General features: G+C 55.6%; 50 protein-coding genes and 1 pseudogene (2 of these 51 running past the window's edge). 36 read left to right on the plus strand and 15 right to left on the minus strand.

Features of this window, described 5'->3' with window-relative positions:
• From pbpC to ACLIBF_RS05865, 12 genes are all read left to right on the plus strand, one after another.
• Positions 1 to 1,406, plus strand: partial view of a peptidoglycan glycosyltransferase PbpC gene (pbpC, locus tag ACLIBF_RS05810; protein ID WP_279809781.1) — the 3' portion only. It extends 916 nt beyond the left edge of the window; only the last 1,406 of its 2,322 coding nucleotides appear in the window; the start codon falls outside the window, past its left edge; the stop codon is at positions 1,404 to 1,406.
• A 175-nt stretch (positions 1,407 to 1,581) separates the two neighbouring features.
• Positions 1,582 to 2,013: a nucleoside-diphosphate kinase gene (ndk, locus tag ACLIBF_RS05815; RefSeq protein WP_003848684.1), complete on the plus strand. Its 432-nt coding sequence runs from the start codon at positions 1,582 to 1,584 to the stop codon at positions 2,011 to 2,013.
• A gap of 185 nt (positions 2,014 to 2,198) precedes the next feature.
• Complete coding sequence (locus ACLIBF_RS05820; protein WP_031377788.1) at positions 2,199 to 3,368, plus strand: bifunctional tRNA (adenosine(37)-C2)-methyltransferase TrmG/ribosomal RNA large subunit methyltransferase RlmN; 1,170 nt, start codon at positions 2,199 to 2,201, stop codon at positions 3,366 to 3,368.
• Between the two features lie 80 nt (positions 3,369 to 3,448).
• Positions 3,449 to 4,183, plus strand: a complete 735-nt coding sequence (gene pilW, locus ACLIBF_RS05825) for a type IV pilus biogenesis/stability protein PilW (RefSeq protein ID WP_031377787.1) — start codon at positions 3,449 to 3,451, stop codon at positions 4,181 to 4,183.
• Complete coding sequence (gene rodZ, locus ACLIBF_RS05830) at positions 4,173 to 5,180, plus strand: cytoskeleton protein RodZ (RefSeq protein WP_046288172.1); 1,008 nt, start codon at positions 4,173 to 4,175, stop codon at positions 5,178 to 5,180. The genes pilW and rodZ overlap by 11 nt, the downstream gene beginning before the upstream one ends.
• A 37-nt stretch (positions 5,181 to 5,217) precedes the next feature.
• Positions 5,218 to 6,339, plus strand: a complete 1,122-nt coding sequence (gene ispG, locus ACLIBF_RS05835) for a flavodoxin-dependent (E)-4-hydroxy-3-methylbut-2-enyl-diphosphate synthase (protein WP_448309475.1) — start codon at positions 5,218 to 5,220, stop codon at positions 6,337 to 6,339.
• Positions 6,340 to 6,444: 105 nt separating this feature from the next.
• Positions 6,445 to 7,719, plus strand: a complete 1,275-nt coding sequence (gene hisS / locus ACLIBF_RS05840) for a histidine--tRNA ligase (RefSeq protein ID WP_031376483.1) — start codon at positions 6,445 to 6,447, stop codon at positions 7,717 to 7,719.
• A 39-nt stretch (positions 7,720 to 7,758) separates the two neighbouring features.
• Complete coding sequence (locus ACLIBF_RS05845; protein WP_279809779.1) at positions 7,759 to 8,376, plus strand: YfgM family protein; 618 nt, start codon at positions 7,759 to 7,761, stop codon at positions 8,374 to 8,376.
• Between the two features lie 19 nt (positions 8,377 to 8,395).
• Positions 8,396 to 9,577 carry an outer membrane protein assembly factor BamB gene (gene bamB, locus ACLIBF_RS05850; protein WP_031376481.1) on the plus strand — a complete coding sequence of 394 codons (1,182 nt, stop codon included), beginning with the start codon at positions 8,396 to 8,398 and terminating at the stop codon, positions 9,575 to 9,577.
• A gap of 172 nt (positions 9,578 to 9,749) precedes the next feature.
• Complete coding sequence (gene der / locus ACLIBF_RS05855) at positions 9,750 to 11,240, plus strand: ribosome biogenesis GTPase Der (RefSeq protein WP_031376480.1); 1,491 nt, start codon at positions 9,750 to 9,752, stop codon at positions 11,238 to 11,240.
• Between the two features lie 58 nt (positions 11,241 to 11,298).
• Complete coding sequence (locus ACLIBF_RS05860; protein ID WP_031376479.1) at positions 11,299 to 11,517, plus strand: zinc ribbon domain-containing protein; 219 nt, start codon at positions 11,299 to 11,301, stop codon at positions 11,515 to 11,517.
• Positions 11,518 to 11,822: 305 nt separating this feature from the next.
• Complete coding sequence (locus ACLIBF_RS05865; protein WP_031376478.1) at positions 11,823 to 14,264, plus strand: glucose/quinate/shikimate family membrane-bound PQQ-dependent dehydrogenase; 2,442 nt, start codon at positions 11,823 to 11,825, stop codon at positions 14,262 to 14,264.
• Positions 14,265 to 14,531: 267 nt separating this feature from the next.
• Here the strand turns inward: ACLIBF_RS05865 and ACLIBF_RS05870 are convergent, their stop codons facing one another.
• The 3 genes from ACLIBF_RS05870 to xseA all read right to left on the minus strand — a co-directional run bounded on the left by ACLIBF_RS05870 (position 14,532) and on the right by xseA (position 17,373).
• Positions 14,532 to 14,864 (minus strand): protealysin inhibitor emfourin, encoded by a 333-nt coding sequence (locus ACLIBF_RS05870; RefSeq protein ID WP_031376477.1) that lies wholly within the window; start codon positions 14,862 to 14,864, stop codon positions 14,532 to 14,534.
• On the minus strand, positions 14,861 to 15,874 hold the full coding sequence (locus ACLIBF_RS05875; RefSeq protein ID WP_031376476.1) for a M4 family metallopeptidase: 1,014 nt from the start codon (positions 15,872 to 15,874) through the stop codon (positions 14,861 to 14,863). The genes ACLIBF_RS05870 and ACLIBF_RS05875 overlap by 4 nt, the downstream gene beginning before the upstream one ends.
• A 125-nt stretch (positions 15,875 to 15,999) precedes the next feature.
• Positions 16,000 to 17,373, minus strand: coding sequence for an exodeoxyribonuclease VII large subunit (gene xseA / locus ACLIBF_RS05880; RefSeq protein ID WP_448309476.1), 1,374 nt, complete (start codon positions 17,371 to 17,373; stop codon positions 16,000 to 16,002).
• Positions 17,374 to 17,541: 168 nt separating this feature from the next.
• Here xseA and guaB point away from each other — a divergent pair, with 168 nt between their 5' ends.
• The 6 genes from guaB to ACLIBF_RS05910 all read left to right on the plus strand — a co-directional run bounded on the left by guaB (position 17,542) and on the right by ACLIBF_RS05910 (position 27,958).
• Entirely contained in the window at positions 17,542 to 19,008 is a 1,467-nt protein-coding gene (gene guaB / locus ACLIBF_RS05885) for an IMP dehydrogenase (RefSeq protein WP_031376474.1), read from the plus strand.
• A 72-nt stretch (positions 19,009 to 19,080) separates the two neighbouring features.
• Positions 19,081 to 20,661: a glutamine-hydrolyzing GMP synthase gene (gene guaA / locus ACLIBF_RS05890; protein ID WP_069728709.1), complete on the plus strand. Its 1,581-nt coding sequence runs from the start codon at positions 19,081 to 19,083 to the stop codon at positions 20,659 to 20,661.
• Positions 20,662 to 21,612: 951 nt separating this feature from the next.
• Positions 21,613 to 23,052, plus strand: a complete 1,440-nt coding sequence (locus ACLIBF_RS05895) for an MFS transporter (RefSeq protein WP_448310372.1) — start codon at positions 21,613 to 21,615, stop codon at positions 23,050 to 23,052.
• Positions 23,053 to 23,113: 61 nt separating this feature from the next.
• On the plus strand, positions 23,114 to 24,793 hold the full coding sequence (locus ACLIBF_RS05900; protein WP_448309477.1) for a glycoside hydrolase family 43 protein: 1,680 nt from the start codon (positions 23,114 to 23,116) through the stop codon (positions 24,791 to 24,793).
• Positions 24,794 to 25,133: 340 nt separating this feature from the next.
• Positions 25,134 to 26,513 (plus strand): carbohydrate porin, encoded by a 1,380-nt coding sequence (locus ACLIBF_RS05905; RefSeq protein ID WP_448309478.1) that lies wholly within the window; start codon positions 25,134 to 25,136, stop codon positions 26,511 to 26,513.
• Between the two features lie 671 nt (positions 26,514 to 27,184).
• Positions 27,185 to 27,958 (plus strand): DUF3750 domain-containing protein, encoded by a 774-nt coding sequence (locus ACLIBF_RS05910; protein ID WP_448309479.1) that lies wholly within the window; start codon positions 27,185 to 27,187, stop codon positions 27,956 to 27,958.
• 33 nt (positions 27,959 to 27,991) lie between these two features.
• On the opposite strand, the gene ACLIBF_RS05915 is transcribed toward ACLIBF_RS05910, so the two are convergent.
• On the minus strand, positions 27,992 to 28,171 hold the full coding sequence (locus tag ACLIBF_RS05915) for a hypothetical protein (RefSeq protein WP_031375368.1): 180 nt from the start codon (positions 28,169 to 28,171) through the stop codon (positions 27,992 to 27,994).
• Between the two features lie 193 nt (positions 28,172 to 28,364).
• Here ACLIBF_RS05915 and ACLIBF_RS05920 point away from each other — a divergent pair, with 193 nt between their 5' ends.
• Both ACLIBF_RS05920 and ACLIBF_RS05925 read left to right on the plus strand, forming a co-directional pair.
• A complete protein-coding gene (locus ACLIBF_RS05920) occupies positions 28,365 to 28,610 on the plus strand; it encodes a hypothetical protein (protein WP_072051000.1) in 246 nt (81 codons plus the stop codon).
• A gap of 20 nt (positions 28,611 to 28,630) precedes the next feature.
• Positions 28,631 to 29,128 (plus strand): helix-turn-helix transcriptional regulator, encoded by a 498-nt coding sequence (locus ACLIBF_RS05925; protein ID WP_069728712.1) that lies wholly within the window; start codon positions 28,631 to 28,633, stop codon positions 29,126 to 29,128.
• Between the two features lie 3 nt (positions 29,129 to 29,131).
• Here ACLIBF_RS05925 and mgtE read toward each other — a convergent pair whose 3' ends face one another.
• The 5 genes from mgtE to ppk1 form a co-directional block, all read right to left on the minus strand.
• The gene (gene mgtE, locus ACLIBF_RS05930) at positions 29,132 to 30,565 is read right to left on the minus strand and encodes a magnesium transporter (RefSeq protein WP_031375370.1); all 1,434 of its coding nucleotides are present in this window, start codon (positions 30,563 to 30,565) and stop codon (positions 29,132 to 29,134) included.
• A 124-nt stretch (positions 30,566 to 30,689) separates the two neighbouring features.
• Complete coding sequence (locus ACLIBF_RS05935) at positions 30,690 to 30,875, minus strand: YfgG family protein (RefSeq protein WP_031375371.1); 186 nt, start codon at positions 30,873 to 30,875, stop codon at positions 30,690 to 30,692.
• A 101-nt stretch (positions 30,876 to 30,976) separates the two neighbouring features.
• Positions 30,977 to 31,597, minus strand: coding sequence for a tellurite resistance methyltransferase TehB (gene tehB / locus ACLIBF_RS05940; RefSeq protein WP_089561711.1), 621 nt, complete (start codon positions 31,595 to 31,597; stop codon positions 30,977 to 30,979).
• Between the two features lie 35 nt (positions 31,598 to 31,632).
• Positions 31,633 to 33,156 (minus strand): exopolyphosphatase, encoded by a 1,524-nt coding sequence (ppx, locus tag ACLIBF_RS05945; RefSeq protein ID WP_031375372.1) that lies wholly within the window; start codon positions 33,154 to 33,156, stop codon positions 31,633 to 31,635.
• 5 nt (positions 33,157 to 33,161) lie between these two features.
• On the minus strand, positions 33,162 to 35,222 hold the full coding sequence (ppk1, locus tag ACLIBF_RS05950) for a polyphosphate kinase 1 (RefSeq protein WP_031375373.1): 2,061 nt from the start codon (positions 35,220 to 35,222) through the stop codon (positions 33,162 to 33,164).
• 150 nt (positions 35,223 to 35,372) lie between these two features.
• On the opposite strand from ppk1, the gene ACLIBF_RS05955 reads away from it, so the two are divergent.
• From ACLIBF_RS05955 to pstB, 3 genes are read left to right on the plus strand one after another with little or no spacing between them, the layout of a single operon-like run.
• Complete coding sequence (locus tag ACLIBF_RS05955; RefSeq protein ID WP_448309480.1) at positions 35,373 to 37,451, plus strand: ABC transporter permease subunit; 2,079 nt, start codon at positions 35,373 to 35,375, stop codon at positions 37,449 to 37,451.
• Complete coding sequence (gene pstA / locus ACLIBF_RS05960; protein ID WP_279809774.1) at positions 37,448 to 39,082, plus strand: phosphate ABC transporter permease PstA; 1,635 nt, start codon at positions 37,448 to 37,450, stop codon at positions 39,080 to 39,082. The genes ACLIBF_RS05955 and pstA overlap by 4 nt, the downstream gene beginning before the upstream one ends.
• A gap of 12 nt (positions 39,083 to 39,094) precedes the next feature.
• Entirely contained in the window at positions 39,095 to 39,862 is a 768-nt protein-coding gene (pstB, locus tag ACLIBF_RS05965; RefSeq protein WP_031375376.1) for a phosphate ABC transporter ATP-binding protein PstB, read from the plus strand.
• A gap of 284 nt (positions 39,863 to 40,146) precedes the next feature.
• Here pstB and purN read toward each other — a convergent pair whose 3' ends face one another.
• Both purN and purM read right to left on the minus strand, forming a co-directional pair.
• On the minus strand, positions 40,147 to 40,785 hold the full coding sequence (purN, locus tag ACLIBF_RS05970) for a phosphoribosylglycinamide formyltransferase (RefSeq protein ID WP_031375377.1): 639 nt from the start codon (positions 40,783 to 40,785) through the stop codon (positions 40,147 to 40,149).
• Positions 40,782 to 41,822 carry a phosphoribosylformylglycinamidine cyclo-ligase gene (purM, locus tag ACLIBF_RS05975; RefSeq protein ID WP_031375378.1) on the minus strand — a complete coding sequence of 347 codons (1,041 nt, stop codon included), beginning with the start codon at positions 41,820 to 41,822 and terminating at the stop codon, positions 40,782 to 40,784. The genes purN and purM overlap by 4 nt, the downstream gene beginning before the upstream one ends.
• 229 nt (positions 41,823 to 42,051) lie before the next feature.
• On the opposite strand from purM, the gene upp reads away from it, so the two are divergent.
• The 3 genes from upp to hda all read left to right on the plus strand — a co-directional run bounded on the left by upp (position 42,052) and on the right by hda (position 44,929).
• Entirely contained in the window at positions 42,052 to 42,678 is a 627-nt protein-coding gene (gene upp, locus ACLIBF_RS05980) for a uracil phosphoribosyltransferase (RefSeq protein WP_031375379.1), read from the plus strand.
• Between the two features lie 159 nt (positions 42,679 to 42,837).
• Positions 42,838 to 44,121 carry a uracil permease gene (gene uraA, locus ACLIBF_RS05985; RefSeq protein WP_031375380.1) on the plus strand — a complete coding sequence of 428 codons (1,284 nt, stop codon included), beginning with the start codon at positions 42,838 to 42,840 and terminating at the stop codon, positions 44,119 to 44,121.
• A 106-nt stretch (positions 44,122 to 44,227) separates the two neighbouring features.
• Positions 44,228 to 44,929, plus strand: coding sequence for a DnaA inactivator Hda (gene hda, locus ACLIBF_RS05990; RefSeq protein WP_180217190.1), 702 nt, complete (start codon positions 44,228 to 44,230; stop codon positions 44,927 to 44,929).
• Here the strand turns inward: hda and arsC are convergent.
• Together arsC and bepA are read right to left on the minus strand one after the other, a co-directional pair.
• Positions 44,926 to 45,273 carry an arsenate reductase (glutaredoxin) gene (arsC, locus tag ACLIBF_RS05995; RefSeq protein WP_031375382.1) on the minus strand — a complete coding sequence of 116 codons (348 nt, stop codon included), beginning with the start codon at positions 45,271 to 45,273 and terminating at the stop codon, positions 44,926 to 44,928. The two genes, hda and arsC, sit on opposite strands and share 4 nt — an antisense overlap.
• A gap of 30 nt (positions 45,274 to 45,303) precedes the next feature.
• Positions 45,304 to 46,767, minus strand: coding sequence for a beta-barrel assembly-enhancing protease (bepA, locus tag ACLIBF_RS06000; RefSeq protein ID WP_046288175.1), 1,464 nt, complete (start codon positions 46,765 to 46,767; stop codon positions 45,304 to 45,306).
• 755 nt (positions 46,768 to 47,522) lie between these two features.
• On the opposite strand from bepA, the gene ACLIBF_RS06005 reads away from it, so the two are divergent.
• From ACLIBF_RS06005 to ACLIBF_RS06025, 5 genes and pseudogenes are all read left to right on the plus strand, one after another.
• The gene (locus ACLIBF_RS06005) at positions 47,523 to 48,128 is read left to right on the plus strand and encodes a DsrE family protein (RefSeq protein ID WP_089561682.1); all 606 of its coding nucleotides are present in this window, start codon (positions 47,523 to 47,525) and stop codon (positions 48,126 to 48,128) included.
• A 35-nt stretch (positions 48,129 to 48,163) separates the two neighbouring features.
• Positions 48,164 to 48,772: a DsrE family protein gene (locus ACLIBF_RS06010; protein ID WP_046288176.1), complete on the plus strand. Its 609-nt coding sequence runs from the start codon at positions 48,164 to 48,166 to the stop codon at positions 48,770 to 48,772.
• A 123-nt stretch (positions 48,773 to 48,895) separates the two neighbouring features.
• Positions 48,896 to 49,148: pseudogene (locus tag ACLIBF_RS06015) on the plus strand (GntR family transcriptional regulator); the annotation flags it as partial.
• Between the two features lie 347 nt (positions 49,149 to 49,495).
• On the plus strand, positions 49,496 to 51,064 hold the full coding sequence (locus ACLIBF_RS06020) for a sensor domain-containing diguanylate cyclase (protein WP_448309481.1): 1,569 nt from the start codon (positions 49,496 to 49,498) through the stop codon (positions 51,062 to 51,064).
• An 85-nt stretch (positions 51,065 to 51,149) separates the two neighbouring features.
• Entirely contained in the window at positions 51,150 to 52,208 is a 1,059-nt protein-coding gene (locus ACLIBF_RS06025) for an AI-2E family transporter (RefSeq protein WP_069728719.1), read from the plus strand.
• Between the two features lie 41 nt (positions 52,209 to 52,249).
• On the opposite strand, the gene bcp is transcribed toward ACLIBF_RS06025, so the two are convergent.
• Both bcp and ACLIBF_RS06035 read right to left on the minus strand, forming a co-directional pair.
• Positions 52,250 to 52,717 (minus strand): thioredoxin-dependent thiol peroxidase, encoded by a 468-nt coding sequence (gene bcp / locus ACLIBF_RS06030; protein ID WP_031375386.1) that lies wholly within the window; start codon positions 52,715 to 52,717, stop codon positions 52,250 to 52,252.
• Between the two features lie 159 nt (positions 52,718 to 52,876).
• Entirely contained in the window at positions 52,877 to 53,458 is a 582-nt protein-coding gene (locus ACLIBF_RS06035) for a glycine cleavage system transcriptional repressor (protein ID WP_046288177.1), read from the minus strand.
• A 143-nt stretch (positions 53,459 to 53,601) separates the two neighbouring features.
• Here ACLIBF_RS06035 and dapA point away from each other — a divergent pair, with 143 nt between their 5' ends.
• From dapA to ACLIBF_RS06060, 5 genes are all read left to right on the plus strand, one after another.
• The gene (dapA, locus tag ACLIBF_RS06040) at positions 53,602 to 54,480 is read left to right on the plus strand and encodes a 4-hydroxy-tetrahydrodipicolinate synthase (RefSeq protein ID WP_031375388.1); all 879 of its coding nucleotides are present in this window, start codon (positions 53,602 to 53,604) and stop codon (positions 54,478 to 54,480) included.
• 14 nt (positions 54,481 to 54,494) lie between these two features.
• Entirely contained in the window at positions 54,495 to 55,526 is a 1,032-nt protein-coding gene (gene bamC / locus ACLIBF_RS06045) for an outer membrane protein assembly factor BamC (RefSeq protein ID WP_031375389.1), read from the plus strand.
• A gap of 145 nt (positions 55,527 to 55,671) precedes the next feature.
• Positions 55,672 to 56,385: a phosphoribosylaminoimidazolesuccinocarboxamide synthase gene (gene purC, locus ACLIBF_RS06050; protein WP_069728720.1), complete on the plus strand. Its 714-nt coding sequence runs from the start codon at positions 55,672 to 55,674 to the stop codon at positions 56,383 to 56,385.
• 126 nt (positions 56,386 to 56,511) lie between these two features.
• Complete coding sequence (ypfJ, locus tag ACLIBF_RS06055) at positions 56,512 to 57,381, plus strand: KPN_02809 family neutral zinc metallopeptidase (RefSeq protein WP_031375391.1); 870 nt, start codon at positions 56,512 to 56,514, stop codon at positions 57,379 to 57,381.
• Positions 57,378 to 57,671, plus strand: the 5' end (the start) of a protein-coding gene (locus tag ACLIBF_RS06060) for a tRNA(Met) cytidine acetyltransferase TmcA (RefSeq protein ID WP_425028361.1). The gene runs 1,674 nt beyond the window's last position; only the first 294 of its 1,968 coding nucleotides appear in the window; it begins with the start codon at positions 57,378 to 57,380; its stop codon lies beyond the right edge, outside the window. The genes ypfJ and ACLIBF_RS06060 overlap by 4 nt, the downstream gene beginning before the upstream one ends.

Genomic DNA, 57,671 nt, shown 5'->3' on the forward strand with positions numbered 1-57,671 from the left:
TCGATCACACCACCATGGCGGTACAGGGATATGTCGGTTCCGCCGACTTTGGCGATGACAGCCGCTTTGGTCAGGTGGATATGATCGCCAGCGTGCGGTCGCCCGGCTCGGTGTTAAAACCCTTTGTCTATGGCATGGCGCTCGATGATGGCCTGATCCATGCAGAATCACTGTTGCAGGATGTACCGCGTCGCGTCGGCGACTACCGGCCGGGGAATTTCGACAGCGGTTTTCATGGCCCGGTCAGCGCCAGCGAGGCGTTAGTGCGCTCACTTAACCTGCCTGCCGTTCAGCTACTGGAGGCGCTGGGACCCAAAAATGTGGCGGCCCGTCTGCGTAATGTCGGGCTCAATTTACGTTTTCCAGCCGGTTCGGGGCCTAATCTGTCGCTGATCCTCGGGGGCACCGGGGCGAGAATGGACGAAGTGGTAGCGGCTTACAGTGCCTTTGCCCGTCACGGCAACGCCGGTCAGCTGCGCTGGATGCTCGATCAGCCGTTGCAGCAGCGACCGCTACTGTCGCCTGGCGCGGCATGGATTATCCGCCGCATTCTGGCAGGCGAGGCGCAGCCAGCGGCTAACGGCAGCGAACCGGCGGTGGTTCCGCTGGCGTGGAAAACCGGCACCAGCTACGGCTACCGCGATGCCTGGGCGGTTGCAGTGAATCCGCGCTACCTGATTGGCGTCTGGGTCGGACGACCGGATGCGACGCCGGTGGCCGGTCAGTCAGGCGTGGCCTCGGCGGTACCGGTGATGAATCAGATTAACAGCATCCTGATGAGCCGCTTAGCCGGGCAGGAATGGCCTGCCGATCCGCGTTCAGCCTCGGTAACGGTTGCCGCTATCTGCTGGCCTGGCGGCCAGCCACTGCCGGTGGGCGATCAGAATTGCCGGCAGCGGCGGCAGAGCTGGGTGCTCAACGACACGCTGCCGCCCACGCTGCTGGCCGCCGGGCAGGAGAGCCTCAGCGGCTTGCGGTTACGCTACTGGCAAAACGACCGGGGATTGCGGGTGGCGGCGGATTGCCCACAGGCCAGCAGCCGTGAACGCCTGATGTGGCCGCTGCCGCTGGAGGCCTGGCTGCCGCCGCAGGAACGACGGGCGCAGCGCTTACCGCCAATCGATCCGCACTGTCCGCCGTTGGAGCAGGGCAGCAGCGCACCGCTGATCGTTACCGGCGTGATTGACGGACAGCGGGTGCAGCCGCTGCCGGGCAATCCGGTCCTGGTACTGCCGGTGGCGGTGCAGGGTGGACAAGGCACCGCGCGCTGGTGGTTTCTCAACGGTCAGCCACAGCCAGGCCAGAACGGCACACTGTCGCTGCATCTCGATCGTCCGGGCGACTATCAGCTGGTGGTGATGGATGAAGCGGGTCAACTGGCCACCGTCACCTTCAGCCGCCTGTGATGCTTTTTTACGCTAAATCAGAGTTGCGCCCGCTTTGCTTCGATTCAGATCAAGATTTTTCAATAAATTGCGGATCTCTGATAGGCAACGCCAGGCTCTGCCCCTATAATCGGCGCCGTTTCTTAGCCGGGGCGTGCGCCCCCGGTTTCTTCAGGTCGTCAAGACAGAGGTCATCATGGCAATCGAACGTACTTTTTCTATCATCAAGCCAAACGCCGTCGCTAAAAACGTGATCGGTGCCATCTACAACCGTTTTGAAAGCGCAGGCTTCAAAATCGTTGGCGCAAAAATGCTGCAGCTGAGCAAAGAGCAGGCTGAAGGTTTCTACGCTGAACATCAGGGCAAGCCATTCTTCGACGGTCTGGTTGAATTCATGACCTCTGGTCCGGTAGTGGTTTCTGTACTGGAAGGCGAAAACGCCGTTCAGCGTCACCGTGACCTGATGGGTGCGACTAACCCGGCAAACGCACTGGCCGGCACCCTGCGTGCTGACTACGCTGACAGCTTCACCGAGAACGCGACCCACGGTTCAGATTCTGCAGAATCTGCTGCCCGTGAAATCGCCTACTTCTTCGGCGAAAACGAAATCTGCCCGCGTACCCGTTAATCGCCTGGCGATAAACCACCGGCTGGCTTTACAAAAATCTGCCTGAGGGAGGCGACTCCCGCCTGTTATCAGGCCGCAGATGTTGTACAATATTGCGCCTTCATTAACTCCGCTTGATGAAGGCGCATTTTTTTACCTATTCATGAACAGCGCCATAACGTGTAACAACGAGGCCAGAGAACATTATGTCCGAACAGATTGTGACGTCCGCGTCCGCATCCCCGATTGTTGTTTCCCCCAAGAGCCAAAAAATTAACCTGCTGGATCTCAACCGTCAGCAGATGCGCGAATTCTTCCTGTCGCTCGGCGAAAAGCCGTTCCGCGCTGACCAGGTCATGAAGTGGATCTATCACTACTGCTGCGATGACTTCGAGCAGATGACCGACATCAACAAAAAGCTGCGTACCCGGCTGATGGAGCTGACGGAAATCCGCGCCCCGGAAGTGGCGGAAGAGATGCGCTCCACCGATGGCACCATTAAATGGGCGATCCGCGTTGGCGATCAGCTGGTGGAAACCGTCTACATCCCGGAAGGCGACCGCGCCACGCTGTGCGTCTCTTCACAGGTGGGCTGTGCGCTGGAGTGTAAATTCTGTTCGACCGCTCAGCAGGGCTTTAACCGTAACCTGCGGGTTTCAGAAATTATTGGTCAGGTATGGCGCGCGGCGAAAATTGTCGGCGCGGCCAAAATCACCGGCCAGCGTCCCATCACCAACGTGGTGATGATGGGCATGGGTGAGCCACTGCTCAACCTCAATAACGTGGTGCCCGCCATGGAGATCATGCTGGATGACTTCGGTTTCGGTTTATCGAAGCGTCGTGTGACCCTTTCGACCTCTGGCGTCGTGCCTGCGCTCGACAAACTGGGCGATATGATTGACGTCGCGCTGGCGATCTCGCTGCACGCGCCGAACGACAAGTTGCGTGACGACATCGTCCCGATCAACAAAAAATACAATATCGAAACCTTCCTGGCGGCGGTGAAACGCTACATTGGTAAGTCGAATGCCAACCAGGGTCGCGTCACCATCGAGTACGTGTTGCTGGATCATGTCAATGACAGCACTGACGATGCGCATGAGCTTGCCGCATTGCTGAAAGATACGCCGTGCAAAATCAACCTGATTCCGTGGAACCCCTTCCCGGGCGCACCGTACGGCCGCAGCTCTAACAGCCGCATCGATCGCTTCTCTAAAGTGCTGATGGACTACGGTTTCACCACTATCGTGCGTAAAACCCGTGGCGACGATATTGATGCCGCCTGCGGTCAGCTGGCAGGTGAAGTTATCGACCGTACCAAACGTACCCTGCGCAAAAAGATGGCCGGTGAAGCGATATCTGTGAAAGCGCTCTGAAAGGCTGACCGTTAACGTTTCCTGAGGGTGACGCGCGTGGCAGGCTGTACGCTGCTAACGTCAACCGGATGGAAACGATGATGAGTAAGGGATTACCGGGGATTTTACTGGCCCTGTTTGTTGTAAGCGGGTGTGTCAGCCAGACGCAGTCACCCGGCGCGTCGGAACTGCGTCTACAGTTAGGGATGCACTATCTGGCGGGCGGCGATGAGGCGGCAGCAGAGCGCAATTTCCTGCGGGCGCAGGCGGCGGCACCGGATGATTATCGGGTCTCGCTGGCACTGGCCCGACTGGCACAGAAGCGGGGTAACCGCGCGGCAGCGCGGGCCCACTATCAACTGGCGCAGCAGCAGGCGCCGTTGAATGGTTTTGTCGCTAACAATTACGGTGCGTTTCTTTGCGCTTTAAGGCAGTATGGCGAAGCGCATCAACAGTTTAGTCGGGCAGGTGATGCGCAGCAGATTGACGCCCGGATCGATGCGCTTGAACTGGCGGGATTTTGTTATCTGCAGGCAGGCGATTTTGCCGCCGCGCGCCGTGAATTGCGGCAGGCCATTGAGACGGACGATCGCAAAGCCGGGGCAGTGCTGGCTGAAGCTGAAAAGCTGATGGCCGATAATCAACTGGCTAACGCGCAGATTTTGCTCGATATATACCAGCAACAGCGGCCCGAAACGGCACGCAGTCTGGCGTTACACTTACGTTTCGCCGCGCTACAGGGAAATGCCGCTGACGTTTCACGTTATGGCGACCGGTTAGCGCGACGTTTTCCGCAATCGATACAGTACCAGCGTTATTTAGCTAATGAATACTGAAGCCACTCAAGAGAATTCTGCAGTACATTCAACAGGTGAACGCCTGCGTCTGGCCCGTGAGCAGCTGGGACTGACGCAGCAGAACGTCGCTGAACGCCTGTGTCTGAAACTTTCTACCGTGCGTGACATTGAAGAAGACAAATCGCCTGCTGATTTGGCCTCTACTTTCCTGCGCGGCTACATTCGCTCCTACGCGCGACTGGTGCATATTCCTGAAGAGGAATTGCTGCCAATGATGGCGAAACAGACGCCGGTTCGTGCTGCAAAAATCGAACCGATGCAAAGTTTCTCGCTGGGTAAGCGCCGCAAAAAGCGTGACGGCTGGTTGATGATTTTCACCTGGCTGGTGCTGTTTGTGGTGGTCGGTCTGACGGGTGCCTGGTGGTGGCAGAATCACAAAGCCTCGCAGGACGATCTGGTGTCGATGGCCGATCAGAATGGCAGCAGCGGTGACGGTCAGTCTATTCCGCTGGGGGAGTCGAGCGGTGACAGCACCGCCCCGGCTGCGCCGGATGAAAGCAACACCCCGCCAGCAGCAGATAACAGCGCTGCCGGCACCAGCACGCCAGCCACGACGGCCCCGGCCGCCAGTGCCAGCAATACCGCGCCTGCTGCTCAGTCAGACAACACCAGTAATGCGGTGGTATCGCCCAGCCAGGCACCGGTAGACACCAGCGCGGCCGCTCCGGCGGCCAGCACCGCACCGCAGATGCCGGTCGGCGCAGCAGCGGTCAGTGAACCCGCTGGCGATCCAAACGCGGTGGTGATGACCTTTAATGCCGACTGCTGGCTGGAAGTTAGCGATGCAACCGGTAAAAAACTGTTCAGCGGCTTGCAGCGCAGCGGTGGTAAACTCAGTCTCGCAGGAACCGCTCCGTATCGTCTGAAAATTGGCGCTCCTTCCGCGGTTCAGGTGCAATATCAGAATCAGCCCGTTGATTTAAGTCGTTTTATCCGTAATAACCAGGTTGCTCGCCTGACGTTGGGTGCGCAATAACAGCGTATCGCGTACCGGGCAATTGTGGAGAAGAAATATGCATAACGAAGCACCCATTATCCGCCGTAAATCCAAACGCATTTACGTCGGCAAGGTGCCAGTCGGTGACGGCGCGCCAATCGCTGTTCAGTCGATGACGAACACCCGCACCACAGACGTGGCGGCGACGGTAAATCAGATCAAAGCCCTTGAGCGCGTCGGTGTCGATATCGTCCGCATCTCGGTGCCGACGATGGATGCAGCAGAAGCATTCAGACTGATTAAACAGCAGGTGAACGTCCCGCTGGTGGCCGATATCCATTTTGACTACCGCATCGCGTTGAAAGTGGCCGAATATGGCGTTGATTGCCTGCGGATTAATCCCGGCAACATCGGCAATAACGAGCGTATCCGCATGGTGGTCGACTGCGCACGCGACAACAATATTCCGATCCGGATTGGCGTAAACGCCGGTTCGCTGGAAAAAGATCTGCAGGAAAAATATGGCGAGCCGACGCCACAGGCACTGCTTGAGTCGGCGATGCGCCATGTCGATCACCTCGATCGCCTTAACTTTGATCAGTTCAAAGTCAGCGTAAAAGCGTCGGACGTCTTCCTGGCGGTCGAATCGTATCGTCTGCTGGCGAAGCAGATTGAGCAGCCGCTGCACCTCGGTATTACCGAAGCGGGCGGGGCGCGAGCCGGTGCGGTAAAATCCGCCATTGGGCTCGGTTTACTGCTGTCCGAAGGGATTGGTGACACGCTGCGTATCTCGCTGGCGGCCGATCCGATCGAAGAAGTGAAGGTCGGTTTTGATATTCTGAAGTCACTGCGCATTCGTTCGCGTGGCATCAACTTCATCGCCTGTCCTACCTGTTCACGTCAGGAGTTTGACGTAATCGGCACTGTTACTGCGCTGGAACAGCGTCTGGAAGATATCATCACGCCGATGGATGTCTCCATTATCGGCTGTGTGGTTAACGGACCGGGCGAAGCGACCATCTCTACGCTGGGCGTCACCGGCGGCAACAAGAAAAGTGGCTTCTACGAAGATGGCGTGCGTCAGCGCGATCGTCTCGACAACAACGATATGATCGATCAGCTGGAAGCGCGTATTCGTGCCAAAGCATCGATGCTTGATGCCACGCGCCGTATTGATGTGCAGCATCTGGAAAAATAATGGCGTGCGCGGCCTGCGTGCGTGACTTTTTTGACTGAACCTGTGCGGTTTCATCCTCATAAGGTATGATGCCGGACAGGTTTTTTTGCATTAAGAGATTCTAACGTGGCGAAGAATATTCAGGCGATTCGCGGGATGAACGATTACCTGCCTGCGGATACCGCCATCTGGCAACGGATTGAAGGCGTTCTCAAGCAGACGCTGGCGAGCTACGGTTACAGCGAAATTCGCTTACCGCTGGTGGAGCAGACCCCGCTGTTTAAACGCGCCATCGGTGAAGTCACCGATGTGGTTGAAAAAGAGATGTACACCTTTGAGGACCGCAACGGCGAAAGCCTGACGCTGCGTCCGGAAGGAACCGCAGGCTGTGTGCGAGCCGGTATCGAACACGGTTTACTCTACAACCAGGAACAGCGGCTGTGGTACATGGGCCCGATGTTCCGCTATGAGCGTCCACAGAAGGGCCGCTACCGTCAGTTTTACCAGATGGGCGTCGAAGTGTTTGGCCTGCAGGGCCCGGATATCGATGCTGAATTGATCATGCTGAACGCGCGCTGGTGGAAAGCGTTGGGCATCGCCGATCACGTTCGCCTTGAACTGAACTCCATTGGCTCCCTTGAAGCCCGTGCTCGCTACCGCGATGCGCTGGTGGCTTTCCTTGAGCAGCATAAAGAGGTGCTGGATGAGGATTGCAAACGCCGCATGTACAGTAACCCGATGCGAGTGCTGGACAGTAAAAATCCTGATATTCAGCAACTGCTGAACGATGCGCCGCAGCTCGGCGACTATCTTGATGACGAATCACGCGAGCATTTCAACGGCCTGTGCGCACTGCTGGATGACGCCGGTATCGCCTACACCATCAACCAGCGCCTGGTGCGCGGGCTTGATTACTACAATCGCACGGTGATTGAGTGGGTGACCGACAGCCTCGGTTCACAGGGCACGGTGTGCGGTGGCGGACGCTATGATGGCCTGGTTGAACAGCTCGGCGGACGCGCAACCCCAGCCGTAGGTTTTGCTATGGGCATGGAACGTCTGGTGCTGCTGGTTCAGGCGGTGAATCCCGATTTTGAACCGACGAGCAATGTGGATGTCTATGTAATCGCTTCGGGTCAGGGCGTGCAGTCTGCAGCCATGCAACTGGCGGAGAAACTGCGTGATGAAGCGCCAGAACTGCGGTTGATGACTAACTTCGGCGGCGGCAACTTCAAAAAGCAGTTTGCCCGTGCTGACAAGTGGGGCGCTCGCGTCGCGCTGGTGTTAGGCGAGGATGAAGTGAAGGCCGGACAGGTCGTGATTAAAGATCTACGCCGTGGCGAGCAGCAAACGCTGGCTCAGGCAGAGGCTGCTGCTGTTTTGCGCACGCTGTTGCAGTAAGCGTGGCGCAGCACCAACCATAGAAAGGAGAGGGATTGCGTGGAAGTGTATAGCAATGAGAACGAGCAGACCGATGCGCTGCGTCGCTTTTTTGCCAATAACGGCAAAGCGTTAGCGGTTGGCGTAGTGATCGGCATTGCTGCGCTTGGCGGCTGGCGTTACTGGGCCAGTCATCAGGAAGATGCGGCGAAATCAGTATCGGCGCAGTATCAGCAGCTCACCAGCGCCATGCAGGCGGGCAAGCCAGAAACGCTGGAAGCGGTTAACACCTTTGCCAATGAAAACAGCAACACCTACGGTGCGCTGGCCGCGATGGATCTGGCAAAAAAGTATGTTGATACCAACCAGCTGGACAAAGCCGCGACGCTGCTGCAAAACGGCCTGAAAGATACCAAAGATGCCAACCTGCAGGCGGTGATTAACCTGCGCCTGGCACGCATTCAACTGCAACAGAATCATGCTGATGCGGCACTTAAAACCCTTGACGCTGTGAAGGGTGATGGCTGGACAGCCATTGTGGCCGATATCCGTGGTGAAGCGCTGCTGAGCAAAGGCGACAAGCAGGGCGCGCGCGATGCATGGAGCAAAGGGGTTGAATCTGACGCCTCTCCGGCATTGAAGCAAATGATGCAGATGAAGATGAATAACTTAAGCTAAGCCAGTCAAGAGAGAGCGCATGGAATTACGTAAATACCTGCTGCCGGGGCTGATTTCAGTCACTTTGCTCAGCGGTTGTTCGCTGTTTAGCGGCGAAGAAGATGTAGTAAAAATGGCCCCATTGCCTCAGGTGGAAAATCAGTTCACGCCACAGGAAGTGTGGAGCACCTCGGTGGGAGATGGCGTCGGTGATTTCTACTCCAACCTGCATCCCGCCTGGCAGGACACCACCGTATTTGCGGCCGATCGCTTCGGTATCGTAAAAGCGCTGGACGCCGCCGACGGTAAAGAAAAATGGAAAGTCGATCTCTCTGAGAAAACCGGCTTCTTCTCGAAAAATCGCTCAGCCCTGTTATCGGGCGGCCTGACGGCGGACGGCGATCGTCTCTATGTCGGCAGCGAGCGCGGTCAGATTTATGCGCTGAACAGCAGCGATGGCAGCCTGGCCTGGCAGACCAAAGTGGCGGGTGAAGCACTTTCTCGTCCGGTGGTCAGCGACGGCCTGGTACTGGTACACACCAGCAACGGGATGTTGCAGGGACTGGATCAGAGCAGCGGCGCTATCAAGTGGAGCGTCAACCTGGATATGCCAGCGTTGTCACTGCGTGGTGAATCTGCGCCTGCGGTCGCTTTTGGCGGCGCCATCGTCGGTGGCGACAATGGCCGCGTCAGTGCGGTTATCCTGAATCAGGGACAACTGATCTGGCAGCAGCGTATTTCCCAGGTCAGCGGCGCGACTGAGATCGATCGTTTGAATGACGTCGATACTACACCGGTTATCGTCAACGGTGTGGTTTACGCACTGGCCTATAACGGCGATCTCACGGCGCTGGACCTGCGTTCCGGTCAGATTTTGTGGAAACGCGAAATCGGCGGCGTAAAAGATCTGATTGTTGATGCGGGCCGCATCTATCTGGTCGATCAGGATGATCGGGTGATTGCGCTTAACGCCGATGGCGGCGTGGCAATCTGGCGCCAGAGCGATCTGCTGCACCGTAATCTGACCTCACCGGTGCTCTACAACGGCTACCTGGTGGTCGGCGATAGCGAAGGTTATCTGCACTGGCTGAACACCACCGATGGTCGTTTCGTCGCGCAGCAGAAACTGGACAGCTCCGGCTTCCAGACTGAGCCGGTGGTCGCCAGCGATAAGCTGCTGATCCAGTCGAAAGATGGTGAGGTTTATGCGATTACCCGCTAACGGGTAAACGTCTGGCAGGTGAAATCCTCCGTTCTGACGGCTCCTGATTTAATCAGGGGCCGTTTCGTTTTTAGTCAGGCATGGTATTCTTTGCGCCTTCAGCCTGAACTTAACGGCCAGAGCCGTTATAATCACGCCATTCGGGCGATTAATTATTTATTGAGGCATTGTTATGGTACCTGTGGTCGCGCTGGTTGGGCGTCCCAATGTGGGAAAATCTACGCTATTTAACCGTTTAACCCGCACTCGTGATGCGCTGGTAGCGGATTTTCCTGGACTGACTCGCGATCGCAAATATGGTCGCGCCGAAGTGGAAGGGCGCGAATTTATTGTTATCGATACCGGCGGTATCGACGGCACCGAAGAGGGTGTCGAAACGCGGATGGCCGAGCAGTCACTGCTGGCGATTGAAGAAGCGGATGTGGTGCTGTTTATGGTCGATGCGCGTGCCGGAATGATGGCCGCCGATCAGCAAATTGCTAAGCACCTGCGTTCACGTCAGAAAGCCACTTTCCTGGTGGCGAATAAAACCGACGGACTCGATCCCGATCAGGCGGTGGTGGATTTCTATTCACTGGGCCTCGGTGAGATCCATGCCATTGCGGCGTCGCATGGTCGTGGTGTTACCAGCCTGATCGAAACGGCACTGCTGCCGTGGATGGACAAAGTTGAGCCGGTCGAACTCACTGAAGAAGAAGAGAACCAGGCTTACTGGAGTGCGCTCGACGCCGAACAGACTGCTGAACTGGAAGCCGCAGAGGAAGAAGAAAACTTCGATCCGACCGGTTTGCCGATCAAGCTGGCGATTGTCGGTCGTCCTAACGTAGGTAAGTCAACGCTCACTAACCGTATTCTCGGCGAAGATCGCGTGGTGGTCTACGACATGCCGGGCACCACTCGCGACAGCATCTATATTCCGATGGAACGTGATGGACGCGAGTATGTGCTGATCGACACCGCGGGCGTGCGCAAGCGTGCCAAAATCTCTGATACCGTAGAGAAATTCTCGGTGATCAAAACGCTGCAGGCGATTGAAGATGCCAACGTAGTTATGCTGGTGATCGATGCGCGTGCCGGTATTTCCGATCAGGATCTGTCGCTGCTGGGCTTCATCCTCAACAGTGGCCGCTCGCTGGTGATTGTGGTCAACAAGTGGGATGGCCTGTCGCAGGAAATCCGTGATGAAGTGAAAGAGACGCTGGACTATCGTCTGGGCTTTATCGATTTCGCCCGCATCCACTTCATCTCTGCGCTGCACGGCAGTGGTGTCGGCAACCTGTTTGAATCGGTCACCGAAGCCTATGACTGTTCAACCAAACGTGTGAACACTTCAATGCTGACCCGTATCATGAACATGGCGGCCGAAGATCATCAGCCACCATTGGTTCGCGGTCGTCGCGTTAAGCTGAAGTATGCACATGCTGGTGGTTATAATCCGCCGATTGTGGTGATCCACGGTAACCAGGTTAAAGACCTGCCGGACTCATACAAACGCTACCTGATGAACTACTTCCGTAAATCACTGAACGTAATGGGAACGCCGATTCGCATCCAGTTCAAAGAGGGTGAGAACCCGTACGAAGGTAAGCGCAACCTGCTGACGCCAACGCAGCAGCGTAAGCGTAAGCGTCTGATGGCGCATATGAAGAAAAATAAGCGTTAAGTGGAAGAGGGCCGGAAGGCCCTCTTTTTTTGTCCTGATATTAAGTAAGAGGCTAATCATGACCATCAATTGTGAAAACTGTCAGCAGCCGCTGCAGCTCAGCGACGGCGAATTTATCTGTAGCGGTTGTGGCGCTCACACGCCGGCGCAGGCATGCTGCCCGGATTGCCATCAGCCGCTGGAACGGCTTTCTGCCTGTGGCGCAGTGGACTACTTTTGTCACCATGGACACGGCCTGATCTCGAAAAAGCGGGTGGAGTTTCAGCCACAGCGTTAAGTAAGCGGCAGCGATCCGGCGTAAGCCGTCGGCATTCACTACAATTGTTGTAGCAAAAATGCTATTGCAGCGTAACAACTGGGTTATAGATGTTCACTCTGTAATGTACCAGGTGGTACAATCCTGCCGCGTCGTGGGGATGGGCCAGCCACACCAGGTCTTTCCGGTCCAGCTTTCTCCATGGACGCGGGTCTGTTTATATTCGATTTGAAACAGTGCGGCACTCCGCATGTCCCTTTGACAAGGTTGCGCAGTTCAGGCGGCAACCGGCGTGGACGCTCTGTTTATTCAGGAGAGTTAGTGTTATGGCTGAAACATCGTCCCGCTCCGCTAAGGGGCTGGGAATAGTATCCGTGCTGCTCGGGCTGGTGCTGCTGGCTACCGGCCTGTTCTTCGCGATAGGCGGCGGCAAACTGGTTGCCCTCGGCGGCAGTTGGTACTTCCTGATTGCCGGTATCGTTACCGTTCTGTCAGCAATTCAGTTTTTCCGTCGCAAATCATCGGCGGTGGTACTGTTTCTGCTGATGTTTGTCGGCACCCTGATCTGGTCGCTGTTTGATGCTGGCATCGAGTTCTGGCCGCTGGTTTCGCGCCTGATGGTGCCAACCGGCCTGATGATCGTCGCCTTCCTGCTCTGGCCTGCGCTGCGTAAGCGTGAAGGCAAAAGCTCGCTGGCAAAGCCCGCTTATGGGCTTTCTGCGCTGCTGGCAGTCGGCATGGTGGTAACTTTCGTGCAGATGTTTCAGCCCCATCCTACCGTCGCGTTCTCAGGCGAAGAGCTGCCGCTGATTCCGGTGGATAAAGCGAAACAGCAGAAAGACTGGGATAACTATGGCAACACGCCACAGGGCAGCCGCTTTGTGGCGCTGGACCAAATCACCCGCGATAATGTGAAAGATCTGCAGGTCGCCTGGACCTTCCGGACCGGCGATATCCCGGACAGCCCAACCGGCAACGGCGCGGAAGATCAGCAAACCCCGTTACAGGTGGGTAATACCCTCTATCTCTGCACCCCGCACAACAATGTTATTGCCGTCGAGGCAGACAGCGGTAAGCAGATCTGGAAACGCGAAATCAATGCCCAGGCGGAAGTCTGGCCGCGCTGCCGTGGTCTGGCTTATTTCGATGCCACTAAACCGCTGCAGCAGCCAACTCAGCCAGGCTCGACGCCGGTTCCGGCCGTCACGCTGCCAGCCGGTGATAGCTGTCAGCGCCGCATTCTGATGAACACCATCGATGCACGTCTGATCGCCATCAACGCTGACAACGGTGAGTTCTGTGAGAGCTTTGGTAATCACGGTATCGTTGACCTGAAAGCCGGTCTCGGCCAGGCGCCCGATCCGCAGTATCAGCTGACGTCAGCACCGACGCTGGCAGGCACCACCGTAGTGGTGGGCGGCCGCGTCGCTGACAACGTCCAGACCGATATGCCGGGTGGCGTATTGCGTGGTTTTGACGTCATCACCGGTCAGATGCGCTGGGCGTTTGACCCGGGTAATGTCGATCCGAATGCGGTGTTAATGCCGGGCAAAGAGTACGCCCGCAGTACGCCGAACTCGTGGGCACCGATGTCTTACGATCCGGCGATGAACACCGTATTTATCCCGATGGGCAGTTCATCTGTCGATCTGTGGGGTGCGAACCGTACCGAACTGGATCACAAATATGGCGCATCCGTGCTGGCGCTGGACGCTACCACCGGTAAAGAGAAGTGGGTTTATCAGACCGTACATAACGATCTGTGGGACTTCGACCTGCCGATGCAGCCAAGCCTGATCGATTTCCCGCTGAAGGATGGCACAACTAAACCTGCGGTGGTGATTGGCGGTAAAACCGGCATGATCTTCGTGCTCGATCGCATGACCGGCAAGCCACTGACCAAAGTCGAAGAGCTGCCGATGCCGCAGGGACATATCCCGAACGAGCAGTACACCAAAACCCAGCCTCATTCGACCGGTATGCCACAGATTGGCAACCAGACGCTGAAAGAGTCTGACATGTGGGGTGCTACGCCGTTTGATCAGCTGGCCTGCCGTATTGGCTTCAAATCGATGCGTTATGATGGCCTGTTCACCGTACCGGACACCGATAAGTCGCTGAGCTTCCCGGGTTCGCTGGGCGGAATGAACTGGGGTAGCATGTCGACCGATCCGAACAACCATCTGCTGTTCGTCAATGACATGCGTCTCGGCCTGTGGGTACAGATGATCCCGGCTGACACCAATAAGATTTCTCGTGGCAGCAACGGTGGTGAAGCGATCAACACCGGTATGGGCGCGGTGCCGCTGAAAGGCACACCGTATGCGGTGAACAAAAACCGCTTTATGTCGCCGCTGGGCATTCCTTGCCAGAAGCCACCGTTTGGTACGCTGTCGGCCATTGACATGAAAACCCAGAAAATCGTCTGGCAGGTGCCGGTCGGTACCGTGCAGGATACCGGACCTTTCGGCATCAAAATGCGCATGAAAATGCCGGTTGGTATGCCAACGCTGGGCGGTACGCTGGCAACTCAGGGTGGGCTGGTGTTCATCGCCGGTACCCAGGATTACTACCTGCGCGCCTTTGATGCTTCAACCGGTAAAGAAGTATGGAAAGCACGTCTGCCGGTTGGCAGCCAGGGCGGCCCGATGAGCTACGTTTCGCCGAAAACCGGCAAACAGTACATCCTCATCTCTGCCGGTGGTGCACGCCAGTCGCCGGATCGCGGTGATTACGTGATTGCTTACGCGCTGCCAGACAGCAAGTAAGTTCAGCTGTGAAAAGGGCCGACATTGTCGGCCCTTTTTTTGGCAGAGTGTTGCCCGGTTCGCTGTAAGGCCGCTTAGCTCAGGTAACACGGTCAGATCGGAAAGTCGCAAAACCGACATCCATGACTGCCCGGCGCGCGACGTCCATGGCGCGGGACGCTTTCCTCCTCTGACTGTATTCCCTGCATCTTAAGCTCATGGGTTGCGGCCAGATTCACATCAGATTATTCAGCTGTCTCAGGGCCGACACTGTCGGCCCTTTTTTGCTTATTCACCATCACGCCACAGCGCCTGCAATTCTGGCGGCGCTACCTGTTCCGGAATCAACAGCACGATGGTGCCGACCTCGCGGTGGGTCGCATACTGAATCTGAATGCGAAAATAGCGTTGATCGCCACGTCCCACCTCAGGCGCTTTCTCTTCCGGCTCGCCCAGCGGCATAGCCTGCTCAAGCGCACGACAGACGCGCTGCTTTTCCGGCGGCGGCAGTTCACCCAGCGAAAAACGGCGTTCGGCGCGCAGGCCAGGCATAAAGGCGAGGCCTCCTTCACGCGCCACGATGATAGTGGCGTCATCGGTGAGTTCGGGCAGATCACTCATAGCACACCGACCTCTTTCCACGCCTGCTCAATTGCGCTGGCAACGGAACGGTTAAAGCGCTTTTCGCCATGCTGAAGGGTAAAGCGGGCAAAGGTTTTAAAATCGGCATCCTGCGGCAGTTCATCGTCGCACATTGTGTCATACCAGGCGTGACCCGCCAGCTCCCACGCATAGCCGCCCAGCGCTTTCGCCGCCAGATAGAAGGCGCGGTTAGGAATACCGGAGTTGAGGTGCACGCCGCCGTTATCTTCGCGGGTCTGAACGTAATGATCCATGTGCGCCGGCTGTGGATCTTTGCCCAGCATCGGGTCGTCATACGCGGTGCCGGGCGCAGACATCGACCGCAGCCCCTTGCCATTGATACCGCTGGCCAGCAGGCCTTCACCGATGATCCAGTCAGCCTGATCGGCACTCTGTTTTTTACTGAACTGTTTGACCAGCGAGCCAAATACATCGGAGAGTGACTCGTTCAGCGCACCCGCCTGCTCAAAGTAGATCAGACCGGCTTCATTCTCGGTCACGCCATGCGTCAGTTCGTGCGCCACCACGTCGATTGCGATGGTAAAACGATTAAAAATCTCGCCGTCACCATCACCAAATACCATTTGCTGACCGTTCCAGAAGGCGTTCTGGTATTTATCGCCGTAATGGACCGTTCCGAGCAGTTTCAGCCCCTGATTATCCAGCGAGTTGCGCTGGTAGGCCTGCCAGAAAAAGTCATAGGTGGTGCCGAGATAATCCCAGGCTTCACCGGCTGCGACATCACCGTTTTCGGGCTGGCCTTCCTGACGAATCAGCTTACCGGGCAGGGTTTGCTGGTTTTGCGCATCATAAATTTCGCGATCCACATGGCCGCCTGCTGCCGTTTTCGCCACGGCCGGCTTTTGCCAGTGTTCAGCCATCAGATGCTGTACATGGGTCAGGGTGCGGCGCGCCTGTTCCTGCTGGTGACCGGAGCCGTGCGCGATAATTTTGCGGAGGATATAGGGAGGAATAACGCTAAAGGCCATGTGAAACTCCTTGGCAACAGGGATGTGCCAAAAAGTATAGACCGGTCAGTAAAGATACACCTCGTTGATGCCATAACAAGCGATACGATAACCGGTGAACTGACGGTCTGACACCAGCAGGGCGATCAGCAAGCGGCTTTGCGGCGGCGCTTTTTCTCCGGCAACAGCTGGGTTACCTGACTCTCGACCCAGCCATCATCCAGGCGAGTGCGCAGCAGATCGCCGTTCTGCAGCTGCTGGGTCTTTTTCACAACCTGACCTGCAGTATCGGTAGTGACGCTGAAGCCGCGCGCCAGGGTCGCTAACGGACTGACGCCTTCCAGCTGCGCTACCAGTTGGCCGAACTGCTGTTTATCCGCGTTCAGCTGTTTCTGCATACTCTGCTGCAGACGATAGTGCCAGCTTTGCAGCTGCTTCTGCGCTTCAAACAGACGCTGCTGTGGCTGCTGCGCGGTCAGCCGATGCGTCAGGCGATCCTGTTGCCGGCTGGCGTGGCGCAAGCCGGTTTCCATCGCGTCAGTCAGCCGTTGCTGCAGGCGGAACAGGGCGGTCTGCTGGCGAGCGAGACGTAACTGAGGATGCTGCTGTTGCAGACGGTGCTCCAGCCGGCTGTAGAGCCGCTGCTGGCGCGCCAGATAGTAGTCCATCGCCATCTCAAGCCGCTGTTGCTGTGACTGCAGCTGACGCAGCAGCTCAAGCTGATTACGGCTGACGATCTCGGCGGCGGCAGAAGGCGTTGGCGCGCGCAAATCTGCCACAAAATCGGCAATCGTGACGTCAGTTTCATGGCCGACAGCGCTGACGATCGGAATACGGCTGGCAAAAATCGCCCGCGCGACGCGTTCGTCGTTAAAGCTCCACAAATCTTCCAGTGAGCCGCCGCCACGGCCGACAATTAACACGTCGCACTCATTACGCTGGTTAGCGATCTCAATCGCCCGGACGATAGCGGCAGGCGCATCAACACCCTGAACCGGAGTGGGATAGATCACTACCGGCAATGAGGGATCGCGGCGATGCAGCACCCGCAGCACATCGTGCAGCGCCGCGCCGGTTGAAGAGGTGATCACGCCGACCTGGCGCGCCGGATCGGGCAGCGGTTGCTTATGCTGTGGTTCGAACAAACCTTCGGTCGCCAGCCGCGCTTTCAGCAGTTCAAACTGCTGCTGCAGCAGACCTTCACCGGCCGGATGCATACTTTCGATAATCAGCTGATAGTCGCCGCGCGGCTCATACAGCGTGATGTTGGCGCGAACCAGCACCTGCTGACCATGCTGCGGACGAAAGGTGACGCGACGGTTGCTGTTGCGGAACATGGCACAGCGCACCTGGGCGCCGTCATCCTTCAGGGTGAAGTACCAGTGACCGGAAGCGGGTTGGGTGAAGTTGGAGATCTCGGCGCTCAGCCAGACCAGGCCCATCTCTTTTTCCAGCAGCTGACGCACTGTGGTATTGAGACGGCTGACGGTAAAAATATTGGCGACGGGTGGCAGCGACATGTGACGAAGATCAAATTCCAAATCAGCAGGTTAATTCACCGATACTACAGGGCTGATAGCGCGGATCAAGAGTTTTTCTGAAATAATGCTGGAGGCAATCGGTTACGGCCTGTATAATGCCGCGGCAATATTTTATCTATTCTCATTCACCCGAGGTGGAGTATTGCCATGTTAAGAATCGCTAAAGAAGCACTCACTTTCGACGACGTTTTACTCGTTCCTGCACACTCCACCGTCCTGCCGAATACGGCCGATCTCAGCACTCAGCTGACCAAAAATATCCGTTTAAATATTCCGATGCTTTCCGCTGCAATGGACACCGTGACCGAAGCGGGTCTGGCGATTGCGCTGGCGCAGGAAGGCGGTCTTGGCTTCATTCACAAAAACATGTCAATTGAACGCCAGGCGGACGAAGTGCGCAAGGTGAAGAAACATGAAAGCGGCGTGGTGACTGAGCCACAAACCGTGCTGCCAACTACACCGCTGGCCGAAGTGAAAGCGCTGACCGAGCGTAACGGTTTTGCCGGTTACCCGGTAGTGAACCGCGACAACGAACTGGTCGGTATCATTACCGGTCGTGACGTTCGCTTTGTGACTGACCTCTCCCAGCCGGTATCCGCTGTGATGACCCCGAAAGATCGTCTGGTGACGGTGAAAGAGGGTGAAGCGCGCGACGTAGTGCTGCACAAAATGCACGAAAAGCGCGTTGAAAAAGCGCTGGTGGTGGATGACAGCTTCCATCTGCTTGGCATGATTACCGTAAAAGATTTCCAGAAAGCCGAACGTAAACCAAACGCCTGTAAAGATGCGCAGGGTCGTCTGCGTGTCGGTGCCGCCGTTGGTGCGGGCGCCGGTAACGAAGAGCGTATCGATGCGCTGGTTGCGGCCGGTGTTGACGTGCTGCTGATTGACTCCTCGCACGGCCATTCCGAAGGCGTGCTGTCACGCATTCGTGAAACCCGCGCCAAATATCCTGATCTTGAAATCGTCGGCGGCAACGTGGCGACCGGTGCTGGCGCACTGGCGCTGGTAGACGCCGGCGTCAGCGCAGTTAAAGTCGGTATCGGCCCGGGCTCCATCTGTACTACCCGTATCGTCACCGGCGTTGGCGTGCCACAGATTACCGCCGTTTCTGATGCGGTTGCTGCACTGGAAGGCACCGGTATTCCGGTAATCGCCGATGGCGGTATCCGCTTCTCTGGCGACATCGCCAAAGCAATTGCTGCGGGCGCATCCTGTGTGATGGTCGGTTCTATGCTGGCCGGTACCGAAGAATCCCCGGGCGAAATCGAACTCTATCAGGGGCGTTCGTTCAAATCCTATCGCGGCATGGGTTCACTGGGCGCGATGTCGAAAGGCTCATCTGACCGTTACTTCCAGACCGATAACGCCGCCGACAAACTGGTGCCGGAAGGCATTGAAGGCCGCGTTGCCTATAAAGGCCGCCTGAAAGAGATCGTACACCAGCAGATGGGCGGACTGCGCTCCTGTATGGGCCTGACCGGCTGCCCGACCATTGATGACCTGCGCACCAAAGCGGAATTTGTCCGCATCAGCGGTGCCGGCATCAACGAAAGCCATGTCCACGATGTGACCATTACCAAAGAGTCACCGAACTACCGCATGGGATCGTAATCCCGTAAGATTTCCCGCCCGGCTTCAGCCGGGCGCTTTTATTTATCAAGTCACCGTTCTGGAAACCCCTCAATGACGACGGAAAATATCCATAAGCATCGCATTCTGATTCTCGATTTCGGCTCTCAATATACTCAGCTGGTGGCACGTCGCGTGCGCGAACTGGGTGTCTACTGTGAACTCTGGGCATGGGACGTGACCGAAGAGCAGATTCGCCAGTTCAATCCGAGCGGCATCATCCTCTCCGGTGGGCCGGAAAGCACCACCGAGCTGAACAGCCCGCGTGCGCCTGAATATGTCTTCAGCGCCGGTGTGCCGGTGCTGGGCGTCTGCTACGGCATGCAGACCATGGCGATGCAGTTGGGCGGTAAAGTCTCCGGTTCCAGCGAGCGTGAGTTCGGTTATGCGCAGGTTGAAGTGACCACCCCAAGCGCGCTGGTACGCGGTATTGAAGACGCGATTAGCGCCGCCGGTAAACCGCTGCTGGATGTCTGGATGAGCCACGGCGACAAAGTGACTGCCATTCCGGCTGACTTCGTCACCGTTGCCAGCACCGAAACCTGTCCGTTCGCCATCATGGCCAACGAAGAGAAGCGTTTCTACGGCGTGCAGTTCCACCCGGAAGTGACCCACACCCGTCAGGGGCTGCGGATGCTTGAGCGTTTCATTATCGATATCTGTGAATGTGAAGCGCTGTGGACCCCGGCTAAGATCATTGAAGATGCGGTTGAGCGCCTGCGTGAGCAGGTCGGCAATGACAAGGTAATCCTTGGCCTTTCAGGCGGCGTTGACTCCTCTGTGACCGCGATGCTGCTGCACCGCGCCATCGGCGATCGTCTGACCTGCGTATTCGTGGATAACGGTCTGCTGCGCCTGAACGAAGCGCAACAGGTGATGGATATGTTTGGCGACCACTTTGGTCTCAACATCATCCATGTGCCGGCTGAGATGCGCTTCCTGGATGCACTGGCGGGTATTGATGAACCTGAAGCTAAGCGTAAAACCATCGGTCGTGTCTTTGTGGAAGTATTTGACGAAGAAGCGCTGAAACTGCAGGACGTTAAGTGGCTGGCGCAGGGCACCATCTATCCGGACGTGATTGAATCAGCCGCCTCTGCCACCGGTAAAGCGCACGTCATCAAATCGCACCATAACGTGGGTGGCCTGCCGAAAGAGATGAAGATGGGGCTGGTTGAACCGCTGAAAGAGCTGTTCAAAGATGAAGTGCGTAAGATCGGTCTGGAGCTGGGCCTGCCGTACGATATGCTTTATCGCCATCCGTTCCCGGGTCCGGGTCTGGGCGTACGCGTGCTGGGCGAAGTGAAGAAAGAGTATTGCGACCTGCTGCGCCGTGCCGATGCGATCTTCATTGAAGAGCTGCACAAAGCCGATCTCTACAACAAGGTCAGCCAGGCCTTCACCGTCTTCCTGCCGGTACGTTCGGTCGGTGTGATGGGCGATGGCCGTAAATATGACTGGGTGGTTTCACTGCGTGCAGTGGAAACCATCGACTTCATGACCGCGCACTGGGCGCACCTGCCGTATGAATTCCTCGGCCGGGTCTCTAACCGCATCATCAATGAAGTCAACGGCATCTCCCGCGTGGTGTATGACATCAGCGGCAAGCCACCGGCGACCATTGAATGGGAATGATTTCGCGTCTGGCAACAGCCTACACGGTTAAGCAGTAAAATCCCTCTAAGCCCGCATCACTGCGGGCTTTTTTGTGTCTGGCACTTTCTGGCAACGGTAAGCACAGTTTTTTCAATGGAACTCACGAGAAACGCTATAACGTTAATGACCGTGATGACCTTTATGTTGTGGTAACTCCGGCGGGTTCAATCTCATTTCGCTACCACTATTCAATAAATCGAACACAAGAGACCATTAGCTTTGACCGTTAGGGCGTCGGTGGGATTACGCTTGCGCAAGCGCGACGAGCTGAAATTTAGCGAAGCATGATGGACGAAACTAAAGGAGAGGATGAAACAACGTAGACCAGATTGGTTTTTTCTTTCCAGACTGGCAATGAATATTATTATTGCTCTCAAAATCTTTGCCGGTAGCTCTGATTATATCCTTCCTTCGCCTACGATTCCGATGCGCCAGTGAGTAGCGCTAGTCAAAACCTGCTTTTGATGCTGACATCTCGTTTGGCATAGAAAGAAGGCGAGCCGTGGCCTGAACTTGCATAAAGAACTCCATAATTTAGGCGGCGCAAAATAAATCACTGTTACCTATCCTCTCTTTTCATCGCCGGTTGCTCAATTACGTTATTTCACTCTCGTATTGAGATAATTATCAAGTGTGAGCCATCCCGCAAAATTACGCTTATATATTGAGTTTGCTTTGTCACCGACAGCAGGCAAGGGTCTAAATTAAAAGCCTGTTTAGTATGGTAGTTCATTTGCTGAGAATATCGTCTGTGCGCGGTTAATCAACCCTTCCGGGCCTTTAAATGGCTTTTGTCTCAATGATCACATAAATAAAAAAACATAATTAATTAATTTAAAAACATAATAGATTCTCATGGGTTACTTGTGTCAGAAAGTGTTCCTCCCAGACAAAAGAACCGGAGATCTGACTAGAATGAGCAATAACATAATGCAAAGCCGGCATGATGAATATCATAAATTAACCCGTGGAGAGCGTATTGGTTATGGGATGGGCGACTTTGCGCAAAACCTGGTATTCGGTACCATTGGCGGTTTTCTGGCGCTTCACATGTTGACTGTAAATACAATCAGTACAGCAACAGCCGGATTTATATTTCTTTTTGTCCGCATTATTAACGTGTTATGGGACCCGATGGTGGGAACGTATGTTGATAAAAGAAGCTCTCCTGCCGGAAAATACCGTCCCTGGCTTTTAAGAGCAGGTGTTCCTCTTGTTATCCTTTCTGCTTTACTGTTTGCTCCTATCCCGGGTATCCAGGGTTCTGTTCCTTTTGCATTTGTGGTTTATTTAGCCCTGGATTTGATTTATTCAGTAGTGAATATCCCGTATGGTTCACTGAATGCTTCACTGACAAGAGATCCTGAATCTATTGATAAACTGACCAGCACACGTATGATGCTGGCTAATAGTGCGAATCTTCTTGTCTATACGCTCTTTCCAATGTTTGTACAAATGGCTTCTCCAAAAGATCGAAGCCTGAAAGATACGGGTTTTTTTGGCCTTGAACTCAATATGGGTAACTACACCGATCCCTCAGCTAACTACGCGTGGTTTGGTGTTTACTCAATCTATATGCTGATCGGCGCAGTTGCACTTTTCATCTGTTATAAATTTACTAAAGAACGTGTCGTTGCGACGGAAGAACAAACAGCCAACGTAAAAGCGACAGATCTGTTCCATGAACTCAGACATAACCGGCCGCTTGTCATTCTCGGATTGTTTTTCATGCTGGCCTTCACCTTCATGTTTTTCATGAATACCGTAAATGGCTTTTTCAATCAGTACGTCGTTGGCCACTCAGAGTGGATGGGCGCTATCGGCCTGGTCGCCTCAATTCCCGGTATTGTCTTCCCTGTTTTTTGGCCCAGACTGAAGAAAATTTTTGGCAAAAAAGGCTTCTTCCATCTGTTCCTTGGCATGTTTATTGTCGGTGAACTACTGACCTACGTATGGTCACGTGAAGCAATGCACGATGCCCTTTGGCTGGCTTATATCTCAACATTCATCAAACAGTGGGGCTTAAGCTCTGCGACCGGCTTCATGTGGGCACTTGTCCCTGAAGTTGTCGCTTATGGCGAATTAAAAACAGGAAAACGAAACGCCGCCATTATTAATGCCATTATGGGACTGTTTTTCAAAATCGGTTTCACGCTGGGTGGCGCGATTCCACTTTGGTTACTGGCTGCCTATGGCTTTAACGAAAAAGGGGTTCAGCAAAGTGCAAATGCTATCGACGGAATAATTATTACAGCGATTTGGGCTCCAATAATGTTAGCCGCCATTTCGATGATCATCATTCAGGTCTATCCCATCTCAGACAAACATGTCACCGACATCAATCGTCAGCTTGATGAGGTACGTGTGTAGTTTGAAAAATTAGCGATAAAACTCAAAAAATAGCCAGCTTAAACTTAAAAGGTATGATTATATGTCTCTGATTCAAAACCCTATCTTACCTGGATTTAATGCCGATCCGAGCATTATCCGTGTAGAAGACACCTACTATATTGCAAACTCTACTTTTGAGTGGTTCCCGGGTGTTCGTTTACATGAGTCAAAAGACCTGGAACACTGGAATCTTCTCCCGGCCCCATTATCAACAACCGCACTTTTAGATATGAAAGGAAATCCTTCATCCGGCGGGATTTGGGCACCAGCGCTTTCGTATGCTGATGGTAAATTCTGGTTAGTTTATACCGATGTGAAAGTCACCGAAGGTGCCTTTAAAGACATGACGAATTATCTGACTACAGCCACTGACATTCGTGGCCCATGGACAGATCCGATTAAACTTAATGGTGTCGGTTTTGACGCTTCACTTTTCCATGATGACGATGGTCGTAAATACCTCATTCAACAAACCTGGGATCATCGCGAGTATCATCATCCTTTTGATGGCATTACGTTAACTGAGCTTGATACACAGACGCTGAAATTAAAACCAGAAACTGCGCGAACGATTTATCGCGGTACTGCCGTCGCCCTGGTCGAGGGGCCACATCTCTACAAACTGAACGGCTATTATTATCTTTTTGCCGCTCAAGGCGGAACCGTTTTCACTCACCAGGAAGTCGTGGCGCGTTCAAAAACATTGAATGCCAATAGTTTTGAAACACAGCCAGGGGAAGTGTTCTTAACCAATATGGATACGCCAGACAGCTATATTCAAAAGCAGGGGCACGGCTCGTTGGTCTCAACCCCGACAGGGGAATGGTATTATGCTTCGCTTTGCGCGCGTCCGTGGAACCGTGTCGGTGAGTCCGCCTACGACCCTCGTGGTTGGTCTACCCTGGGGAGAGAAACCTCTATCCAGAAAGTGTATTGGGATAAAGATGGCTGGCCACGTATTGCAGGAGGCCACGGTGGACGAACGTTTGTCGAAGGGCCAGCAGATGCGATTTATACCGAAAGCGCAAAAGATCATAGCCAGCACGATGATTTTATAACGGCGACACTTGATCTCAACTGGAATACGCTCCGGGTCCCGTTCACCGAAAAAATGGGAACGACGGGTGATGGAAAGTTAACCCTGACAGGGCAGGGATCGCTAGCGAATACCCATGACCTCTCGCTGATTGCCCGACGCTGGCAAGCCTTTTATTTTGATGCGCAGGTTAAAGTTAAATTTGAGCCATTTAATTACCAGCAAATGGCAGGGTTAACCCATTATTACAACGAGCGCCATTGGAGTTTTGTTTTCATTACCTGGAATGAAATTAATGGAGCCGTTATCGAAATTGGTGAGAATAATCGTGGGAAATACACCTCCTATCTGAAAGATGAGGCCATTAAGATTCCGGAGGAAACGCAATATGTCTGGTTTCGCACCAAAGTTCGGAAGGAAACCTATAGTTATGAATATAGTTTTGACGGAATCAATTTCACTGAAATCCCTGTCAAATTAGATTCAGCCATCCTTTCAGATGATTATGTACTGCAAAGCTATGGAGGATTCTTTACCGGAGCATTTGTTGGCCTCGCGGTCGTTGACTATTCTGGTTATGCTGCCAGCGCAGAGTTTTATCACTTCAGTTATCAGGAGTTGGGTGATTTTCTAATTGAAAATAACACTTATAGCTGGGATGCCAGTGAATCACGATTTAATTAAATACTAAGTGTCAATTCAGGTAATAAGTGCAACGCCAGCCTTAATGCTAAGGATGGCGTTGCGCCGGATAAGCGCACCAGCCTCTGACCGTGAAGGAGTCTTAGCACCGAATTATCGGATGCAATCCTTGCTGCAATTTGAATTAGTGGAATGGATTATTCACTTTTGACCCCAGTAATATTTACTCACCCTGACTACGGAGACACTCATTACGCTAATTATTTAACTGTACCTCTACGAAATAAAAATAAAATCAACTTGTTTTGGTGACGTTGTTTCTATTCACACCGAAACAGGATGGTTATTTTCTAAAGATATAATTAATTAATTTGAGATAGCCATGAAAACTGTAAAAACAATCCCTTTAGCAATGGCGATAATTACCGCACTGTGCTCTGTTTCCGTTCTGGCACAGGAATTAACTCAGGAACAGATTGACGCCATTGTCGCTAAAGCGGTTGATAAAGCCCTGGCCGAAAGGCAGGCGAAAATCACTGCTGCTGCCGATAAAAAAGTCGACGTTATTACCGACCCGCAAACCACTGCTGCCTCTCCGGATTTAGCCATTCCATTTGGTCTTAAATTCAGTGGCTACGCCCGCTACGGCAGCCACTTCCAGGCGGGCGATCAGAAATATGTTGGCGTCGAGGGATCCTATAACGGTGCCTCGGCGATCGGTCGTCTGGGTAACGAAAGTAACGGCGGTGAATTCCAGTTGAGCAAAGCCTTCAAAAGCGACAGAGGGGCCATCTGGGACATTAACGTCATGTTTGACCACTGGAGCGATGAAGTGAACCTGAAAAAGGCCTATGCAGGCGTCACTAACGTCTTCGAATCAAACCCAAATGCCTATATCTGGGCTGGCCGCGATTTCCATCAACGTCCGCAGCAGGGGATCAACGACTACTTCTGGATGAACCATGACGGCCAGGGGGCCGGGGTGAAAAACTTGGCTATTGGCGGCATTCAGTTTGACGTGGCAACGGTGTCGCAGGTGAAATCCTGTAGCCCGGAAGTGTCGGCCGATGAGACTAATCCATCACGTATCACCTGTACCGGTAGCTCCGACACCGGTGATGATGGCCATTATGCGCTGACCACCAAAACCCACGGCATCAAGGCCGGGCCGATTGATGTCGAAGTGTACGCCAACTACGGCTTTGACTCGAAAGCGATAGACAACGATGAGCAGCTCGATGCCTGGCAGGGCGGTCTGGTACTGAGCCACACCAACGACAGCGGGGTGAACAAAGTCATTCTGCGCTATTCCGACAACTCGGATAACAGCGTCTACAACAAAACGGACGATCTGACCACGGTCTACGCCAGCTTCGAGGGCAGTCATAAGTTTACCCGGCAGGCGCAGCTCGATTATTTGCTGGCCTTCCATGACTACGATGACGGTAAGGACAACACCGACAACCGTAAAAACTATGCTGCGATTGTGCGACCGATGTATTTCTGGAACGACGTGCACTCAACCTGGCTGGAAGCCGGCTACCAGCGTGTGGATTACGATCAGGGCGGAGATAACAAAGGCTGGAAACTAACGTTATCGCAGAACATCGCCATTGGCATGGGGCCTGAGTTCCGTCCGATGTTGCGCTTCTATGTGACCGGCGGTCAGGTGGACAACGCGCATATCGCCAGAGCCGATGCCACCAGCAACGAGCAACTGGATTCGCTGAATGTCGGCGGCATGTTTGAGGCGTGGTTCTGAGTTAGCTTATAAACCTCCTCGTCACTCGTAAGGAAGGAGAGTCCGGACCCGGAGCAGACCGGTGCCCGGATACCTGGCTGGCAAGGATAACAAATCCGTCATCCCAAAGAGAGATGGCGGATTTTTATATAGCAGCAATGTTGTTAAATGGGATGTCAGGCATCAGCCTGAAGGCTCAGGCTCAGGCTCAGGCTCAGGCTCAGGCTCAGGCTCAGGCTCAGGCTCAGGCTCAGGCTAAGAAGCCTACGATCGCAGCTCGCTGTTTTGGCGTTTCTGTAAGGCCGAATGGTCAAGTCCGGTTCGGCGTGGTGTTGGGTTTTTGCAGGGAGCCGTCTGGCGAAATGGAGCGATTGACAGCCGCCATCAAGCCAGCATCCAGAGTAAGCGCCGCTGTTCCGCAATTTTACGGCAAGGCAGACAGATGAAGACTGGACGAAACAAACCGTGCCCTTCTGCCCGCGGTTTTAACCTTTCAGCGCATCCCCGGCCGCCGCTGGCGTTTTATTGTTCACTTTGACGAGAATTGCGCTATTCTGCTCTGCAGTAGAGAGACGCGCGCCACACTTGTCGCCAGCCTTTACCCGCCGCTTTTGCTCAATATCCCAAAGCCGCCCCGTGTAAATCCGACTGCTCAGCAGACGTTGCCATTTATTGTCTTCAGGAATGTTGTCATGCTTCCACTTAAAGTGTTCAGCCTGTTTTTTGTTGCCGTCTTACTGTTATCGCTGGGGGCCAGTATTGCGCAGGCCACTCGCCACAGCGATAACAGCGAAAAGGGCGGCTGGTGGTCGGCCCGTCGTGATTCGGCCGGTATCGCGCCCGATCCGCGCGCCATAGCCAACCTGGCTATTGTTCAGGTCTATGCCGCACCGACCTATGGCTGGAAAGGTGCGGTAGCGGTTCATCCGTGGATCATTTTCAAACGCGCTGGCGAAAGCCGTTATAACCGTTATGAGGTGATTAGCTGGGGCAGCGGCGATAAAGTCCGCCGCAACACCAATATTCCTGACGGGTACTGGTACGGCGCGAAACCACGGCTGCTGGTGGAGCATCGCGGCCCGGCGGCGGAAGCGATGATTCCGCAGATTGAGGCAGCAATTAAATCTTACCCGTGGCCAACCACCTATCATGCCTGGCCGGGACCCAACAGTAATACCTTTCTGGCACACATTGGCCGTGAAGTACCGGCACTGAAGCTTGATCTGCCCGCTAATGCGCTGGGCAAAGATTACCGACCGCTGTGGCGTCCGATTGGGTTGCCGCCATCGGGACGTGGATTACAGGTGTCGATTCTGGGCGTGGCGGGCGTGACGCTCGGCGCAGAAGAGGGCTTTGAAGTGAACCTGCTGGGATTAAACATGGGGCTGGATTTCACCCCTTTCCGGTTACGTCTGCCGTTTATCGGCGGCCTCGGCCACGACAACCTTCAACAGAATAACCCGTAACAGTCCGGCCCCGTTCGTCGGGGCCAGTTTTCATCAGCAGACGCCGAAGTCGCCTTCTTCGTGATACAGATTCACGCTATCAGCCTTCACTTCAATCTCTTTTTTGGTCGCATCGTCTGTGCGTGCGCACCACAGAGTATCGCCTTCTGCCCGCAGCACCTGCATTTTTGGACCGCCGGTCTTTGACTGGACAAAATCATCCGGTTTAAACATGTTGCCTCCATAGTTTGTTGTTCATTCTGGTCGCATAAATCCACTGTTGATGATTTTTTGCGTGCCGTTTTCCAGTTTATACCCTGACTGTTTTACCGCGAGAAAAAGTCTGCCCATGCTGAGCCGCATAATCTCCACTTTAACAAGTTGTCAGTTGACAACCCACTGGTTTCACGTCACGCTAGAGGCTCAAATGGTCAGAAAGCGACATCACAGTAAAGAGATTGAATCGGCTTTATGTTACGCCGAATCCCATGGATGGCGGGTAGTACCGGGCGGCCATCATGCGTGGGGCAAGATGTACTGCCCGAAAAACCTGATGACCTGTCGGTGCGGCGAGTTTTGTCTGACCTGCATCTGGAGTACGCCGAAGAGTGCGCAAAACCATGCCAATGCCCTGCGCCGCGTGGTTGATCATTGTCACTTTCTTACGGCCTGACACAGCAAAAGGAGCGGCTCATGGAATACCGTTTTACTTTACGATTTAGCCTGCCAGCGGAGCACGCCACGCAGGATGAGATGCTGGAGAATCTGGCACTGGCGGGCTGTGATGATGCGCTGGTCGGGCTCGGCGTACCTGGCAGAATTGCGCTGGAGTTTAGCCGTGAAGCCTCTTCTGCCAGTGAGGCGTTGATGCGCGCCGAAGCAGAGGTCATCGGCGCCATACCCGGTGCCATGCTGGCGGAAGCCGCGCCCGATTTTGTCGGACTGACGGATGTGGCGGAATTAACCGGCATGTCGCGGCAGAATATGCGCAAACTGATGCTCAGCCACCGCCCGCCGTTTCCGTTGCCGGTGCATGACGGCAAAACCGCCATCTGGCATCTGGACGATGTGCTGAAGTGGTTAAGCCAGCGCGGCACCTATGCGCTGCCAGCCGCCATCGGTGAACTGGCGCAGGTGACGCGCCAGCGTAATCTCAAGCGAGCATTACAATGCAACCCGGGCCGCGCCTGAGGCTCAGTGCGGCAGCAGGAACAGGGTAGCCAGTCCCAGGAAGATAAAGAAACCGCCGGTGTCGGTGATGGCGGTGATCAATACGCTGGAGCCGACGGCGGGATCGCGCTTCATTTTGGTCATCACCAGCGGTACCAGCACGCCCATCAGCGCTGCCAGCAGCAGATTCAGCGCCATCGCCAGCATCATCACGCCGCCCAGCGCGAGGTTGTCATACATCAGCCAGGTGATGCCGCCCATAATCCCGCCCCAGAACAGGCCGTTGATCAGCGCCACGCCGAGTTCACGGACAATCAGGAACGAGAAGTTTCCCGGCTCAACCTGATGTAGCGCCAGAGCACGCACAATCATGGTGATGGTTTGATTACCGGTATTGCCGCCGATGCCAGCGACGATCGGCATCAGAGTGGCGAGCGCCACGATTTGCGAGATAGTGCCTTCAAACAGCCCAATCACTCGCGAGGCGACAAAGGCGGTGCAGAGATTAATCGCCAGCCATGCCCAGCGTTTACGCACTGACTTCCGCACCGGCGCAAACACGTCCTCTTCCTGACTGATACCGCCCATTTTACGGATATTGCTTTCGTTTTCGGCATTCACCAAATCGATAATGTCTTCAATAGTGATACGGCCTATCAGGCGGCCCTTTGCATCAGTAACGGCCGCGGAGATCAGGTTATAACGTTCGAAGGCGCTGGCGGCATCTTCCGCCTTATCGTTAAGCTGGAAGGTGGTGGGGCGGGCATTCATTACCTCACTGACCAGCGTTTTCGGCTTGTTCAGCAGAATATCGGTCAGCAGCAGTTCGCCAAGCAGCAGATTATCGTCATTGGTGATAAAGATTTTATCGGTGCCGCCTGGCATGCTTTTGTGCTTACGCAGATATCGCTGCACCGTGGCCAGCGTCACGTCGTCGCGTACCGTCAGGATATTGAAATCCATCACCCGACCGACGCGATCGCGATCAAACTCCACCATGCTCAGCATGCGGGCGCGCAGGCCCGGTTCCACGGTCGCCAGCAGGCGGCCCGTCAGGTCACGAGGCAGATATCGTGCCAGCCACACCTGATCATCAATATCCAGCGGTTCGATGGCGCGCAGAATATCGCGATCGCTCATCTCTTCGGTCAGGCTGGCCCAGACGGTTTCCGAGGCTTCCACCAGTACCAGACCGCGCCGTTCGTTTGGCACCAGTCGCCACAGCGCCTGACGTTCTTCTTCCGGTAAGGCTTCGAGGATGTCGGCAAGGTCGGCAGCGTGCAGCTGACGAATATCCTGCTCCAGCGCGTCACGCTGGGCCGCATTTTCACGTTGCTGTTCAGGACTGAGGTCGCTGGATTTATCCAGCAAAGCATCAACCAGATCGTGCTCGTTGAGCAGCAGCGTCAGAATGCGATGACGTATTTCACTTAAACGTTGAGAGTGTGAGGCAGACACATTGAATCCCTTTAGTCTGAAAGCACCAGCACGAAGTGTAGCGTTTCGCCTGAAAAAGGGATGCAAAAAATGGCGCAGTCAACCGGACGGCGGGGCAGTTTTTCAGGCGAAAAAGTCGTGTTCGCTAACGCGTATCGCCAGAACTGACGGCAACCGGTTCAGGCAGCGATTTTTGTTGCTGATGATGTTCGAAGGCAGCAGGCAGGATAAAAATCAGGCGGCTAAACAAAATGATAAAACTGATCAGCAACACGATACGGGTCATGGTGCCGGTTTTTTGACGTCTTCGGGGAGAAATAGCGCTGTTCACGCGGGGTGGTTCCTGTAATGACCCAAAGCTGGGCGACCGCAACATTTAGTCACAGTCGCCAGACGAAATCAATCGCGGTTGAAAAAAACAGCAGACAAAGATCAGTAACTGGCTTTCTGCGCCAGCAGCGTGGCGAAGCGGCAGTTAATGCGATTGCCGTGTTCATCTTTACGGTGCAGCTGGCCAGGATTTTCGTTGTACTTCACGATATGCCAGTTACGGTAATAATTGCTCAGCTCGCCCGATTTAAACGCAAAGGTAAAATCGCTCGGGCAGGGCATATCGTCGGTGTTCATCGCTGCCACAATCAGGTTGTAGCCGTTTTTCACCGTGCAGGCCTGCATATCAGCAATCAACTGCGGAATGCTCTGCGGTTGCAGAAACATCATCACCACTGTCGACAGCACAAAATCGTAGCCACCGTTAAAGCGCGTCTGGTTCAGATCCCGTTGTTCGGTATGGATGCCGCTCAGACCTTCCCGCTCGATGATATCGTGCAGGCGCGCCAGGCTTTGCGGATTATGATCCCATGCGGTGACGTCGAAACCGTGCTGATTAAGATACAGCGTGTTACGCCCACCGCCACAGCCGAGATCGAGTGCTTTCCCGACGTTGAGCTGTGGTAGCGCCGCCACGACTTCAGAGTGAGGCGGCGTCAGGCCGTAGGTTTCGGCAAAATAGTGTTCGTCACGCAGACGTTCGGTATGTTGTGTCATGGTCATCAGTTCAGTTAAATGGGTGCCAGGCACCCACGTTATCAGGCCTCTTCGAGGATCAGTTTCCATCCGGTGACATCATTCCAGTAACCCTGCTCGCGCTCGAGATCGAGCTGTACCAGGGTGTTCTGACTGAAATAGCCCGCGGGGAAAATCAGCGTCCAGTGGCCGTCGTCGCACTTCAGCACCAGAGTATCCGGCCGTGTGGTGGCCTGGCGCTGATTATTCAGCAGGGTACCCAGACGCAACAGGAAAATCAGCGGCACGAACTGCTTCTTCTTAAACAGCGTCACCCGCGGCAACTCATCGAGTTTCACCGCTTTCCGGTGGAATCTTACCAGCGCCGCCAGCAGCATTTGCTGATCCTGATTAAAGCCAGGCATATTGGTGTTTTGCAGGATGTAGGCTGAATGGCGCTGCAGACCGCTATGATTGATGGTCAGTCCGACTTCATGCAGCATTGCCGCCCACTTCAGCAGCGCCGCCAGTTGCGGATTCGCCAGTTTGGGATTCTGATCGCGCCACTGCAGATAGAGCTGTTCGGTAGTGTCGAGCACGCGTCGCGCCTGATCGCTGTCGATGGCGTAATGGTTCGCCAGACTCTGCGCGGTGCGGCTGCGGATATCCTGATGACGGAAGCGGCCTTCCATTTCGTACAGCACGCCTTCACGTAGCGCACCATCGGAGAGGCGCAGCTCGCGAATTGCCAGCGCGTCGAACACGCCGCACAGAATCGCCAGTCCCGGTACAAACACCCCTTTACGCTCTTCCGACAGGCCTGGCAGACTCAGCGCGGCAAACGATTTATGTTTGATCACTTCGTCATACAGTTTGTCGAGACGCTCAGGCGTAATCAGCTTCTCTTTCTCATCCATCGCCTGCAGCACTTCACAGGCGGCTTTGATGGTGCCGGACGCACCCAGCGCATATTGCCAGCCATGCAGACGATACTGCCACGCCAAAGTTTCCAGCTTCTGTGCGGCCGCTAAGCGGGCGCGACGGAAATTCTCGCGGCTGATTTCACCGTTGGGGAAATAGAGCTGCGCGAAACTGACGCAACCCATGCGGCGGCTTTCCACCAGCTGCGGCTCAAAATCCTCGCCAATCACCAGTTCGGTTGACCCGCCACCGATGTCGATCACCAGCTTACGACCTTTCTCCGGCTGAGTATGCTCCACGCCCATAAAGATCAGACGGGCCTCTTCATGGCCTGAAATCACCTCAATCGGATAGGGGATCACCTCGGCGGCCCGTTGCAAAAAGGTTTCGGCGTTGACCGCCTGGCGCAGCGTATGGGTGCCGACAATGGTGACATTGCTCGGGCTGAATCCCTGCAGGCGTTCCGCGAACAGCGCCAGGCAGGTTAATCCCCGCTCCATCGCCTCTTCGCTCAGGCGATTACTGGCATCCAGCCCGTCAGCCAGATGGACGCGCTGCTTCAGGCGACCCAATACCTGCATCGCGCCATCCACCACCCGGGCGATGACCATATGGAAGCTGTTCGATCCGAGGTCGATCGCCGCAAACTCCTGGGGTTTTGGCGTACTTTTATGGGAAATTGGCATAGGATTTATTCAGGTTGTTCCAGGTTCTTGATGTAATCATAAATGGCCAGCTGCGATCGCACTTTGCGACGATTGCCGCGCTGGACGTAATGGTTACTCAACTCTTTATCGACGATGCGGGCTTTTACCGTATCACTTAACTGAATAGCAATAATGTCGAGTATGCGCTGCTTAATACGTGGATCGAGAATCGCCACCGCCACTTCGATGCGGTAATCAATGTTACGCGTCATCCAGTCAGCCGAGGAGAGGAACACTTTTTTATCGCCGCCATTGTCAAAAATATAGACGCGATCGTGCTCCAGATAACGGTCAACGATACTGATGACGCGAATATTTTCACTGATCCCCGGCAAATCGGGAATTAATGAGCACATGCCGCGCACCAGCAGATTGACCTTAACCCCCACGCTGGAGGCTGTATAAAGCCGGTCAACCAGTCCTTTGTCCACCAGATTATTGATTTTCAGAGTAATGCCGGATGGCTTTTTCTGCTGCGCATTGGCGATTTCGTTATCGATCAACTCATACAGCATCCGGCGTGAGTTCTGCGGTGACACCATCAGATGATCGAAGGTGACCGGCCGGTAAGGGTTCTCGATAAAGTTAAACACCCGGCGCACTTCGTTGGTGATACGCGCATCGGCGGTCAGCAACGAGTAGTCGGTATAGAGGCGGGCGGTTTTTTCGTTGAAGTTGCCGGTACCGATATGCGCGTACCGCACAATCTCTTCACCTTCACGGCGGGAAATCAGGAACAGCTTGGCGTGGATCTTCAGCCCCGGCGCAGAGAAAATTACGTGCACGCCCGCTTCGGTCAGGCGCTTAGCCCAGTAGATGTTCGCCTCTTCATCAAAGCGCGCCTGCAGTTCAACCACCACCGTCACTTTTTTACCGTTATAGGCCGCATGAATCATCGCATCCATGATGCGTGAGTGTTTGGCGACGCGATAAATATTGATTTTTATCGCCAGCACGCTGGGGTCAAACGACGCCTGACGCAGCAGTTCCAGCACGTGCTCAAAGGTATGGTAAGGATAATAGAGCAGCACATCGCGATCGCGAATGGCATCAAAGCCATTGCGGAAGCCATCAAATCCGATATGGCGAATCTGCGGCAGCGGCCGGTTCACCAGGTTGTTTTTGCCGACGTTCGGGAAGCCAATGAAGTCTTTAAAGTTGTGGTAGCGTCCGCCGGGCAATATGGAATCGAAGTTAGAAATGGAGAGCTTGTGACACAACAGTTCCACCATCGAATCGGGCATGTCGCGCTGGTAGACAAAGCGGACCGGCTCGGCGGTCAGGCGTTGCTTCAGGCTGGACGACATCAGCTCCAGCAGACTCGATTCCATCTCCGTCACCAGATCGTACTCGGCGTCACGCGTCATCTTCATCGAATAGGCGTTCAGTGCGTCGTAGTCGTAAAAGCCTTTGAAAATATCGTCCAGGCAGTAACGTAAAATGTTATCCAGCAGGATCATCGGCTTACGACGACGCGGCGGCTCAGCCGGCAGATTAATGAAACGCGGCACTTTATCGGACGGGATCTCCAGCAGCGCATAACGAATGGTATCGCCGCGGATAATTTCCACCGCCAGATAGGTGTAATCGTCTTTCAGAAATTCGGTCAGGTCAGTTTCATGGGTGATCAGAATCGGCGAGATATGCTGGCGCAGTTCATGTTTGAAATAGTGGCGCAGCCACGCCTGCTGATTCGGCGAGAGCTGGCGCTCGTTGATCAGGAAGATCTGATTACGCGCCATCTCCAGCAGCAGATCGTTATACAGGGCGTCGAACTCCTGGTCAGACTTCAGGACTCGCTGCTGGATCTTCTTGAATAAATGACGTGGCGTACTGGCGGAACCCTGCTCTTCACCAATCAGAATGCGGCGTTTCAGGTCGGCGAAACGCACCTTGTAGAATTCGTCGAGGTTATTGGAGTAGATACCGAGAAAACGCATCCGCTCAATCAGCGGATTACTTTTGTCCGCCGCTTCCTGCAAAACCCGTTCGTTAAAGGATAACCAGCTTAATTCTTTTTCAATATAAAGCTTTACCTGACCCATTCTCACTCCATATAGCGGTTGCAGGACTGAAGATCCAGTGTCCCTGATCATTATGGCGAGAGTATGGCAGCGTTGTCCAACGTCAATAGTTGTCTTATCAACCGGCTACGGGCAACATAGCGGCTTGTTTTTGCCTGCTACCGGAACCGCATGAGCGTAAACCACATCCCAGTCCAGTTCAGCGACCGTAAGCGTCGTGCCGTTGACCGCCTGACGCGGCGGCTGGTCACGTCCTGTGGCATTGCGATTCTGCTGCTGATGTTGCTGCTGTTTTGCTGGCTGATTGGCGTGGTATTGCCGCTGTTCAGTGCACCGGGTCTGCAGATTGCCAGTAATCAGCAGCTATGGGATCGCGCGCCGGCGTTAGCCCTCGGCAATGATGGTCGTATCGGCTGGCGTATCAGCGCGCACGGCGCGGCGCGGTTTATTCCGCTGGATGGACAACCGGCGGAACCGGCGCTGGCGTTATTGCCGCCACCGCAACAGGTGGTGCGCAGTGCCGACGGCCAGACGCTGCTGCTGAATATGCAGGGTGCGCTGATGCTGATGCAACCGACAGCGGAACAGCAGTGGCGCTTTCCGCTGGGCGACAAACCGTTTCACCTGCCGCACGGCGCGGTGACAAAAATGGCTCTGGCGACTCGCCATCCAGGCCAGTGGCGTATCGCGGCGCTGACCGACCGCGGCCTGACGGTGCTAACGCTCGGCACCGATCAGCAGGCCGCCACTGTCGATCTGCCACAGCAACAGCTGGACCTGCTGGCACTTTCCCCGGCAGGCGATCTGCTCTATACCACCGAAGGCAACGTGCTGCGGGTCTGGCAACTCGACGAGGATCAGGCGCGGTTGCGTGAAACCCAGACGCTGCCGCAGCGCCCGCAAAGTCTGCATCTGCTGGTGGGCGGTAAGAGCCTGCTGATTCAGGATCAGAGCGGCATTACCCAGTGGTTTGCGATCGCCAGCCCACAGGGACCGCGTCTTCAACGCATCCGGACGTTCGCGCACAGCGCGGGAGTGGCGAAAGTGGTCACCGAGCCGCAACGTCGGGTGTTCGCCACCCTCAGTGAAAATGGCCTGCTGCGGCTGTTCGCCAGCAAACAGGATGGCCCGATTCTGCAGCGCCAGCTGGCGCCAGGCATTCTTGACGCGCAGTTCTCACCGCGTGGCGACAGTCTGCTGGTTGAGCGAGCAGGCAGCTGGCAAACCCTGCGGCTGGATAACCCGTGGCCTGACGTCACCTGGCGTAATTTCTGGCAAAAAATCTGGTACGAAAATTACCCGGCACCGGACTGGATCTGGCAATCGACCGCGGCGGGCGACAGCTATCAGGGCAAGTTCAGCCTGGTACCGATGGTGGTCGGCACGCTGAAAGCCGCCAGCTTAGCGCTGCTGTTTGCCACGCCGTTGGCGCTGGCGGCAGCCATGTATACCGCGTTTTTTATGGCACCGGGCCTGCGTCGCTGGGTTAAACCGGCTATCGAAATGATGGGCGCGCTGCCGAGCGTGGTGGTGGGGCTGATTGCCGGTGTCTGGCTGGCACCGCACATCAGTCAGGCGTTGATTGGAGTGCTGTTGCTGCCGCTGACGCTGGCCGCCAGTTTGCTGCTGTGCGGCGTGCTCAGCGCGCGTTTACCGGCGCGCTGGCGACAGCCGGGCCGCGAGGTGCTGATTCTGCTGCCGCTGCTGCTGCTGGTCACCTTACTGACGCTGTGGCTGCCAACGCTGTTTATCCCTGACGCAGGCGACTGGCTGCCACATTATGAACAGCGCAACCTGCTGGTGGCGGCGCTGGCGATGGGCTTTGCGCTGGTGCCGCTGATATTTACGCTCTCTGAAGATGCGCTGTTCAGCGTGCCCGCATCGCTGGGGCAGGGCTCGCTGGCGCTGGGTGCCACGCCGTGGCAAACCCTGACCCGAGTGGTGTTGCCTGGCGCCTCAGCCGGGATCTTTGCCGCCCTGATGATCGGCCTGGGCCGCGCGGTGGGGGAAACGATGATTCTGCTGATGGCGACCGGCAACACGCCGCAAAGTCAGGGCGGATTGTTCAGCGGACTGCGCGCCCTGTCAGCCAATATCGCCATCGAGATGCCGGAAGCCGCCGCTGGCAGCGCCCATTATCGCATCCTGTTTCTCAGCGCCCTGATGCTGCTGCTGTTCACTCTGGTGATCAATACCGTGGCGGAGCTGATCCGTCAGCGTTTGCGCCAGCAGCATGAGGAGCAGGTATGAAGGTGATGCGACAAAACGATCGCTGGCGCTGGTTAACCGCCGGTGCCGTGGCGGTCTGCCTGTTAGCCTTTACGCTGTTGATTGGCCTGCTGGCCTGGCAGGGCGTCCGGGCTTTCTGGCCGCAGCGGGTTGACCTCTACAGTTTCAGCCAGCCCGACGGGCGTGAGGTGCGCCTGCTGGGCGAAACTCTTGAGCATCAGCCGCGCTTTCCTGCCCCGGCTGACGAGCAGGGCAACAGCGGCGGACAGGTTCATCGCTACCTGATTAAAACCGGCAACCGCGACTGGGACGCACCCGATTTCCGCGTGGTCTACAGCCGGCAAGCGGCCAGCGTCAGCCAGCCGAAAGCGATCATGGTGTTGCAGCGTCGCAGTCACGGCAAGGCTTACGGCTGGTTTATCGGCCTGCGCGAAGATAATGAGGTCTTAACCGCCCGCAATCCCGATGCGCTGCTGCATCAGCGGCTGGCGCAGGTACAACTGCTGGTGCGGCAGGCCAATCAGATTCGCCGGGTAGAGATGGCACGCGTCAACAGCCAGCGTGAGCAGCTGGATGAACAGGCCACGCAGCAGCGCGCCGCCGGTCGCTTTGATCTACAGACCCAGTCGGAATATCAGGCGAATCAGGCGGCCTTGCAGCGTCGGTTCGATCATCTCAGCGAGACGCTGGCCAGCCTGCAACAGCAGAGCCAGCGCGACGTGCTGATCCTGCGGGATGTGCATGGCATCGACCACGCGATTCCGCTAACGGAAATTGTCGATAGCTGGAAACCCAACGCAATGACGCTGGGCGAAAAGAGTCTCCATTTCCTGCATCAGTTGTGGCGCTTTGTCAGCGACTCGCCGGCCGACGGTGGAAGCGAATCCGGTGCTTTCCCGGCGATCTTTGGCACTGTGCTGATGGTGTTGCTGATGTCGATTGTGGTGATGCCGCTTGGGGTGATCGCCGCAATCTGGCTGCACGAATATGCCGGGCGCAACGCACTGACCCGGCTGGTGCGGATTGCGGTGGTTAATCTGGCCGGGGTGCCTTCAATCGTGTATGGCGTCTTTGGCCTTGGCTTTTTTGTCTGGCTGGTCGGCGGCACGATCGATCAGCTGTTCTTCGCCAGCGCATTGCCCAATCCGACCTTCGGCACGCCGGGCCTGCTGTGGGCGGCGTTAACGCTAGCGTTACTGACGCTGCCGGTGGTGATCGTGGCGACGGAAGAGGGACTTTCCCGCATTCCAGATAGTCTGCGTCAGGGATCGCTGGCGCTTGGTGCCACGCAGGCGGAAACCCTGTGGCATGTGGTGCTGCCGCTGGCGGTGCCGGCAATGCTGACCGGATTGATCCTCGCCGTGGCACGCGCAGCGGGCGAAACCGCACCGCTGATGCTGGTCGGGGTGGTGAAAATGGTGCCGGAATTACCGATCGATGCGGTGTTCCCTTATCTGCACCTCGACCGCAAATTTATGCATCTTGGCTTCCAGATTTACGATCTGGCGTTTCAGAGTCCGAATATTGAAGCTGACCGGCCGCTGGTGTTCGCCACCGCGCTGCTGCTGGTGCTGATTATTCTGTCGCTCAATTTGCTGGCGATGAGCCTGCGTCACCGCCTGCGTGAACGCTATCGCCTTATGACTCAATAACAGGCTATGACTATGACGCCCGACACTGACATTGCGCTCACCGTTAACCATCTCTCTCTGTGGTACGGCGAGCGCCAGGCGCTGCAGGACATTTCGCTGCAGGTGCCAAAAAACCGCATTACCGCGCTGATCGGCCCGTCCGGCTGCGGTAAATCGACCCTGCTGCGCTGCTTCAATCGGATGAACGATGTGATCGATCACTGTCGGATCGACGGTGAGGTGCTGCTGGGCGCGGTGCCGATCATGCGGCCGGATCAGGATCTTTCTGCGCTGCGTCGGCGGGTCGGGATGGTGTTTCAGCGGCCCAATCCGTTTCCGAAGTCGATCTATGAAAACGTGGTTTACGGCCTGCGATTACAGGGCGTGCGCGATCGGCGGGTGCTGAACGAAGCCTGCGAACGTGCGCTGCGGGCGGCGGCGTTATGGAGTGAGGTGAAGGATCAACTGGGGCAGAATGCGCTGACGCTCTCGACCGGACAGCAGCAGCGGCTGGTGATTGCGCGGGCGATTGCTATCGAACCGGAGGTTCTGCTGCTGGATGAACCGACCTCGGCGCTGGACCCCATCTCTACCCTGGTGATTGAAGAGCTGATGACAACGCTGAAGCAGCACTTTACGCTGGTGCTGGTCACCCACAATATGCAGCAGGCGTCACGCGTATCGGACTATACCGCTTTTATGCATCAGGGCGCGCTGGTGGAGTTTGACGATACCGATCGCATCTTTACTGCGCCGAAACAACGACGCACCGAAGATTACATTACCGGCCGCTACGGTTAAGGAAAGGGATAAGAGCGGGGTTTAGTCAGACGACTGATAAACTTAAAGCGATGGGAGCCGATGCCCGGAGTAAAGCATCGCGGGCCATCGACAAAAACGTCGGGAGCGTTTTTGAACAACGCAAAGCGTTGGCCCGGCTACGGGCGCACCTCAGGGATGAGGTGCGTAATCGCCCGCGCTGAGCGGCCAGGGATGGCGTTTTTTGCGTCTTTACGGAGGGCACAGGCTCTCTGAGCCTTTACTCTGCCATCACTTCAGAAGAAATGATGGCTTCTCCTTCCACGTCAGTCGTTTGCATAGCCCTGCGGCGGCAAGGGTTCACCGTCCAGCCAGGCTTTCCCGTCACGCATCCTGAGCCGTCCGTCGATAAACCAGCTAATCACCAGCGGATAGATCGCATGTTCCTGATGCTGCACCCGCTCAGTAATCTCCGCCTCACTGTCATCCGGGAATACCGGCACTTTGGCCTGCAGGATCACCGGGCCGCCATCCAGTTCATCGGTGACAAAATGCACTGAGGTCCCGTGTTCGCTATCGCCGTTCTCCAGTGCCTGACGGTGTGTATGCAGGCCGGGGTATTTCGGCAGCAGAGAAGGGTGAATATTCAGCAGGCGGTCATGGAAATGGGCGACAAACGCACTGCTGAGAATCCGCATATAGCCTGCCAGTACCACCAGATCCGGTGACCAGGCCTCGATTTCAGCGATCAGCTGACGGTCGAAGGCGTCACGATCAGCGAAGTCGCTGGCGGCCAGCGCTTTGGCGGGAATGCCCGCTTCCTGCGCCCGGGTCAGGCCATAGGCCGCAGCACGGTTGCTGATAACGGCAGCGACGCTGCCGTTAATCCGCCCGCTGGCGCAGGCGTCAAGGATGGACTGAAGGTTGGTTCCGTTGCCGGAAATCAGTACAACCAGCTTTTTCATCCGTTGATGACCACACGCTCTTCCGCATCGGAGGCCTTGATCACGCCCAGCTTCCACGCTTTTTCACCGGCAGCCTGCATCAGCGCGACGGCTTTGTCCGCCTCATCCGGGCTCAGGGCAATGATCATCCCGACGCCGCAGTTAAAGGTGCGGTACATCTCAAAGCGGCTGACGTTGCCCGCCTGCTGCATCCAGCTGAATACCGCAGGCCACTGCCAGCTCTTCTCGTCAATCACCGCCTGGGTGTTGTCGGGCAGGACGCGCGGAATGTTTTCCCAGAAGCCGCCACCGGTCAGGTGCGCAATCGCATGCACATCGACCTGCTCAATCAGGCTGAGGATATTTTTTACGTAGATGCGGGTTGGTTCCAGCAGGTGGTCAGCCAGCGGTTTGCCTTCCAGCTGTTCAACCAGCGGATCGGTATTGCTGACTTCCAGAATCTTACGCACCAGCGAGTAGCCGTTAGAGTGAGGACCGCTTGAACCGAGCGCGATCAGCACGTCGCCGTCCTGCACTTTACTGCCGTCGATGATTTCTGATTTTTCAACCACGCCGACACAGAAACCGGCTACGTCGTAATCTTCACCGTGGTACATGCCCGGCATTTCAGCGGTTTCGCCGCCAACCAGCGCACAACCTGACTGCAGACAGCCTTCGGCGATGCCGGTGATCACCGCAGAAGCGGTATCAACGTCCAGTTTGCCGGTGGCGTAATAGTCGAGGAAGAACAGCGGCTCTGCACCCTGAACCACCAGGTCGTTGACGCACATCGCGACCAGGTCAATGCCAATCGCATCGTGGCGCTTAAGGTCCATCGCCAGACGCAGCTTGGTGCCGACGCCATCGGTGCCGGAGACCAGCACCGGTTCACGGTATTTTTGCGGCAGCGCGCAAAGCGCACCGAAGCCGCCCAGTCCACCCATTACTTCCGGGCGACGCGTCTTTTTCACTACGCCTTTAATACGGTCAACCAGGGCGTTACCAGCATCAATATCAACACCGGCGTCTTTGTAACTGAGAGAGGTCTTGTCGGTCACTGCGAGGTCCCCACGCGAGTTGCGGTTGGTGGTTTAAATAAAGCGCGGCAATTCTACCAGCGCAGGCAAACGTTTGCGAGTCCGGGATTGCGCACCAGGCGATTTTCATCAATCCTTATTTTGTCCCGGTAAATGCTGCCGCCTTGCGCAAGGATAAGTGGCGCGAAGGCGAAAAGGCGGTATAATCCCGCGATTTTTTTTTAGCTCAACTCATTCCGGGAGAACACCAATGAAGATCGTGGAAGTCAGACACCCGCTGGTCAAACATAAACTGGGCTTGATGCGTGAGCATGATATCAGTACCAAGCGTTTCCGCGAGCTGGCATCAGAAGTGGGCAGCCTGCTGACCTACGAAGCCACCGCCGATCTGGAAACCGAAAAAGTGACTATTGAGGGCTGGAACGGCCCGGTGCAGATCGATCAAATCAAAGGTAAAAAAATTACGGTGGTCCCGATTCTGCGTGCCGGTCTCGGCATGATGGAAGGCGTGCTGGAGCATGTTCCCAGCGCACGCATCAGCGTGGTGGGCGTCTACCGTGATGAAGAAACCCTGGAACCTGTTCCCTATTTCCAGAAGCTGGTCTCGAACATTGAAGAGCGCCTGGCGCTGGTGGTAGACCCGATGCTGGCGACCGGTGGTTCAATGATCGCCACCATCGACCTGCTGAAAAAAGCCGGTTGCAGCAGCATTAAAGTGCTGGTGCTGGTGGCCGCGCCAGAAGGGATTGCCGCTCTGGAAAAAGCGCATCCTGACGTAGAGCTCTATACCGCGTCGGTCGATCAGGGACTGAACGACAAAGGTTACATCATTCCTGGGCTCGGTGACGCCGGGGATAAGATTTTCGGAACCAAATAAATCGCATAGCCGGCCGGAGAGTCGGCTTTTTTTTGGCAAAAAAAGCATCATCCCCAATCGGATAACACCCGCCGTCTGGCATCAGCTTCCCGCACTCTGCGTGACGCTGCGTCGGCGCGGGTGTCACCAACGGGGAAAACTAACGCAAGGGGATAAATGATGACTCGTCGCGCCATTGGCGTCAGTGAACGACCGCCGTTACTGCAAACCATTCCACTCAGCCTGCAACATCTGTTCGCCATGTTTGGCGCCACGGTGCTGGTGCCGATTCTGTTCCACATCAACCCGGCTACCGTACTGTTATTCAACGGTGTCGGCACGCTGATTTATCTGTTTATCTGTAAGGGCAAAATTCCTGCCTATCTTGGCTCAAGCTTTGCTTTTATCTCGCCGGTGCTGCTGCTGTTGCCACTGGGCTACGAGGTGGCGCTCGGCGGATTTATTCTATGCGGCGTGCTGTTCTGTATTGTGGCGCTGATTGTGAAACGGGCCGGTACCGGCTGGCTGGATGTGATGTTCCCGCCGGCGGCGATGGGCGCGATTGTCGCAGTCATCGGCCTTGAACTGGCTGGCGTGGCGGCGAATATGGCCGGTCTGCTGCCGGCTGAGGGCAGTTCGCCCGATAGCACCACGGTGATTATCTCGCTGGTGACGCTGGCGGTGACGGTGTTTGGTTCGGTGCTGTTTCGCGGCTTTCTGGCGATCATCCCGATTCTGATCGGGGTGCTGGTCGGCTATACGCTCTCGTGGTTTATGGGCATCGTCGACTGGAGCGGGGTAGAGAACGCGCCGTGGTTCGCGCTGCCAACCTTCTATACGCCACGCTTCGAGTGGGTGGCAATGCTGACTATTCTGCCGGCGGCGCTGGTGGTGATTGCCGAACACATCGGTCATCTGGTGGTCACGGCCAATATCGTAAAGAAAGATCTGATCCGCGACCCTGGCCTGCACCGCTCGATGTTCGCCAATGGCTTATCAACGGTGATTTCTGGTTTCTTTGGCTCGACCCCCAACACCACCTACGGTGAGAATATCGGCGTGATGGCGATTACCCGCGTCTACAGCACCTGGGTAATTGGCGGCGCGGCGATCCTCGCCATTCTGCTGTCCTGCGTCGGTAAACTGGCGGCGGCGATTCAGGCGATCCCGGTGCCGGTGATGGGCGGCGTCTCGCTGCTGCTGTACGGGGTAATTGGCGCGTCCGGTATCCGGGTGCTGATCGAATCCAAAGTGGATTACAACAAAGCGCAGAATCTGATCCTGACCTCGGTAATCCTGATCATCGGCGTCAGCGGCGCGAAGGTGCATATCGGCGCGGCGGAACTGAAAGGCATGGCGCTGGCCACTCTCGTTGGCGTGGGATTAGCGCTGATCTTCCGCGTGATTTCACTGCTGCGCCCGGAAGAGGTAGTGCTGGAAGCTGACGAACGCCAGGATAGCTGATCGTTAGCCGCTTCCTGAGAACGGGGCAGGGACGCTCCATTCATCTCTTTCTGAAAACTGTGGTAGACTTCCCCGGTTTTTTGCTTGTTCTCTTGCTGAGGTGCTTCTGAACACGCCGGCACAATTGTCATTGCCACTCTATTTGCCTGACGACGAAACCTTCGCCAGCTTCTGGCCGGGGGAGAACCCGTCGCTGATTGCCGCGCTGAAAGGTGCTCTCAACCAACAACATGGCAGCTATCTCTACTTCTGGTCGCGCGAAGGCGGAGGCCGGAGCCATTTGCTGCACGCAGCCTGCGCAGAAATGTCAGCGCGCGGTGCGGCGGTCGGCTATGTGCCGCTGGATAAGCGCACCTGGTTTGTGCCGGAAGTGCTGGAAGGGATGGAGCAACTGTCACTGGTATGCATCGATAATATCGAGTGCATTGCCGGCGAGCCGGAGTGGGAAATGGCGATCTTCGATCTCTACAACCGCATTCTGGAAACCGGCAATACCCGCCTGTTTATCACCGGCGATCGTCCGCCACGTCAGCTTAATCTGCAGTTGCCCGATCTGGCTTCGCGTCTCGACTGGGGCCAGATCTACCGTCTGCAGCCGCTCTCTGATGAAGATAAGCTACAGGCGTTGCAGCTGCGCGCCGGATTGCGCGGCTTTGAGCTGCCGGAAGACGTTGGCCGCTTCCTGCTGAAGCGACTCGATCGCGAAATGCGCACGCTGTTTGATACGCTGGATCGCCTCGATCGTGCATCGATCAGTGCCCAGCGCAAACTGACCATCCCCTTTGTTAAAGAGACGCTCGGCCTTTAAATAATCCCGAGTACCGCCTCCGGTGGGCGGCCGATACGCGCCTGGTCGCCATTAATCACAATCGGTCGCTCAATCAGGCTGGGATGGTCAACCAACGCGGCGATCAGTTCAGCCTCACTCTTCGTTTCCTCCGCCAGCCCCAGCTCATGATAAAGCGGCTCTTTGGTCCGCATCAGCTGGCGTATACTCTGCATCCCCAGCTTTTGCAGCAGGATTTGCAGCGTGTCGCGGGTTGGTGGGGTTTGCAGATAGAGCACCACCTCGGGTTCAATGCCGCGTTCCTGTAACAGCGCCAGCGTTTCGCGACTCTTGCTACAGCGCGGATTGTGATAAATCGTCACCATTTCAGGCGATCTCCTCTGATAACGGGCCGGTTAGCCTTTCTGATATTGTTTAAAACGCTGCTGCAACTGCCGCAGCTGATCGATACGGGCATCGTAACGCGCCTGCTTCAGGCTGCCGAGCGGCACCTGGGCGCTGGCGCTGCTAAGGGTAGTGATCGCCTGGTCAAGCTGGCCGTTGAGCGCCAGGCTTTCAGCGCGCGCCGACAGCTCTTCATCGTTCAGTCCCTGCTGTGCTGATGCCTGTGCCAGTAAGTCCCAGCCGTTAGGATCATCTTTGTTGGTCCAGGTGTAGCGATTCAGAATGCGGCTGGCGTTGGCCGGCTGTTTCGCTTCAACGTAAGCGTTTGCCAGGTTGAGCTGCACTACCGGGCTGTTCTTCGCGCCGGTCGCGCCGGTAAGCAGGGCGATCGCCTGTTGCGGCTGGTTCAGTCCGATGTCGATATCCGACATGATATCGAGGAACCAGACGTTATCCGGCTGCTTCGCCAGCAGCGGAGTGATGATCCGCTTCGCATCGGCATAGCTTTTCGCCTGTAAAAACTGCACTGCCTTACCGTACTGCGACGCCAGCTGTTCGCGGGTGTTACCGCTGGCGTACTGGTTCAACAGTTCATCGGTCAGCTGATTGCGGCCGGTGGCGTACATCCCCAGCGCACGCACCTTCGCCAGATAGAAATCCTGACTGGACTGCACCACCACCGGTCGCATCTGGTTGGCGCGGTTGCGCGCATCTGCCAGACGGCTGTCCGGCAGCGGGTGCGTCAGCAGAATTTCTGGTGGCTTAGACGAGAAGCGGCTCTGATCGGCCAGCTTCTGTAAAAAATTTGGCATCGCCTGGGGATCGAAACCGGCACGTTGCAGCACCTGAATCCCGATGCGATCCGCCTCCTGCTCGTTACCCTGGGTGAAGCTGATAATGCCTTGCTGGGTTCCCGCCAGCGTACCGGTCAGCGCCGCCATACCGGCCTGCGGATTGGCCATCGCCAGCAGAATTGAGCCCAGCGCGCCGACCCAGGTGAGCGGGGCATTGCGCTTTTGATCTTCCATGGCGCGTGCCAGATGGCGCTGCGTCACGTGCGAAATTTCATGCGCCATTACCGAGGCCAGCTGGCTTTCATTTTCGGTGAACCGGAACAGCGCAGAGTGCAGCACCACATTGCCGCCAAAGAAGGCAAAGGCGTTGAGTTCATCGTTCTGAATCAGAAAGAAGTGGAACGGCGTCTTAACCGAATCGGCGTGTGACACCAGCCGCTGGCCGAGCTGATTGATGTACTGGTTAAGCAACGGGTCATTGATCAGGGGAGCACTGGCGCGCAACTGGCGAACGTAGAAGTCGCCCATCTGTAATTCCTGATTAATCGACAGCGTTGAGCCCGCTGTGGTCCCCATATCGGGCAGTGAATCACTGACGTCGGCCCAGGCAGGTGCCAGACTGGTGAACATCAGCGTTGGGAGCAGTGCGGCGATCAGCGTTTTTTTTAACCGGTTCAACATGCCTTAATCCTGTAGAGAGGCCCTGAAACTGGCCAGGTGCGCAGCGGTAAGCTTCCGTTTTTTCGCAGCTAACAACGGTTCGCAACTATCTTAACCACAGCATGATAAGAAAGGAATGGGGTTATCTACGCCGGATGGCGTCTGTTTTGTGCAAGATCGCCTTTTCTGGCGAAAAAAATTGAATATGTTAAAAACCTAAACCGGAGTTAAACGAAAAAACGCCAGCCGCCTGAGCTGAGGGTAATGGGCGAGGAGAAACTGGCTTATTCAGGTTTTCTCGATGTGGTCGCGGGAAATAAAGCAGATTATGCTGAGGGTGAAATAAAACGCTTTACGCGCTTAGTTTAAAGTTATGTAAATTCACTCAAAAAAATTGAATATGGCATGAATTTTTCCAGGTTTAATCCGAAAAAAAGGCCATTTCGCGCGTTTTATGTCCGTCGTAACGATTAAATAAATAATTCCTCCTCATCGGATAGTCATTGCAGGCTCCAGAAAATAGTGGCATTAAATTAACCTGAAGTGATCATTAATGCGGGCAATTAATAAAGATATTAAGGTCCATCTATTATTCGCTTTACGTCAGATGTTGATGAAAATTTTCGATTGGTAAAGCACGATCATTATTTCTGTCGTAACCAAATCTGAGCTGACACACATTTACGCAGGCGCTGAATATCGATGCGCTGTGATATAGATATTGCCCCGATTCAGAATATGGATCTGTAGCGCGTTATTTGCCGGAGAGGAGTGTTATGCGTTCAGCGGTTTCTTACGTGTTAATTGCCATTATGGGTGGTGTGGTCGGCGCGGTTGTCACACAAAGCGGCACTCTTTATGACAAAGTCGCGCAGCATTTTTCGTCTGAGCCGCAGGAGCCTGAAGGTTTCTGGAGTACGCCAGCGATTGAAGGTTATGGCAAAATTCATTATGAGGCCGACGCCGCTTTTAAACCGGTGGCGGGGTTGAGCAATAAAATCGTTTTCCAGATTACCCGTAGCGACGGAGCGATGACTGCGCCCAATCTGGGGCTGGAGCGGGTCGCGCGGGTGGTGAATCTCTATATTGCCTCAGGCGTTCCGGCTGACCAGCTGAAATTTGTGGTCTCAGTGACCGGTGACGCCACCCCGGCGATGCTGGATAACGCCCATTTCAGGCAGTTCTATGGCATTGATAATCCGAACCTGAAATTGATCGATGAGCTAAATAAAACGGGCGTAAAAGTATCGGTCTGCGATCAGTCGGTGGCCTTCCATCACTATCCCAATAACTGGATTGATAAATCGGTCGTGCATGCGCTTTCCAGTCCGACCACGGTATCGACCCTGCAAAATCAGGGTTACGCGTGGCTGGCAATGTAATTAATACCTTGTCTAAAACATCAGGAGAATAAGTGATGCGTCCAGCAGCCTTTATTGTGGTCGCCGCCGTGGCGGGGTTTATTGGTGGTAATGTTTTACAGTTGCCGGAATTATTCGATAAGGTCAGTGGCAAAGTGGCGGATAATAAAACCCAGCCGGCTGATTTCTGGAGCACCCCAGCCATTGAAGGCTACGGAAAAATACATTATGTCGATACGCCAGCCTTTAAACCGGGCACAACGCCAGGCCTGAGCAATAAAATTGTTTTCCAGATCAACCGCAGTGAAGGCGATATTCGCCAGCCGAACCTGGGTCTGGAGCGGGTTGCTCGCGTCACTAACCTCTATTATGCGGCGGGCGTCCCGCTCGACCAGCTGAAATTCGTGGTATCGATTAACAGCGATGCGGTCCCGGCTGCCTTAAACAATGCGCAATTTCATAAAGCCTATGGCGTCGACAATCCGAACCTTAAATTGATCAGTGAACTGAAAAAAGCCGGTGTTGAAGTGTCGATTTGCGATCAGTCGGTGGCGTTCCATCAGCTAGAGCGCGAATGGATTGACCCGATGGTCACCCACACCATCTCCAGCGGCACCACCGTCGCCACGCTGCAAAATGAAGGGTACGCTTTCCTGATGCTGTGATCCTGACAGCGGCGACACCGCCGCTGTTCTCTTTTCGTCAGGTTCCCACCCTGCCTCTGTCGTATCATGCCGTTAGCTTCCGCCTCAATGAGATCGATCTCATCGACGGTAAGCGAGGGCGTGATGACCGATTTATGCCGTGTAGCCACGCTGGCGGGCGTTTCGCGCGACACCGCCGCACGCGCCTTTTCTACTCCTCCTCTGCTGAACCCCGACACGCTGCACAAGGAGCTGGCCGCCTCAGCGTAACCCGGATTACGCCCGCATCATATTGTCCGTCAGTTACGACTCAGTACCTCACCACGTTGTGGAGGTTGCTGCCTTCGCTGCTTCATCCGGTATTGCCCGGCAATTACAGGCGATAGAGCAGCTGGCCGGCGTATCACATCAGGTGGTGCTGGAGCTGCAACCTGACGACCCGGCCCACTTCGTGCTGGAACCACCCCGATTTCTGCTGCAGCGCTGGCAGCCGGGGCAGCGGATGGTGCCGCATTAGTACGCCATTGACCGCTTTTCTGGGTTGTGGCCGTTTTATAATCAGCAGGAATTAATCGATTAGGGCCAGGTAAATTTGAATTTAGTCCACTGTCGGCGGCCTTAAACCTGCTCAAATCCTCCGCCAGGGTGTAGACTTACGCCCGGAATCACCAGGGTAACCGGCACACGCTAAAAACAATAATCGGGCACGTAAGACATGATTTTTTCTCCTGCGGCGGCAACGCCATGCTAAGGCGTTTTCGGCCCAAAACCGATCTACGCAATCTAATCGCACTGCTGGTTATGGTCAGCATCGTTATTACGCTTGCCAATACGCTCTACGCGACCTGGCGGGTACAGCGTCAGGTACTGATTGAAAGTACCCTTGAGGCTAATCGCGCTTATGCCGCTAAACTGGCCTCCACCAGCGAGATTTTCTTCCAGCTGGCGCAGTCACAGCTGCATTACAGCGCTAACCAACTCAGTGATAATTTTAATAACGAGACGCTGCTGCAAAACGAAGTCAACCGCCTGCGCGAGCAGACCACCAGTTTTAACTCGGTGGCGGTGGTGGATGAGCAGGGGATAGTAAAAGCCATCTCGCCGGAGTCGCTGACGCTGAAAGGGATGCATCTGACCAGCGAAGCATCACGCGAAGCGCTGGAGATGCGCCAGCCGATCATCAGTAAACCCACTCTTTCTGCAGCGAACAACTTACTGGTATTTGTCTCCTGGCCAATCTGGAGCCACGAAGGCGACTATCTGGGCTATGTCGGCGGCACCATCTATCTGAAGAAAAAGAGCATTCTGAATGCGCTGCTGGGCGAGCAGTTTTATCGCGATGGCACCAGCGTCTACGTGCTCGACAGCAATAATCAGGTGCTCTATCACCAGAATCGCCAGCTGATTGGCAAAATGCTGCCCGCCATCATCGGGCCGCGTGAGGATCAAAACAATGGCTCGCTAATGCTCTCGCAGTCGGGTGAGGTTAAGCAGCTGGCGGGGTATGCCGTGGTGCCGACCACCGGCTGGATGGTGGTGGCGCTCAAGCCGATTAACGTCACGCTGAAGCCGCTCTCCGGCCTGTTGCTCAAGGTGCTGAAAAATTCCGTGCCGTTTGCGCTGCTGACTCTGCTGGTGGCGGTGGTGCTGGCCCGGCTGATTGCGCTGCCGCTGTGGCAACTGGCCCGTAAAGCCAGCCGGATGGATGCACAGGGTGTGTCAATGGAGATTGGCGGCATCAGTGCCTGGTATTTTGAGGCCGCTCAGGTCAAACGCGCACTGCTGACCGGCATTGGTCTGGTGCAGGACAAAATTGGCCGACTCAACTCGGAAGCGCAAACCGATCCGCTGACCCAGTTGCTGAACCGTCGCGGCCTCAACGCGGTGCTGGACTATTACCAGACGCTGCGCCAGCCGTTTTCGGTGCTGGCGCTGGATATCGATCACTTTAAAAACGTCAACGATAGCTGGGGACACGACGTCGGCGATCGGGTGATCCAGCAGGTGGCGAGTACCCTGCGGGCCAGCGCGCGCCAGTCCGACGTGGTTTGCCGCAACGGCGGAGAGGAGTTCCTGATGCTGCTGCCGGGCACCCCGCTGGAAGAGGCGTTGATCATTGCGGAGCGGGTACGGCTCGGCATTGCCGAAGCCTGGCTTACCGACGTTGGCCGCATCACCTTATCAATTGGCGTCTCGGCATGGAACGGTCAGCAGGATGTGTCGCTGGAAGCCAGCTTAAAGCAGGCGGATGCCGCGCTGTATCAGGCGAAAAACAGCGGACGTAACTGCGTGATTGCAGCACCCGTCAGCTAACCGCGCGCCAGCAGGCAACGCCCTTTTCAGGCTGCTCATATCAGGTACAATCGTCCTCCTTTTTTGCTGTATTGGATCGGAAGTTATGCTGGCTTTATTATTTCAATGGTACAAACGCCGCTTCAGCGATCCGCAGGCTATTGCCCTGCTGGTGATCCTGCTGGCGGGCTTCTGCATCCTGTTTTTCTTAAGCGATCTGCTGGCACCGCTGCTGCTGGCCGTGGTGCTGGCCTATCTGCTGGAATGGCCAACGGCGCGACTGCAGCGCGTTGGCTGCAGCCGAAGCTGGGCCACCTCAATTGTGCTGGTGCTGTTCGCCGGTATTCTGCTGGTGATGGTGCTGATTGTGGCGCCGGTCGCCTGGCAACAGGGCATCAATCTGACCCGCGACCTGCCCAACATGCTCAACAAGCTCTACCTGTTTTCCGCCGGGCTGCCGAAGCGTTTTCCGGCGCTGATGGATGCCGGCATCATCGATCTGATTGCGGAGAACCTGCGTAGCCGGCTGAGCGGCGTCGGCGATTCGCTGGTCCGCTACTCTCTGGCGTCGCTGGTCGGCCTGATGACGCTGATGATCTATCTGGTACTGGTGCCGCTGATGGTGTTCTTCCTGTTAAAGGATAAAGAACAGATGCTGAACGCGGTGCGCCGGGTGTTGCCACGCAATCGCGGTCTGGCTGGGGTAGTGTGGCTGGAGATGAATCAGCAAATCACCAACTATATTCGCGGCAAGGTGCTGGAGATGGTGGTGGTCGGCATCGCCAGCTGGCTGGCCTTCCTGTTTCTCGGCCTCAACTATGCGCTCCTGCTGGCGGTACTGGTGGGGATTTCGGTGTTAATTCCCTATATCGGCGCGATGCTGGTTACCGTGCCGGTAATCTGCGTAGGACTGTTTCAGTGGGGGATGGGCAGCGAATTCTGGACCATGTTTATCGTCTATCTGGTGATTCAGGCGCTGGATGGCAACATTCTGGTGCCGATTCTGTTCTCAGAAGCGGTTAATCTGCATCCACTGGTGATTATCTTATCGGTGGTGATTTTTGGCGGGCTATGGGGATTCTGGGGCGTGTTCTTTGCCATTCCACTGGCGACGCTGGTCAAAGCGGTGGTGCATGCCTGGCCGGACGAGCACCGGACGGCGTAATAAGCCGGGCGCGGCGAGTAAACTGCCGCGCCCGACAGACATCAGGCGGACTTAACGTAATCCAGCACGATGTCGTGGTGATTTGAGGTTTTGAAGTTATCGAATACCTTTTCCACCTTGCCATCCGCATCCAGCAGGAAGCTGATGCGATGGATGCCGTCATAGGTTTTACCCATAAAGGTCTTTTCACCCCAGACGCCAAATGCCTTACAGACCTCATGATCTTCATCCGACAGCAGGGTGAAATTCAGCAGCTCTTTTTCGACAAAGCGTGACAGTTTTTCCGGTTTGTCAGTGCTGATGCCCAGCACCTCGACACCCGCTTTTTTCAACTCATCCATATTGTCACGCAGACCACACGCCTGGACGGTGCAGCCAGGCGTCATCGCCTTCGGATAGAAATACACCAGAACGCGCTGTCCCTGGAAGTCGGTCAAATTAACCTGTTCGCCGTCCTGATCGGGCAAGCTAAATTTCGGTGCGGTATCACCGGCTTTCAGTGGATTCATCACATCTCTCCATTTTTTTATTCAGGCTGTCGGTAATACACCATCCGGCCGGAAACTGCCAAACGGAAAATTACCATCAGGGGGTATTTCACCACATAGCCGGGCACGTTTCGGTGACAGTAATGTGGAGAAATAGCTCCGGTATTGTGACCTGCGCCGTTAGCGTGCCGGGCTGATGGCTTCACTGCTGTCGGCATCCGACGCGCTGTAAAGACGCAGCGAACCCTGGGCATTCAGCTCCTGACACAGCGTATTAAAAGCCTGCTCAAACGACGTGCCTTCGGTACGCGTTGGACTGTGGGCCGTCATTTGAATATAGAGCGTTGGGGGTAAATCGTGTTGCCCCGGCGTAATTCGTGACACCAGTTCGGCAACGTTCATCTGATGTTTATCGATCAGATCGGTAAAGCGCTCAATGATGTGCGGCGAATCCGCCACCTCAACCTGAATAAACGCGGTATCCGGCATCGGCGGACGCTGACGGGCATTGGTGCGCTTCATGACGATCAGCAGTTCCAGTTCGGCACCTTTCAGCGGCAGAGTGGATTCAATCAGCGTAATGGCGTTCCAGCTACCGGATAGCAGCATGATAAAGGTGAACTCATCCCCAAGCATGGCGAGACGGCTATCTTCGATATTGCAACCGCAGCTGCTGACGTGTCGGGTGATGGTATTGACGATACCCGGACGGTCAACACCGAGCGCGGTGATCACCAGATGATGGGGCTGAGATTGCGGCAAAATGGCTTTTCCTGTGCATTCGCTAATAACCATAAGGTAAACATAAAAAAAACTGCTGACAAGCGCGGGAATAGCGTGGCTTGCTTGCTTTTCCCTAAGTGTAAAACGTACCATGAAGCACTTGTTTGTCGAGGGGATCGCCAATGTTTACGGGAAGTATTGTTGCACTCGTTACGCCAATGGATGACAAAGGTAATGTCTGCCGTGCGAGTCTGAAAAAACTGATTGATTATCATGTCGCCAGCGGCACCGCGGCGATTGTTTCCGTCGGCACCACAGGCGAATCGGCCACGCTGAGCCATGAAGAACACGGCGATGTGGTGATGCTGACCTTGGAGCTGGCCGATGGCCGGATCCCGGTGATCGCCGGAACCGGGGCGAATGCCACCGCAGAAGGCATCTCTCTGACTAAACGTTTCGAACACTCCGGCGTTGTCGGCTGCCTGACCGTCACGCCGTATTACAACCGTCCGACGCAGGAAGGATTGTTCCAGCACTTTAAAGCCATCGCCGACAGCACCAGCCTGCCGCAAATGCTGTATAACGTACCCTCGCGCACCGGTTGTGACATGCTGCCGGAAACCGTTGCCCGTCTGGCTGAAATAAAAAATATTATCGGAATCAAAGAGGCAACCGGGAACTTATCGCGGGTTAGTCAGATCCAAGAGCTGGTTAATGAAGAGTTCATTCTGGTGAGTGGCGACGACGCTACCGCACTGGACTTTATGCAACTGGGCGGCAAAGGCGTCATTTCGGTGACTGCGAACGTGGCCGCGCGCGAAATGGCCGAGCTGTGCACACTGGCGCAGCAGGGCAATTTCGTCGAGGCTCGCCGCCTGAATCAGCGTCTGATGCATCTGCACCAGACGCTTTTCTGTGAACCCAATCCTATCCCGGTAAAATGGGCTGCGAAACAGCTAGGATTAATCGCTAACGACACGCTGCGTCTGCCAATGACGCCACTGACTGCAGCCGGCCAGCCGAAAGTGGAGCAGGCGCTGGTGAAAGCGGGTTTGCGATAATTTAGGGAGTTTGAATGAATTACTCAGTAAAGCGGTCAACGGTAGCTACCGTGGTGGGGCTTTCCACCCTGATGCTGTTGTCGGCCTGTTCGAGCGACCAGCGCTATAAGCGCCAGGTCAGCGGTGATGAATCTTACCTGCAAGCCAGCGAATTACATGAACTGAAAGCCCCTGCCGGAATGATCCTGCCGGTTCAGCGTGGTGATTTTGACGTACCGCGCACCAGCAGTCAGGCGCCGACCGGCAAGCAGCTCGATATCCGTCCACCGGCCCAGCCACTGGCGCTGCTGAACGGTACGCGCGCGCAATACAGCAATAATACCGGCGCGTTGATGATTGAGAACAGCCGTGGCTCCGTCTGGTCGCAGGTGGTTAATGTGGTGCAGTCTTACAAATTCCCGATTGCTTCACGCAATGACGCGGGACAGCAGCTGACCACTGACTGGGTGCAGTGGAACCGGGCTGATGAAGACCAGCAGTACCGTGGCCGCTACCAGATCAGCGTACAGTCGCAGAGCTATCAGCAGCTGCTGACGGTTCGTCTGCTGGAACTGCAACAGGATGGCAAAACCATCACTTCGCCGGCGCAAATCCAGCGTTATACCGCGCAGATGCTCAACGACATCAGCACCGGTCTGGATAAGATCGAAACCGCCAGCGAAAACGCCGCTTCAGGTCGGGTGAATGGTGCGATTGATGTGCAGAGTGGCGCAGATGATACCGGCTTGCCGTTGCTGATCCTGCGTACGCCTTACAACGTGGCGTGGCAGCGTCTGCCAGAGGCGATGAAACGCGTCGGCATGGAAGTGACGGACACCACCCGTTCAACCGGCAGCATGAAGGTGACCTATAAATCACCGGGCAGCAGCAGCTGGGATGAAGTGGGCGCGAAAGATCCGGAATTGCCAAACGGTGATTACAAAGTGCAGGTCGGCGATCTTGATAACCGTACCAGCCTGCAGTTCATCGATCCGAAAGGGCATGTGCTGACCCAGTCGCAAAATGATGCGCTGGTGGCGGTGTTCCAGGGCGCGCTGAACAAATAAAGTGATTAACGGCCGGAGATTCTCCGGCCTTTTTATTTTGTTTTTGGCATAATAGCGCGCGGCGAAGTAATCGATTGCGTCCCGCCAATCGCCGCAGCGGCACAGGCCGTTGAACACCCGTTATTTCAAGTCTGGAGTTAACAAGATGCAAAAGCGAGCTGAGTTGTATCGCGGTAAAGCGAAAACCGTATACAGCACCGACAATCCGGATCTGCTGATACTCGAATTCCGCAACGATACGTCAGCCGGTGACGGCGCCCGAATCGAGCAGTTTGATCGCAAAGGAATGGTAAACAACAAGTTTAACCATTTCATCATGACTAAATTGCAGGAAGCGGGTATCCCGACCCAGATGGAAGCGCTGCTGTCTGATAACGAAGCGCTGGTGAAGAAGCTGGAGATGGTGCCGGTTGAGTGTGTCGTCCGCAACCGTGCCGCGGGTTCACTGGTTAAGCGTCTGGGCGTGGAAGAGGGGATGGTGCTGAATCCACCGCTGTTCGATCTTTTCCTGAAAGATGATGCGAAACATGACCCGATGGTCAACGAATCCTACTGCGAAACCTTTGGCTGGGTCAGCAAAGAAAACCTGGCGCGGATGCAGGAACTGACCTTCAAAGCCAACGAAGTGCTGAGCAAGCTGTTTGATGACGCCGGCTTAATTCTGGTCGACTTCAAGCTGGAGTTTGGTCTGTTTAACGGCGAAGTGACGCTGGGCGATGAGTTCTCGCCAGACGGCGCGCGCCTGTGGGACAAACAGACGCTGGATAAAATGGACAAAGACCGTTTCCGCCAGAGCCTGGGTGGCGTGGTTGAAGCCTATGAAGCGGTTGCCCAGCGACTGGGCGTGAAGCTCGACTAAGTCGCGCCGTACCGCAGAAAAAGGAGAGCCCCGGCTCTCCTTTTTTCATTTTGGCATAAAGCTGGTGATTGCCCCGGCACACAACTAAAATCATGCCATCTGAGTAAACCGCTAAGGGAGTACAGCATGCGCTGGCAAGGGCGTCGCGAAAGCGACAATGTAGAGGACCGTCGCGATCAATCATCCGGTTTTGGTGGAGGAGGCCGCCAGATTCGTCTGCCGCGCGGCAAAGGCGGGATTGTTCTGCTGATTGTGGTGGCGGTGGCCGGCTATTATGGCTATGACCTGACCGCCTTACTGACCGGCGGTGAAGTAGCACCGACCAGTCAGCAACAGCAGCGTAGCGTCAGTCCGAATGAGGATGAAGCGGCGAAATTTACCAAAGTGATGCTGGCGACCACCGAAGATACCTGGGGGAAACTGTTCCAGCAGATGAACAAACAGTATGTCGCGCCGAAGCTGGTGATGTATCGCGGTGCCACCCGCACCGGCTGCGGTACCGGCCAGTCAGTGATGGGGCCGTTCTACTGTCCTGCCGATCAGACGGTTTATATCGATCTCTCGTTTTATGATGAGATGAAAACCAAACTCGGTGCCGGTGGTGACTTTGCCCAGGGCTATGTGATTGCGCATGAAGTGGGCCATCACGTCCAGAAACTGTTGGGTATCGAACCGAAAGTTCGCGAAATGCAGCAGGGTGCCAGCCAGACTCAGGTAAACCAGCTGTCGGTCAAAATGGAGTTACAGGCTGACTGCTTTGCTGGCGTCTGGGGACACTATATGCAGCAGGAAAATATCCTTGAGGTTGGCGATCTGCAGGAAGCCCTGAATGCCGCTGAGGCGATTGGCGACGATCGACTGCAGCAAAAAAGTCAGGGGCGCGTAGTGCCGGACAGCTTTACCCACGGCACCTCGCAGCAGCGATACAGCTGGTTCAAGCGCGGCTTTGATGGTGGCAATCCGGGACAGTGCAACACCTTCGCCAGTAACCAGTGACCCTGCAACGCCTCACCGCACAGATGCAGCAGGCCGGGATTCGACGGCTGGCGGTGATCAGCGGCGATCCGGCGTGGTGCCTGATGCGGGCGACGGCGTGGCGTGATGCGCTGGCGGGTGACTGGCTGACGCTAAGCGACAACGCACTGTTTCCCGGTCCGCACTGCGTGCCGGGGACGGTGCGCACCCTGCTGGGACGCGAATTTCATCATGCGATTTTCGATGCCCGGCAGGGCTTCCATGCTGAAGCCTTCGCCGCGCTGGCCGGCACCTTAACCGCCGGTAGCTGG

The sequence above is a fragment of the Pantoea sp. PGP6 genome (assembly GCF_053474785.1).

Excerpts from the sequence above, each read along its gene's own strand:
- guaB (WP_031376474.1), top strand. The coding sequence starts at position 17,542 with ATGTTAAGAATCGCTAAAGAAGCACTCACTTTCGACGACGTTTTACTC.
- guaA (WP_069728709.1), top strand. The coding sequence starts at position 19,081 with ATGACGACGGAAAATATCCATAAGCATCGCATTCTGATTCTCGATTTC.
- uraA (WP_031375380.1), top strand. The coding sequence starts at position 42,838 with ATGACTCGTCGCGCCATTGGCGTCAGTGAACGACCGCCGTTACTGCAA.
- pstA (WP_279809774.1), top strand. The coding sequence starts at position 37,448 with ATGAAGGTGATGCGACAAAACGATCGCTGGCGCTGGTTAACCGCCGGT.
- ACLIBF_RS05865 (WP_031376478.1), top strand. The coding sequence starts at position 11,823 with ATGGCTGAAACATCGTCCCGCTCCGCTAAGGGGCTGGGAATAGTATCC.
- bamC (WP_031375389.1), top strand. The coding sequence starts at position 54,495 with ATGAATTACTCAGTAAAGCGGTCAACGGTAGCTACCGTGGTGGGGCTT.
- ACLIBF_RS05920 (WP_072051000.1), top strand. The coding sequence starts at position 28,365 with ATGGTCAGAAAGCGACATCACAGTAAAGAGATTGAATCGGCTTTATGT.
- ACLIBF_RS06020 (WP_448309481.1), top strand. The coding sequence starts at position 49,496 with ATGCTAAGGCGTTTTCGGCCCAAAACCGATCTACGCAATCTAATCGCA.
- ispG (WP_448309475.1), top strand. The coding sequence starts at position 5,218 with ATGCATAACGAAGCACCCATTATCCGCCGTAAATCCAAACGCATTTAC.
- ACLIBF_RS05955 (WP_448309480.1), top strand. The coding sequence starts at position 35,373 with ATGAGCGTAAACCACATCCCAGTCCAGTTCAGCGACCGTAAGCGTCGT.
- ndk (WP_003848684.1), top strand. The coding sequence starts at position 1,582 with ATGGCAATCGAACGTACTTTTTCTATCATCAAGCCAAACGCCGTCGCT.
- ACLIBF_RS05910 (WP_448309479.1), top strand. The coding sequence starts at position 27,185 with ATGCTTCCACTTAAAGTGTTCAGCCTGTTTTTTGTTGCCGTCTTACTG.
- purN (WP_031375377.1), bottom strand. The coding sequence starts at position 40,785 with ATGAAAAAGCTGGTTGTACTGATTTCCGGCAACGGAACCAACCTTCAG.
- pilW (WP_031377787.1), top strand. The coding sequence starts at position 3,449 with ATGAGTAAGGGATTACCGGGGATTTTACTGGCCCTGTTTGTTGTAAGC.
- ACLIBF_RS05860 (WP_031376479.1), top strand. The coding sequence starts at position 11,299 with ATGACCATCAATTGTGAAAACTGTCAGCAGCCGCTGCAGCTCAGCGAC.
- ACLIBF_RS05870 (WP_031376477.1), bottom strand. The coding sequence starts at position 14,864 with ATGAGTGATCTGCCCGAACTCACCGATGACGCCACTATCATCGTGGCG.
- ppx (WP_031375372.1), bottom strand. The coding sequence starts at position 33,156 with ATGCCAATTTCCCATAAAAGTACGCCAAAACCCCAGGAGTTTGCGGCG.
- ACLIBF_RS05905 (WP_448309478.1), top strand. The coding sequence starts at position 25,134 with ATGAAAACTGTAAAAACAATCCCTTTAGCAATGGCGATAATTACCGCA.
- ACLIBF_RS05875 (WP_031376476.1), bottom strand. The coding sequence starts at position 15,874 with ATGGCCTTTAGCGTTATTCCTCCCTATATCCTCCGCAAAATTATCGCG.
- ACLIBF_RS05895 (WP_448310372.1), top strand. The coding sequence starts at position 21,613 with ATGCAAAGCCGGCATGATGAATATCATAAATTAACCCGTGGAGAGCGT.
- purC (WP_069728720.1), top strand. The coding sequence starts at position 55,672 with ATGCAAAAGCGAGCTGAGTTGTATCGCGGTAAAGCGAAAACCGTATAC.
- rodZ (WP_046288172.1), top strand. The coding sequence starts at position 4,173 with ATGAATACTGAAGCCACTCAAGAGAATTCTGCAGTACATTCAACAGGT.
- bepA (WP_046288175.1), bottom strand. The coding sequence starts at position 46,767 with ATGTTGAACCGGTTAAAAAAAACGCTGATCGCCGCACTGCTCCCAACG.
- xseA (WP_448309476.1), bottom strand. The coding sequence starts at position 17,373 with ATGTCGCTGCCACCCGTCGCCAATATTTTTACCGTCAGCCGTCTCAAT.
- tehB (WP_089561711.1), bottom strand. The coding sequence starts at position 31,597 with ATGACCATGACACAACATACCGAACGTCTGCGTGACGAACACTATTTT.
- ACLIBF_RS06010 (WP_046288176.1), top strand. The coding sequence starts at position 48,164 with ATGCGTCCAGCAGCCTTTATTGTGGTCGCCGCCGTGGCGGGGTTTATT.
- ACLIBF_RS06025 (WP_069728719.1), top strand. The coding sequence starts at position 51,150 with ATGCTGGCTTTATTATTTCAATGGTACAAACGCCGCTTCAGCGATCCG.
- ACLIBF_RS05925 (WP_069728712.1), top strand. The coding sequence starts at position 28,631 with ATGGAATACCGTTTTACTTTACGATTTAGCCTGCCAGCGGAGCACGCC.
- ypfJ (WP_031375391.1), top strand. The coding sequence starts at position 56,512 with ATGCGCTGGCAAGGGCGTCGCGAAAGCGACAATGTAGAGGACCGTCGC.
- bamB (WP_031376481.1), top strand. The coding sequence starts at position 8,396 with ATGGAATTACGTAAATACCTGCTGCCGGGGCTGATTTCAGTCACTTTG.
- dapA (WP_031375388.1), top strand. The coding sequence starts at position 53,602 with ATGTTTACGGGAAGTATTGTTGCACTCGTTACGCCAATGGATGACAAA.
- ACLIBF_RS06005 (WP_089561682.1), top strand. The coding sequence starts at position 47,523 with ATGCGTTCAGCGGTTTCTTACGTGTTAATTGCCATTATGGGTGGTGTG.
- bcp (WP_031375386.1), bottom strand. The coding sequence starts at position 52,717 with ATGAATCCACTGAAAGCCGGTGATACCGCACCGAAATTTAGCTTGCCC.
- ACLIBF_RS05900 (WP_448309477.1), top strand. The coding sequence starts at position 23,114 with ATGTCTCTGATTCAAAACCCTATCTTACCTGGATTTAATGCCGATCCG.
- ACLIBF_RS05915 (WP_031375368.1), bottom strand. The coding sequence starts at position 28,171 with ATGTTTAAACCGGATGATTTTGTCCAGTCAAAGACCGGCGGTCCAAAA.
- der (WP_031376480.1), top strand. The coding sequence starts at position 9,750 with ATGGTACCTGTGGTCGCGCTGGTTGGGCGTCCCAATGTGGGAAAATCT.
- upp (WP_031375379.1), top strand. The coding sequence starts at position 42,052 with ATGAAGATCGTGGAAGTCAGACACCCGCTGGTCAAACATAAACTGGGC.
- arsC (WP_031375382.1), bottom strand. The coding sequence starts at position 45,273 with ATGGTGACGATTTATCACAATCCGCGCTGTAGCAAGAGTCGCGAAACG.
- pstB (WP_031375376.1), top strand. The coding sequence starts at position 39,095 with ATGACGCCCGACACTGACATTGCGCTCACCGTTAACCATCTCTCTCTG.
- ppk1 (WP_031375373.1), bottom strand. The coding sequence starts at position 35,222 with ATGGGTCAGGTAAAGCTTTATATTGAAAAAGAATTAAGCTGGTTATCC.
- ACLIBF_RS05820 (WP_031377788.1), top strand. The coding sequence starts at position 2,199 with ATGTCCGAACAGATTGTGACGTCCGCGTCCGCATCCCCGATTGTTGTT.